General features: G+C 73.9%; 23 protein-coding genes and 2 pseudogenes. 17 read left to right on the forward strand and 8 right to left on the reverse strand.

Annotated features, from left to right (window positions below; translation table 11 throughout):
* From ACGF0D_RS35345 to ACGF0D_RS35355, 3 genes and pseudogenes are all read left to right on the forward strand, one after another.
* Positions 1-264, forward strand: a pseudogene (locus tag ACGF0D_RS35345) (potassium-transporting ATPase subunit B); the annotation flags it as partial.
* An 18-nt stretch (positions 265-282) separates the two neighbouring features.
* Positions 283-960, forward strand: coding sequence for a potassium-transporting ATPase subunit KdpC (kdpC, locus tag ACGF0D_RS35350; protein ID WP_392923323.1), 678 nt, complete (start codon positions 283-285; stop codon positions 958-960).
* Positions 957-1,115, forward strand: a complete 159-nt coding sequence (locus ACGF0D_RS35355; RefSeq protein WP_392883172.1) for a hypothetical protein — start codon at positions 957-959, stop codon at positions 1,113-1,115. The genes kdpC and ACGF0D_RS35355 overlap by 4 nt, the downstream gene beginning before the upstream one ends.
* 40 nt (positions 1,116-1,155) lie before the next feature.
* On the opposite strand, the gene ACGF0D_RS35360 is transcribed toward ACGF0D_RS35355, so the two are convergent.
* From ACGF0D_RS35360 to ACGF0D_RS35370, 3 genes are all read right to left on the reverse strand, one after another.
* Complete coding sequence (locus ACGF0D_RS35360; RefSeq protein WP_392923326.1) at positions 1,156-2,133, reverse strand: hypothetical protein; 978 nt, start codon at positions 2,131-2,133, stop codon at positions 1,156-1,158.
* A 580-nt stretch (positions 2,134-2,713) separates the two neighbouring features.
* Positions 2,714-3,904, reverse strand: coding sequence for a CapA family protein (locus ACGF0D_RS35365; RefSeq protein WP_392923329.1), 1,191 nt, complete (start codon positions 3,902-3,904; stop codon positions 2,714-2,716).
* A gap of 230 nt (positions 3,905-4,134) precedes the next feature.
* On the reverse strand, positions 4,135-4,872 hold the full coding sequence (locus ACGF0D_RS35370; RefSeq protein ID WP_392923332.1) for a TetR/AcrR family transcriptional regulator: 738 nt from the start codon (positions 4,870-4,872) through the stop codon (positions 4,135-4,137).
* A gap of 146 nt (positions 4,873-5,018) precedes the next feature.
* On the opposite strand from ACGF0D_RS35370, the gene ACGF0D_RS35375 reads away from it, so the two are divergent.
* From ACGF0D_RS35375 to ACGF0D_RS35385, 3 genes and pseudogenes are all read left to right on the forward strand, one after another.
* Positions 5,019-6,317: an FAD-dependent oxidoreductase gene (locus tag ACGF0D_RS35375; protein WP_392923335.1), complete on the forward strand. Its 1,299-nt coding sequence runs from the start codon at positions 5,019-5,021 to the stop codon at positions 6,315-6,317.
* A 203-nt stretch (positions 6,318-6,520) separates the two neighbouring features.
* Positions 6,521-7,795: an alpha/beta hydrolase family protein gene (locus ACGF0D_RS35380; protein WP_392923338.1), complete on the forward strand. Its 1,275-nt coding sequence runs from the start codon at positions 6,521-6,523 to the stop codon at positions 7,793-7,795.
* 132 nt (positions 7,796-7,927) lie between these two features.
* Positions 7,928-8,128, forward strand: a pseudogene (locus ACGF0D_RS35385) (amidinotransferase); the annotation flags it as partial.
* A gap of 81 nt (positions 8,129-8,209) precedes the next feature.
* On the opposite strand, the gene ACGF0D_RS35390 reads toward ACGF0D_RS35385, so the two are convergent.
* From ACGF0D_RS35390 to ACGF0D_RS35400, 3 genes are all read right to left on the reverse strand, one after another.
* The gene (locus ACGF0D_RS35390) at positions 8,210-9,157 is read right to left on the reverse strand and encodes a hypothetical protein (protein ID WP_392923341.1); all 948 of its coding nucleotides are present in this window, start codon (positions 9,155-9,157) and stop codon (positions 8,210-8,212) included.
* A gap of 295 nt (positions 9,158-9,452) precedes the next feature.
* Positions 9,453-10,577 carry a 4-hydroxyphenylpyruvate dioxygenase gene (gene hppD, locus ACGF0D_RS35395; RefSeq protein WP_392923344.1) on the reverse strand — a complete coding sequence of 375 codons (1,125 nt, stop codon included), beginning with the start codon at positions 10,575-10,577 and terminating at the stop codon, positions 9,453-9,455.
* 165 nt (positions 10,578-10,742) lie between these two features.
* Positions 10,743-35,987 (reverse strand): non-ribosomal peptide synthase/polyketide synthase, encoded by a 25,245-nt coding sequence (locus tag ACGF0D_RS35400; RefSeq protein ID WP_392923346.1) that lies wholly within the window; start codon positions 35,985-35,987, stop codon positions 10,743-10,745.
* 603 nt (positions 35,988-36,590) lie between these two features.
* Between ACGF0D_RS35400 and ACGF0D_RS35405 the strand changes: the two genes are divergently transcribed.
* The 4 genes from ACGF0D_RS35405 (at position 36,591) to ACGF0D_RS35420 (ending at position 44,703) form a co-directional block, all read left to right on the forward strand.
* Positions 36,591-38,105 (forward strand): TIGR02677 family protein, encoded by a 1,515-nt coding sequence (locus ACGF0D_RS35405; RefSeq protein WP_392923349.1) that lies wholly within the window; start codon positions 36,591-36,593, stop codon positions 38,103-38,105.
* A gap of 61 nt (positions 38,106-38,166) precedes the next feature.
* Entirely contained in the window at positions 38,167-39,381 is a 1,215-nt protein-coding gene (locus tag ACGF0D_RS35410) for a TIGR02678 family protein (protein ID WP_392923352.1), read from the forward strand.
* Positions 39,382-39,397: 16 nt separating this feature from the next.
* Entirely contained in the window at positions 39,398-43,483 is a 4,086-nt protein-coding gene (locus ACGF0D_RS35415) for a TIGR02680 family protein (protein ID WP_392923354.1), read from the forward strand.
* Positions 43,480-44,703, forward strand: a complete 1,224-nt coding sequence (locus tag ACGF0D_RS35420) for a TIGR02679 family protein (protein WP_392923357.1) — start codon at positions 43,480-43,482, stop codon at positions 44,701-44,703. The genes ACGF0D_RS35415 and ACGF0D_RS35420 overlap by 4 nt, the downstream gene beginning before the upstream one ends.
* 245 nt (positions 44,704-44,948) lie before the next feature.
* Here ACGF0D_RS35420 and ACGF0D_RS35425 read toward each other — a convergent pair whose 3' ends face one another.
* Positions 44,949-45,164, reverse strand: a complete 216-nt coding sequence (locus ACGF0D_RS35425; protein ID WP_392923358.1) for a hypothetical protein — start codon at positions 45,162-45,164, stop codon at positions 44,949-44,951.
* 201 nt (positions 45,165-45,365) lie between these two features.
* Between ACGF0D_RS35425 and ACGF0D_RS35430 the strand changes: the two genes are divergently transcribed.
* Positions 45,366-46,094 (forward strand): GntR family transcriptional regulator, encoded by a 729-nt coding sequence (locus ACGF0D_RS35430; protein WP_392923361.1) that lies wholly within the window; start codon positions 45,366-45,368, stop codon positions 46,092-46,094.
* A gap of 19 nt (positions 46,095-46,113) precedes the next feature.
* Here the strand turns inward: ACGF0D_RS35430 and ACGF0D_RS35435 are convergent, their stop codons facing one another.
* The gene (locus tag ACGF0D_RS35435; protein ID WP_392923364.1) at positions 46,114-46,782 is read right to left on the reverse strand and encodes an HAD family hydrolase; all 669 of its coding nucleotides are present in this window, start codon (positions 46,780-46,782) and stop codon (positions 46,114-46,116) included.
* Between the two features lie 179 nt (positions 46,783-46,961).
* Here ACGF0D_RS35435 and ACGF0D_RS35440 point away from each other — a divergent pair, with 179 nt between their 5' ends.
* The 6 genes from ACGF0D_RS35440 to ACGF0D_RS35465 all read left to right on the forward strand — a co-directional run.
* On the forward strand, positions 46,962-48,113 hold the full coding sequence (locus tag ACGF0D_RS35440; protein ID WP_392923367.1) for an ABC transporter substrate-binding protein: 1,152 nt from the start codon (positions 46,962-46,964) through the stop codon (positions 48,111-48,113).
* Positions 48,113-48,964, forward strand: a complete 852-nt coding sequence (locus ACGF0D_RS35445) for an ABC transporter permease (RefSeq protein WP_392923370.1) — start codon at positions 48,113-48,115, stop codon at positions 48,962-48,964. The genes ACGF0D_RS35440 and ACGF0D_RS35445 overlap by 1 nt, the downstream gene beginning before the upstream one ends.
* Positions 48,949-49,752, forward strand: a complete 804-nt coding sequence (locus ACGF0D_RS35450) for an ABC transporter permease (protein WP_392923373.1) — start codon at positions 48,949-48,951, stop codon at positions 49,750-49,752. The genes ACGF0D_RS35445 and ACGF0D_RS35450 overlap by 16 nt, the downstream gene beginning before the upstream one ends.
* Positions 49,749-50,861, forward strand: coding sequence for an ABC transporter ATP-binding protein (locus ACGF0D_RS35455; RefSeq protein ID WP_392923375.1), 1,113 nt, complete (start codon positions 49,749-49,751; stop codon positions 50,859-50,861). Before ACGF0D_RS35450 ends, ACGF0D_RS35455 begins: the two co-directional genes overlap by 4 nt.
* Before the next feature lie 7 nt (positions 50,862-50,868).
* Positions 50,869-51,720 (forward strand): alkaline phosphatase family protein, encoded by an 852-nt coding sequence (locus ACGF0D_RS35460; RefSeq protein WP_392923377.1) that lies wholly within the window; start codon positions 50,869-50,871, stop codon positions 51,718-51,720.
* An 88-nt stretch (positions 51,721-51,808) separates the two neighbouring features.
* A partial coding sequence (locus tag ACGF0D_RS35465) for a hypothetical protein (protein ID WP_392923380.1) occupies positions 51,809-52,159 on the forward strand: 351 nt, incomplete at its 3' end.

The raw sequence follows: 52,159 nt of genomic DNA on the forward strand, positions 1-52,159 counted from the left end.
ATGTTCGCCGGGGTCTACCCGGGCCTGAGCCACCTCAACATCATGGGCCTGCACAGCCCCCAGTCCGCGATCACCTCGGCGATCGTCTTCAACGCGCTGATCATCGTCGCGCTGATCCCGCTCGCCCTGCGCGGCGTGCGCTACAAGCCGTCCTCGGCCCCGGCATTGCTGCGGCGCAACCTCGGCGTGTACGGGGTCGGTGGCCTGATCCTGCCGTTCCTCGGGATCAAACTCATCGACCTCGTGGTGCGGTACATCTACTGACGCTCACCGGGAGCCCCCGTGCCGACCTCGCTCCGCAGCTGGATCCGCGTCCACCTGACCGCCGTGCGGATGCTGCTCGTCTTCACCGTGCTCTGCGGGCTGGCCTACCCGCTGGCGCTCACCGGGTTCTCCCAGGTCGCCCTTCCCGGGCAGGCCAACGGCTCGCTGCTGCGACAGCACGGGCAGGTAGTCGGCTCCAGCCTGATCGGCCAGTCCTTCGACCTGCCCAGGACGAACCCGGCCGACCCGAAGGAGCAGCCCCGGCCCGATCCCCGGTGGTTCCAGCCCCGCCCCTCGGCCGCCGGCGCCGGGTACGACCCGACCGCCTCGGGCGGCTCCAACCTCGGCCCGAACAGCGACGACCTGCTGAAGGCCGTGAACGACCGCCGCGCGGCCGTCGCCCGCTTCGACGGCGTCGCCCCGGACCAGGTCCCGCCGGACGCGGTCACGGCCAGCGGCTCCGGCCTCGACCCGCACATCTCCCCGGCCTACGCCGACGAGCAGGTCAACCGCGTCGCCACGGCACGAGGCCTGGATCCGGAGGTGGTCCGCCGGCTGGTCGGGCAACACCGGCAGGGACGCGACCTGGGCTTCCTCGGCCAGCCTCGGGTGAACGTCGTCACCCTCAACCTCGCCCTCGCCCGGCTCGACCGGCCACGCCGCCCAGTCCCCCCACGACCTCCGGACGCTGTGTGACGAACCGGTACGACGTGACCGCCGGGACGATGCTCTGCGGCGGCAGGGAGGTGTCGACGAGCAGTTGTCCGGACTCGGGGGCGTACGCGGCCGCCCCGGAGCACGCGCTGCGCCGCGCTGCCGACGACCCCGGCCGGCCCGGCCTGCACGGCTGAAGGCGGGGCAGGCGGGCCGACCGGGGGCGGCGTCGTGGCGTCAGGCTTCGGCGCCCATGTCGACCCAGTTGGTGAAGTTGGCGATGGCGCCCTCCTTGACCGGGGCGTGGTGGTCGCTGGTGAGGACGCCGATGCGCAGGCCGTTCAGGACCAGGGCGACGGCGTTGCCGTTCCCGGCCACGTCGAACCAGTTGGTGAAGTCGGCGACGGCGCCCTCCTTGACCGCGGCGTGGTGGTCACTGGTGATGACCCCGATGCGCTGGCCGTTCAGGACCAGGGCGAGGGCGTTGCCGTTCCCGGCGACGTCGAACCAGTTGGTGAGGTCGCCGACGGCACCCTCCTTGACCCAGGCGTGCCCGTCGGTCGTGATGACGCCGATGCGCCGGCCGTTCAGGACGAGGGCGGTGGCGTTGGCGTCCGAGCCCATGTCGACCCAGTGGGAGACGTCGGTGACGGCGCCCTCCTTGACCCAGGCGTGGTGCTCGCTGGTGAGGACACCGATGCGGGTGCCGGACAGGGCCAGCGAGAGGGCGTTGCCGTTCACGGCCACGTCGAAGTATCCGGCGGTGAGGCTGCCCTCCTTGACCCAGGCATGGTGGTCGCTGGTGACGACGCCGATGCGGTTGCCGTCCAGGACGATCGAGAGCGCGTCGCCGCCCTCGTCGACCCATCCGGCGAACAGGCTGCCCTCCTTGACGTAGGCGTGGCCGCTCCTGTCGATGACGCCGATGCGGTTGCCGGACAGGGCCAGCGAGGTCGCGCCTTCGTACTGCTGGACCCATCCGCGGGAGTCGACGGCGCCGTCCTTGACGAACACGCGGCCGTCGGTGGTCAGGACGCCGATGCGGCTGCCGTCGACGGCGAGGCCGGCGATCGTTCCGGGCAGCGGGGCCGGGCCGGCGATGCGGGGGCTCTCCACGGCCGCCGCCTGGCCGACGGCCGGTGCGGCGGTCACTGCTGACGCCGCGATGGCCAGGACGGCCAGGGCACGGCGCACGGTCTTGGTGGCGCTACGCATGATCTTTCCCCTTTTCCTCTGGAAGGAATTACTGGCGCGGGACGTCTCCCGGGAAGCCGGCTGGTGCGTCGAGAGGCGGGCTTGCCGCCCTGGGCGCAGGTGACAGTCGGGGCCGCGGCGGGACAAGGGTCTGCCGCACGTCGGAGCGTCGGAGCAGCAAGGGCAGAAAAATTCATGTACATGACATATGTGCGTCAGGCCGGTCCCCTGGGGCGCGTTCGGCCGGATGTGAAGCAACTATGCAGAGCATCCGTCAGATCTGCAAGGCCGGGCCTCCCGTGGGCATAGCTCCCAACCCCCTTCCGGTCGGAGGCCGTTCGGGCACGGGACCCCCCTGGAAAACTCGGATACCGGAAGTCCGCCGGACCCGGACAGAATGAGGCGGTGCGGGCCGTCGCCACGAAACGCGCCCCGACCCTCTTCGTCGGTCGACCGTGGAGCAGCACATGCGTTCCCTCGCCCCCTCCCGGGAAAGTACGGCCGCCTCGGCCGCGGCCACCGGTGACACCGCGGGGTTCCTCCGCGCGTCGCTGCCCCTCCCGGAAGCCGTCCGTACCGCCGCCGGTACCTGGACGGCGGCTCAGGAAGCCATGGTCAGCCCTGCCGCGCCGCCGCCGCGGCTCAGCACGACCGACCGGATGTGGTCCAGGGCCCGGGCGTAGTCGGCGCGGCCCGGTTCGCGGCGGACGGCCTCGGTCAGGTCGAGGACCCGGTAGGGCGGACCGAGGTCCGTCAGCTGGGGGACGAACTCGGCCTTGGTGACGGTCCAGCGCTGCCCGGGCCCGGTAGGCGGCGAGAAGGTGAACCGGGCGATCGAGCTCCAGTTCCCCCGCGGGTCCTCCGCGCCGGTGGGGTTGAACATGTGTCCGGCGAGCTGGTCGCCCAGGCCGTAGACGATCCAGGTGTCGTTGATCTTCTCGTAGGCCTGCGGGATGTGGGCGTGGGTGCCGAGGACCAGATCGATGTCGGGCCGACCGGGGCTCTGCCCGGCGGTCAGGTCGCGGGCGAGGGTGAGCTGTTGCTCGTTCGGGGCGTCCTGCCACTCGGTGCCCCAGTGGAGACTGACCACCACGATGTCCGCCCCCTGTTCCCGGGCGGCCCTGGCGTCGGCGAGGATCCGCTCCCGGTCGATGAGGTTGACCGCCCAGGGGCGCTCCTTCGGCAGCGGGATGCCGTTGGTCCCGTAGGTGTAGGCGAGTTGGGCCACCGTGGCGCCACCTGCCGTGAGCAGTGCGGGGCGCCCGGCCTCGTCGGCGCTGCGGGCGGATCCGGTGTGCTCCAGGCCGACGGCGTCCATGGCGTCGAGCGTGCGCCGGATGCCGTCGGGCCCGTCGTCGAGGGTGTGGTTCGAGGCCGTGTCGCAGGAGGTGTAGCCGGTGTCCTTGAGCGCCCGGGCCACCTGCGGGGGCGACTTGAACGACGGGTAGCCGGTGAAGGGCCCGCCGTCGGCGCCGTACACCGTCTCCATGTGGCAGATGGCCAGGTCGGCGGCGCCGACGACCGGCTCGACTCCGGCGAGCATCCGGGTGAAGTCGTAGCCGTCGCCCCCGGCGTCCTCCCGGGCCTGCCGGATGATCTCGGTGTGCGGCAGCACGTCCCCCGTAGCGACCAGCGTGAACGCCCGTGGCCCCGGCGGGGTCGGTGCGGCCGTGGTACCGGGATCCCGCGGCGGCGACGGCACGGCCTGCCGGGCCTGCGGTGCCCCGCACCCCGCGAGGGCGAGCAGCAGGGCGGTGGCGGCGGTGAGGATCTCTCGGCGCGGGAATCGCATCGTCGGCTCGTCCCATGATCGGCGGGTGTGACGGTCCGACTATGCGAGCCGTCGACCGGCCGACGCGGAACCCGCGCCCTGGGATCACCCGACGGGGCCAGCCGCCCCGCGCGACGGCGCCGCGGCCGTACGGCGCGGCGCCCGGGAGGACCGGCTCCCGCGACCGGTCCGGCCCGACGGTGTCGAAGCGGGCGGCGGTCTCGGTGCCGACCGGCCTCATGCTGCGGCGTTCACCCGGTGCCGGATGCCGGTGCCGCCTGGGTGAGGCTGTCCGTGATCAGGCCGAGGGTGAAGTCGAACCGGTCGTGTCCGGTGCCGGAGGTCAGCTCGGCGGCATGGCGTCGGGTCTGCGGAAACGTGTCGGCCGGCAGTGCGGTGAACCGGTGGATCAGCTCCTCGCGGCCGAGGACCCACTCCTGGTCCGGGTGCTTGCGCCGCTGCTGGACCAGCGACTGCTCCAAGGCGTAGGCGCTGACGTAGAGGGACAGGGCGTCGAGCGCCCAGGCGGCGCTCCGCGGTTCGATTCCGCCGGCGAGCAGGATCGCCAGGAGTCCTTCCCTGACCCGCAACGCGGAGAGGTTGGTGGGGACCATGCCCAGCGCGGCACGGGAGACCCCCGGGTACTTCAGGTACTGATCGCGGATCTGCGCGTACACGTCGCGGATCTGCTCGCGCCACGCGGCCGGGTCCGGTTCGGGCAGCACGACCTCGGAGCAGAGCCGGCCGACGAGCAGATCGTCGATGTCCTCCTTGCCGACGATGTGTGCGTACAGCGACGACGGCCCGGTGCCGAGCACCGCGGCGACTCGACGGATGGTCAGTGCGTCGTAGCCCTCGGTGGCCACGACCTGTAGGGCGGCGTCGGTGATCCGGTCGACCGTGATGGGTTTCTTGCGGGGCGCCGCCGCGGGCTCCCCGGCGGGCTGGGCGTGGCGGGCCGCTCGGCGTTGTCGAGGATCGGAGGACATACCCGTCACGATAGCTTGACACGATCTAAGTTCGCTTCGTAGAACTTAGATCGTACGTGACGAACTAAGTTCGTCTCGGTGTGGTTCGCCTGTACCCCGCCCAGGTACCCGGGCCGGGTCCGGAGGGTCCGTCCAGGAGGTGTGTGATGCGAGTTTCCGTGATCGGAGCCGGTCTGGGAGGTCTGGCTCTCGCGCAGGGTCTGCGCAACGCCGGGGTCGAGGCCCACGTGTACGAGCGTGACCCGGGGATCACCGCACGGTTCCAGGGCTACCGGCTCGTGCTGAACCCGAGCGGTTTCCAGGCTCTGCGCGACTGCCTGCCGACGCGCCGGCACCCGCTGCTGGACGAGATCGCCATGGAGGCCTCGGCCGAGCAACTGATCCTGGACCCGCGGCTGAACGAGATCGGCAGGCTCGGCGCGGGCCGGACCGGCATCGTGGTCGACCGGCAGGTGCTGCGACACCTGCTGCTGGCCGGCCTGACCGTACACACCGATGCCGCGCTGACCGGCTACGACGTGCTGGCCGACGGCAAGGTCCGAGCCCACTTCGCCCGCCGTGACCCGGCCACCGCCGATCTGCTCGTCGGCGCGGACGGCATCGCCTCCGCGGTCCGCGGGGTGTTGTCCCCGCAGACCACTCCCACCGACACCGGCATCCGGTTCGTCATCGGCCGCACCCCGCTGACCGACGAGTTCGCGGGCCTGTCCAAGGCCTACGGCTCGAAGATCGCGGGCGACGGCGTCAGCCTGCTGCTCGGCGCGATGCGCTTCCGTACCCCGCCGAAGCAGGCCGCCGAACGACTGGCCCCCGAAGTCACGCTGCCCGACATCGGCGACTACGTGCGCTGGGCCATGATCCTTCCGCCGAACGGCTCGCTCGGCGCCCCGACCGCGCAGGAGGCCGTGCTGTCCCGGATGGAGGGCTGGCATCCGGACCTGCGGGCGCTCATCGAGCAGGCCGACCCGGACAACAGCACCCTGCTGTCCATCCGGGTGGTCGAGCCTCGCGAGCGCTGGGCGCCCGGTCCGGTCACGCTGCTCGGAGACGCCATCCACGCCACCTCCCCGACCGGCGGCAACGGCGCGAACACCGCCCTGCGCGACGCCGACCTGCTGCGCCGCCGCCTGGTCGGGGCCGTCGAGCGCCGCCAGGACCTCATCGGCGCGGTCGGCGACTACGAGCGGCAGATGTTCGAGTACGGCGGCGAGGCCGTGCGCCACAGCCTCGCCGCGCTACCCGCCTTCGTCCCGAACCCGGAACGACCCGAACCGGCATGGTTTCAAGAACCTCGCGACCACGCCCCTGGAAGGCAGGGCCGAGCCCACCGAGGCGGACCGCAGGCGGGCGAAGGAGAAGATCGCCGCCCCTGTCAGGGCCAGGGCCCTGGCCCTGCGGAAAACGGTGCGACATCGAACGGATCCGCTCCTGCACCCCCGGCGTGACCCGTTCCGCAGCGTTGGAGGACGCGCCGGCGCTGGGTGCGACCCGCCGGGAACTCCGTAGGTACCAGTCATCCGTAGGAGTGTCATACCCGGGTAGCAATCGGCGAGTTGGCTCCCCGGTATGACGGCTTCGCCCTCGCCCCGCCCGTACCGTCGCTCCCGTACCGAAGGACGTGCCGGGGACGAGAGCAAGGGGACGGGCGATGGGCAGGCGAGGACGGGCGCTGGCGACGGTGGCGCTGGCGGCGACGGTAGTGCTGGGTGTGGCCGGGGCTCCCGGCGCGGTGGCGGTGGCGCAGGCCCCGGCCGGGCAACAGGCGAAGGCGGCGCTGCCGGCGCCCACCGGACCGTACGCGGTCGGCACCACCAGCGTGCACCTGGTCGACCGGGGCCGGGAGGACCCGTGGCAGGCCGGACGGCCCCGCGAGCTGATGATCAGCCTCTGGTACCCGACCGGCCGATCCGCGCTCGGCGGAGAACGTGCTCCGTACATGACTCCCGAGGCGGCGGCGCACTTCGGCAGTGCCGACAGCGTCGGGCAGGGGGACTACGGCTTCGAGCCCGGCCGCACCGACTGGGCGGGCGTGCGCACCCACGCCCGGGCCGACGCGCCCGCGCTGCCCGGCGGGGCGCGGCCGGTGGTGCTGTACTCGGCGGGGCTGGGGGACCCGCGAACCTGGGGGACCGCACTGGTGGAGGACCTGGCCTCGCGCGGCTACGTCGTGGTGACCGTCGACCACACCTGGGAGGCGTCCGAAGTCTCCTTTCCGAACGGCGAGTTGGCCACCTCGGTGTTCCCGGAGCTGGCCAAGCAGCCCGGCCTGGACATGGGCGCGCTGCTGCGCAAGATGATCGGCACCCGGGTCGACGACACCAGGTTCGTCCTCGACGAGTTGGCGCGTCTGAAGCACTCCCGCACCCTGCCGCCCGGCGTCGGCGCCGCGCTCGACCTTGACCGGATCGGCATGGTCGGCCACTCCGGCGGCGGCTCCACCGCCCTCCAGGCCATGCGCGAAGACCCCCGGATCGACGCCGCCGTCAACATGGACGGGCAACTGCACTTCCCCGGACCGGACGGGAGGACCGGCGTCTACCTGACCGACGTCGCCGAGAAGGGCCTGGACCGGCCGTTCCTGCTGCTCGGCACCCGCGACGACGGCTCCGGCCCCCACCAGCAGCAGCCCGGCTGGGACGCCCTGTGGCGCCACAGCACCGGATGGCACGCCGACTTCACCCTCGACGGCTCCCGCCACGGCTCGTACACCGACGCCGAATCCCTGCTGCCACAGCTCGCCGGCCAGGGCGCGATCAGCTCCCACGCACTGCGCGCCGACGTCGGGGACATCCGGCCCGACCGAGCGGTGCTCGCGACCCGGACGTACGTCGCCGGCTTCCTCGACCGCTGGCTGCGCGGCCACGACGACCACCTGCTGGACGGGCCCTCGGCGAGCTTCCCGGAGATGGTCTACGAGCCCTGACCGTGTCGGAGGCGTTTGATACGGGGTTCAGCCCGGGCCGCCGACCCCGGCTGGACCACTGCCGTCCGACCGCCGTGCAGATCGCGGCCGTACCCGTGATCGCCGGACCCGGCACGCTCGGGGCCGACGACGACCACCCGGGACGCAGCCGTCTTCGGTCCGAACGCGGTCTCGGACGGCCTCCGGGTGGTCCTGCCGGAGGCGGCGGTGGGCCTGGCGGCGCAGTTGCGCGCGCGGGGGTTCGAACCGATCGGGATCGACGTCACCGAGCTGCTCAAGGCCGGCGGCAGCGTCAAGTGCTGCACCCTGGAGCTGCGCGGCGCCCCGGCCTGACCCGCCACCCGGCCGCCGTCCGGTGGTTCCCGTCCCCGTCGGCGTCGGCGTCGGGCCCGTCCGGCTGCCGCCGCCGGCGCCCTACGCCCGCCGGTCGGGTGGAGGCAGGATCGCGGCGGCCGGTGTCGCGGGGACCCAGCTCCCCGGGACCCAGTTCCCCGGGACCCAGCCTCCCGACATTCCGGGCGGCGGTGCGTCCCAGCAGTCGCAGGCCCGGTCGGAGGCCGAGCCGCCCGGGCAGGGCAGCTCCTGGGCGTCCAGTTCGTCCTGCAGCTCGGCCGGGAGCTCGCCGATGCCGGTCACCCACGTCTCGCGCTCCACGGTGTCGACCGCGTACCGGAACCGGAGGCCCGCGGCGTCGCGGTAGACCCACTGCTCCAGCTCGCGGCCGTCGATCGCGACGGTGCGCAGCGCCCCGCGCAGCGGCGTCCGCCGGCAGTCGAGCATCAGCGGGTCGTACTGCAGCTCGCACCAGATGTCGCCGGCGCGCTCGGGCTGCTCCGCCAGCAGCCGGTCCCAGACCGCCGCCAGGTCCGGACTGGCCGGTTTGGGACCGTCGCCGGGGCGGTGGCCGTGCCGGTACTCCTCGGGGCAGGTCAGCTCGGCGCGGCCGGTGGTGTACGGGCCGTGCCGGTCGGCGTCCGCGTGGGCGCCCGATGCGAGCAGCTCGGCGGTGGCCTGCCAGGTGGCCAGGGCATTGGCGAAGGGGGCCAGGAAGCCGGTGGCGGCGGTGGCCCGGAGCCCGGCGACGAGATCGTCGGCGAGCGTGGGCAGCTCGCCGACCGGCAGGAACCGGGACCACGGCAGCGCCTCGGTCAGCGCGGCCCGCGGTGCGGCGCCGGGCAGGTCCCTGACCGCAGTGGCCCCGAGCAGGGCGAGCCGGCGCTCGGCCTCGACGGCCGCGTGCTGCTCGGTCCGGCACAGCTTGCGCTCGGCGGCGACCCGGTACGGCAGCGGCTTGATCGGCGTGCCGTTGTCGGTGTGCTCGCACCCGTACGAGTACCCGGTGATCCACGGCTGTTCGGCCATCGTCTGCGCCCTCCATCGCCGCGCGCCGGTCGGCGCGCGTCCCACCCGATCGCACGGCCCCAGCGGAGGAACGGTTCACCCAGGCCGGGGCCTGCTCAGTCGGGAGCGCCGTTCGCCGCGGCGACAGCTTCGCGGCCGACTGCGCACCGTGGTGGCCGAGGAGGTGATCACGGACGTCCTCCTGGACGACCTGGCAGATCACCGACGCGGGTAGGGTGACAGCCCGTTCGACGGGCCGAGGGCTACCACCAGCGCTTCGGCCTCGGCCACGTCGTCCCGTCGAGTGCGGGCAGGGTCAGCGTGCGTTCTCCGGGCCGGCCTTGGTCGCCGTGACGGTGGCCTCGTGCTCGGCCTTCTCCGACTGGACCGCGTCGTACAGGGCGCGCACGTTGCCGCCGCCGAAGGTGTCGGCGCCGATCCGCTCGATGATCTCGTAGAAGAGCGTGCGCTTGGGGTGGACGGTGCGGGTGAAGATCTGGAAGAGCTGCCCGGCGTGGTCCTCGTCGGCGAGGATCCCGAAGGCCCGCAGTTCGCCGACGGAGTGCCGGTTCAGGTCGACCCGGACGGCCAGGGCGTCGTAGTAGGCCTCCGGGGTGGACAGGAAGACGGTGCCGCGCTTGTCGAGCCGGGCGACGGTCTCGACGATGTCCTCGGTGGCGAAGGCGAGGTGGTGGACGCCGCCGGTTCCGTGCCGCTCCAGGAAGTCGCCGATGTGACCGGCCTCGTGCGCGGGGCTGGGGGCGAGGACGGTGAAGGTGATGTCGCCGGTGGGGCTGCGGACGGCCTTGGAGTCCATCGCCTCCTTGCCTTGGACCATCAGCTCCTCGTAGACGGCGTGGTAGCCGAAGACCCGCTCGTAGTAGGCGGTGGAAGCGGCGAGTTCACCCGTCCGCACGCTGACCGCGACATGGTCGAGCACGGTGAGCGCGGGGGCCTCGGCGGGCACCGGCAGCGGCTCGGCGACCGGCTCGAATCCGGGCAGCGGCAGCGGGGTGCCGTGCGCCTCGGCGCCGGCCGGGCGCTGGACCAGGGTGTGGCGTACGTCGTCGAAGCCGGCGCCCAGCACGGCGGTGACCCAGCCGTCGGCCTCGGCGGGCTCGGCCAGCACGGTCGCCTCGCGGGCGACGGCGTCGGCGAACGCGGCGCGCGCGCCGACGGCGGTGAGGGCGATGTCGGCTATGCCGTCGCCGTGCCGGTCGGTGTAGGCGGTGGCCGGGTGGCCGGCGTCGAGGCCCTGGGTGACGACGAGGACGATGTCGCCCGTGCGCAGGGCCAGGGATCGGGAGGCGCCGGGCGGGCCGGTGCGCTCGGCGGTGGCGTAGACCTGGAATCCGTAGCCGTCGACGAACGCCTCGGCGGCGGCGGTGGCGTCGGTGACGTACAGCTCGACGTGGCTGAGGTGCAGGGCGGGAATGTTCACGGGAGGTCCTCGGGGTGATGGGGGAGCGGGAGTTCAGGCACCGTCACTGCGCTGCGGCGAGGGCGTCGGCGAGGCTCTCGTCGTTGACGCGGACGAGGTACCGGCCGTCGTCGTTCTCGAACGGGTTGGTCGTGGTCATGGTTCTCCTTGCGCTGGATGCCCCGGTCAGCCGAGGCGCCGGGCGAGGGTCCGGCCGATCTCGGCCAGGGGTTCGGGCAGGGTCATGTCGTGGTGGCCGCACTCGATCCGGTGAACGTGGAGCTCTCCGGTCAGGTTCGGGTCCCAGGCGGCGAGGGTGGGGGCCGCGGGCCCGCGGCCCTGCTCGGCGCTGAAGAACAGCACCTCGCCGTCGTAGGGCCGCGGAGTGAACTCCCGCATCAGGCGGGCGTGGTGGGAGGCGATCTGCGGCAGGGCGTCCAGGGTGTGCGCGGGTATGTCGGTCAGGAGCGTCCCGTCCCGCCGGAGGATGCCGCGCGCGGTGGCGGCATCCATCGGCGTCCCGTCGGGCCGCTGCGGCACCTCGTGGCCGAGGAAGCGCAGCAGGGCGGCCAGGACGTCGGCCTCCTGGTCGGGGCCGGGCCCGGGCTCGGCGGGTTCCGGGACGGCCGGCCGGGCCGCCGGGTAGGAGTCGAGCAGGGTCAGCAGAGCCACCCGTTCGCCGCGCTCGCGCAGCCGTACCGCCATCTCGTGTGCGACGAGGCCGCCGAACGACCAGCCCAGCAGGTGGTACGGGCCCTCGGGCTGTACGTCACGGATGACCGAGAGGTAGTCCTCTGCCATCTCACCGATGGACGAGGGGCGTTCTTCGGGCTGCCCGAGCCCCCTGGCCTGCAGACCGTACAGCGGCCGGTCCGCCCCGAGATGGCGGGTCAGGCCGGCGTACGGCCAGCTGAGCCCGGCCCACGGGTGGACGCAGAACAGCGGTGGGCGGGTTCCTTCCCGGCGTAGTGGCAGCAGGACCCCGAGGGCCTTGGCCGGGTCGTCACCGGGTTCGCCGTCCCGCACCAGGGTGGCGAGCGCGGCCGGGGTCGGAGCCTCGAACACGGCTCGGATGCCGAGTTCGGTGCCGGTCTCGGCGCGCAGCCGGCCGACCAGACGGACCGCCAGCAGGGAGTGCCCGCCGAGGTCGAAGAAGCCGTCGTCGCGTCCGACGGCCTCGTCGAGGCCGAGCACGTCGGCGAACAGGGCGCACAGCAGCTTCTCGTGTGCGTCGCGCGGCTCCTCGCGGCGGCCGCCCGCCGGGGCGAACCGCGGTTCGGGCAGCGCCTTGCGGTCGAGCTTGCCGTTCACGCTGAGCGGCAGTTCGGGCAGGGTGACCAGCGCCGCGGGGACCATGAACTCCGGCAGCAGGGAGGCCGCGTGGGCGCGCAGCCCGCCGGCGTCGGGTTCGCGGCCCGGCGCGGCGGGGACGACGTAGCCGACCAGCCGAACCTCGCCGTGCTCGTCCGCGCGGACCAGGACGGCCGCGTGCGCCACGTCCGGGTGGGCGGCCAACACGGCCTCGACCTCGCCGGGTTCGATGCGGACGCCGCGAAGTTTGACCTGCTGGTCGGCGCGCCCGAGGTATTCCACCGCGCCGTCGTCCCGCCACCGGGCGAGGTCGCCGGTGCGGTACATGCGGGAGCCGGGCGGACCGTAGGGGTCGGCGGTGAACCGTTCGGCCGTCAGGTCGGGCCGCCCGTGGTAGCCGCGGGCCAGTTGGACGCCCGCCAGGTACAGCTCGCCGGGGACGCCGGGTGGGACCGGGCGCAGGGCCGAGTCCAGCACGTACAGGCGGGTGTTCCAGACCGGCCGGCCGATCGGCACCGGGCCCGTCACGCCCGGCTCGCACGGCCAGTACGTGACGTCCACGGCGGCCTCGGTGGGGCCGTACAGGTTGTGCAGGCCGGTGCCGGGAAGCACGGTGTGGAAGCGTCCGGCGAGGTCGGCGGGGAGCGCCTCGCCGCTGCACACGACCCGGCGCAGTCCGGTGCAGTCGGCTGCCGCGGGCTCGTCGAGGAAGACACGGAGCATGGAGGGGACGAAGTGGGCCGTGGTGATCCGCTCGTTCCGGACGAGGGCGGCCAGGTACGCGGGGTCGCGGTGGCCGTCGGGCCGGGCGATTACCAGGGTCGCGCCGGTGATCAGCGGCCAGAACAGTTCCCAGACGGAGACGTCGAAGCCGGTGGGTGTCTTGTGCAGGACCCGGTCGGCGGGGGTGAGGCGGTAGGCGGCCTGCATCCACAGCAGCCGGTTGACGATGGCCTGGTGGGTCACCGCGACGCCCTTGGGGCGGCCGGTGGAGCCGGAGGTGTGGATCAGGTAGGCGGGGTTGCGGGGATCGGGGCCGGGGCCCGCGTCCGCCTCCTCGGCGCCCGCGGGGGCGACGGCCCCGACCGGGAGCACGGTCCCGCCGCCCGGCAGGGCCGTCGGGTCGGCCCCGTCCACGGTCAGTGTGCAGACCGGCTCCGCGTCGGCCAGCAGCAGTTCGATCCGGGAGGCCGGCAGGCCCGGGTCGACCGGCACGTACGCGGCACCGGTACGGAGGACCGCGACGAGCGCGACGATCAGCTCCGTCGACCGGGGGACGGCGACCGCGACCCGGGTCTCCGGGCCCGCGCCGTGAGCCCGCAGCACATCCGCCAGGGCACCGGCACGTGCCGCGAGTTCGGCGTACGTCAGGCGCTCGGTGCCGTGGACGACGGCCTCGGCGTCCGGGGTGCGGGCGGTCTGGGCGGTGATCAGCTCGGGGAGGGTGGCCGGGGCCACCGGCACGGCGGTGTCGTTCCAGGTGTCCAGGACCAGGGCGCGCTCGGCCTCGTCGAGCGCGTCCAGGGCGGCGAGCGGCCGGTGGGGATCGGCGGCCAGCGCGTCGAGGATCCGGTGCAGCCGCCCGGCCAGCGCGGTCACGGCGGCGGAGTCGAACACGGCGGGCTGGTGGCCGAGGCGCAGGGTCAGGCCCTCGCCCTGCTGGAGGACGATCAGGCTGAGCGGGTAGTGGGTGGCGTCCCGGCCCCTGGCGTCGGCGAGGCGCAGCGTGGAGCCGGAGGCGGCCAGGGCCTCGGGGTCCACGGGGTAGTTCTCGAAGACGACGAGGGTGTCGAACAGCCTCGGCAGCCCGGTGAGCCGGGTGATCTCGCTGAGGCCGATGTGCTGGTGGGCCATCAGCGCGGACTGCCCGGCCTGGATCGCGGTGAGGGTGTCGAGGACACCGGCTGCCGGGTCCAATGCCACCCGGACGGGCAGGGTGTTGATGAACAGGCCGGCCATGGACTCGATGCCGGGCACCTCCGGCGGGCGGCCCGCCACGGTGGCGCCGAAGACCAGGTCGCCGCGGCCGGTCAGCTGGTTCAGCAGCACCGCCCAGGCCCCCTGGACGACGGTGTTGACGGTCAGCCCGTGCTCGCGGGCGAGGCGGCGCAGCGCCGCGGTGGTCCGTGTCGGCAGGTCCAGCGCGACGTGCGCGGGTTCGGCGACGGGGGTGTCCTCGGGCGCCACCAGGGTGGGGCCCTCCAGCCCGTCCAGTGCGGCCGTCCAGGCGCTGCGCGCGGCGGTGCGGTCCTGGGCGGCGAGGTGGGCCAGGTAGTCGCGGTAGGGCGCGGCCTGGGGCAGGGCCCGGCCGTCGGCGTCCTGCGCGTACAGGGCGAACAGATCGCCCAGCAGGACGGGCATGGACCAGCCGTCCAGCAGGATGTGGTGGGGGGTGACCACCACGGCGTGCCGGGACTGCGCCAGGCGCGCCAGGGTGACCCGGATCAGCGGGGAACGGGCGAGGTCGAAGCGCTCGGACCGGTCCTCGGCGGCGATCCGCTCGACCTCGGCCTCCTGTTCCGGGTGGGTGAGGGAGGTCAGGTCGGCGGTCCGCCAAGGTAGTTCGGGGTCGCGGACGATCACCTGGACGGGATCGCCCGCGGCGGTCTGGCCGAACGCCGCCCGCAGGTTGGGGTGGCGCTGCAGCAGGGCGGTCCAGCAGCGGTGCAGCAGCTCCGCGTCGAGGTCGCCGTCCAGTTCGAGCCGGAGCTGCGCGGTGTAGACGTCCGCGGCCGAGGTGTCGTAGAGGCCGTGGAAGAGGAAGCCCTCCTGGAGCGGGGAGAGCGGAAGGACGTCCTCCAGGCCGGGGTACGCGGCTTCCAGCTCCGCCACCTCGGTCTGGGTGAGTCGGACCAGGGGAAAGTCGGACGGGGTGTGTCCGGCGGCCGACGCGGGTACGGTGGCCAGCTCCTCCAGCACCCGCACCCACAGGTGCGCCAGCTCCCGCACGTCGGCCTCGGCCAGCAGCCCACCGGCCCAGCCGAAGGCGGCGCTGAGCGTCGGGCCGTCGGGGCCGTCCACGGTGACGGCGTTGATCTCCAGGGCGTGCGCGAGCGGGGTGGCCGGACCGGTGACGCCCCGGGGCTGGTCGGCGGGGGCCCACGGGGCGCCGTGGTCCTCGGGCGCGGTCGCGGAGCGGCCCAGGTAGTTGAAGCCGATCTGCGGCCGGGCCGACCCGGCGAGGGCGGTGGCGGTCTCGGGGTCGAGGTACCGCAGCAGGCCGTGTCCCGCGCCGGTGCCGGGAACCGCCCGCAGCTGCTCCTTGACCTCCTTCACCACGCGTACCGGGTCCTCGGAGCCGGCGGTCAGGCGCACCGGGTGCACCCGGGTGAACCAGCCGACCGTACGGGACAGGTCCACGTCCTCGCGGTCGTGGTCCCGGCCATGGCCCTCCAGGTTCACCAGCAGGCCCGGGGCCTGGGGCCGCCACCGGCGCCAGGCCAGCGCCAGCGCACCCAGCAGCAGGTCGTTGACCCCGCCGTGGAAGGCGGCGGGCACTGCGGTGAGCAGGGGTGCGGTGACGGACGGCGGCAGCTCCACGGTCAGCGCGGCGGCCGTCCCGGTGGTGTCACGGACCGGGTCCAGCGGGCGGGAGCCGAGCAGCGGCTCGGGCTCCGCCGTCAGGTCACGCCAGTAGGGGAGTTCGGCGAGGGTCTGCGGATCCCGTGCCTGCTCGGCGAGCAGCGCGGACCAGCGGCGGAACGAGGTGCCCACCGGGTCCAGGGCGATCTGCTTCCCGGCCGCGACGGACTCCCACGCCTGCCGGAGGTCCGGCAGCAGGATCCGCCAGGAAACCCCGTCCACCGAGAGGTGGTGGACGGTCAGCAGCAGCTTGCCCGGGGCGTCCTCGCCCGCGTCGAACCACACCGCCTGGAGCACGATCCCGGCCGCGAGGTCCAGCCGCTCGGCCGCGGCACGCAGTTCGGTCCGCACGTCGGCCCCGGCGGCCACCCGGCGCACGAGGGAGGCCGCGGCCACGGCACCGGGCTCGGCCACCGACAGGTTCCAGCCGCCGTCCGCGCGCAGCCGCAGTACGTCGTGATGGTCCACGAGGGCCTGCACCGCGGCGGTGAGGCGGTCCTCGCCGAGCCCGGCCGGAACGTGCACCAGCACGCTCTGGTGGAAGGCGTCGGCGGTGCCGCGCCAGTCCCGCGCCCAGTGCATGACCGGGGTGAGCGGGACCGCGCCCGTGCCGTCGTCGGCCACCGCCGCTGCGGGGTCGGCGTCGGTGCGGCACGTCTTGGCCAGCGCGGCCGGGGTCTGCCGCTCGAAGACGTCCCGCGGGGTGAACCGCAGTCCGGCCCGGCGGGCCCGGCTGACCAGCTGGATCGACATGATGCTGTCGCCGCCCAGGGCGAAGAACCCGTCGTCGGCACCGACCCGGGCCACGCCCAGGACCCCGGCGAACAGCTCGCACAGCGCCCGCTCCCGCTCGGTGCGCGGCTCGCGGCCGCCGCCGGCCGCCGCGGCGCCGAAGTCCGGTACGGGCAGGGCCTTGCGGTCGACCTTCTGGTTGGCGGTGATCGGCAGGACGTCCAGCGTGATCAGCTCGGTGGGCACCATGTACTCGGGCAGCCGCGCTCCGACCGCGGCACGCAGCGCGGCCGGGTCCGGGGCGGTGCCCGGTTCGGGGACGACATAACCGACGAGGTGCTTGCCGCCGGAGGGCGCCTCGTGGACGACCACCACGGCGTCGGCGACACCGTCCTGTTCGCCGAGGACGGCCTCGATCTCGCCGGGTTCGATGCGGAATCCGCGGATCTTGACCTGGTGGTCGACGCGGCCGAGGAAGTTCAGCAGCCCGTCGTCGGTCCAGCGGACCAGGTCGCCGGTGCGGTACATGCGGTTCCCCGGCGCCCCGAACGGGTCGGCGGTGAAGCGCTCGGCGGTCAGGCCAGGCCGGCCCAGGTAGCCGCGGGCCAGGGCGTCGCCCGCGAGGTACAGCTCGCCGACGGCACCGGGCGGCACCGGGCACAGCGCGGCGTCCAGGACGTAGGCGCGCATGCCGTCGCGGGAGCGGCCGATCGGCACGTTGCCGGGGACCTCGGCGGGGGCCCGCATGGTGTGCTGGGTGGCGAACAGGGTGATCTCGGTGGGGCCGTAGATGTCGGTGACGTCCACGCCCGGGCACGCGGCGAGGACCCGCCGGACGGAGGCCGAGGTCACCACGTCGCCGCCGGTCAGCACCTCGCGGACACCGGCCAGGCAGCCCGGGTCCTCCTCCGCGAGGACCCGGAACAGGCCTGCGGTCAGCAGCAGCGAGGTGACCCCGTGCTCGCGCACGGTGCCGGCGATGGCGGGGACGTCGAGCTGTCCGGGCGGGGCGACGACGACCGAGCCGCCGTTCAGCAGCGGCATCCACAGTTCGTAGGTGGAGGGGTCGAAGCCGTACGGGGAGTGCAGCAGCACCCGGTGGGGGCCGCCGGCGGCGGTCCGGGACCACCGCCGGTCGGTGGCCAGGCTCACCACGCCGCGGTGGCTGATCTCGACGCCCTTGGGCTCGCCGGTGGAGCCGGAGGTGAACATCACGTACGCGGCGTGGTCCGGGCCGAGCGCAGGGCGCGGGGCGGGGTCGGCGCAACCGAGGTCGTCGGCGGCGACCACCCGGGCGGCGCCGGGCAGCTCCGAGGCCGCAGCCGGGTCGTCGGTGAGGACCAGCCGAGTCCCGGCCTGCCGCAGCATCGCGCCCAGCCTGGCCCCGGGGAGCCGGCCGTCCAGCGGGACGTAGACCGCGCCCGCCTTCAGAACCGCGAGGATCGCGGCGACGACGTCCGGGGAGCGCTCCATGAGCAGCGCGACCCGGTCCTCGGTGCCGGCGCCGAGGGCGGCGAGGCGGGCGGCGAGCCGGTCGGTACGCATGTCCAGCTCGCGGTAGGTCCAGGTGCCGCCGACCCAGCGGACGGCGACGGCATCCGGGGTGCGGGCGGCCTGCTCGGCGAACGCGGCCACGATGCTCTGCTCGCGGCGGGTCGAGTCCTCGGCGAGGTCGTTCCAGTCCACCAGGATGCGCCGCCGCTCCTCGCCGGTCAGCACCTCGTACCCGCCCACGGGGCGGGCCGGGTTCTCGGCGACGGCGGTGAGCAGGCGGGTGAGGCGGTCCAGCAGGGTGCGGGCCGCCTCGGCGGTGAACAGCTGCGGCATGTGGTGCAGTTGCAGCCACAGTTCGTCGCCGCGCAGGCCCGCCGCGAGGGTCAGCGGGTAGTGCGTGGAGTCGCTCACCCGGGCCCGGCCGACGGTGAGACCGGTGGCCGGGACCGCGCCCTCGGCGACGGGGTAGTTCTCGAAGACGACCAGGGTGTCGAAGAACCGGGGAAGACCGGTGAGCCGGTGGATCTCGGCCAGGCCCAGGTGCTGGTGCGGCAGCAGGGCGGACTGGGCGGCCTGGAAGCGCCGCAGCAGCTCGGGCAGCGGCTCGCCGGGGTCGGCGGAGTCGAGCCGGACCGGCACGGTGTTGATGAACAGGCCGGCCATGGTCTCGACGCCGGGCAGCTCCGCCGGGCGGCCGGAGACGGTGGTGCCGAACACCACGTCGGTCCGGCCGGTCAGGCGGGACAGCAGCAGTGCCCAGGCGCCCTGGAGCACGGTGCTCACGGTCAGGCCGTGGGTCCGGGCCAGTTCGCGCAGGGCGGCGCCGGCCGTCTCGGGCAGGGAGGCGTCGAGCTTGCCCGGCGGTGCGGCGGCGGCCGAACCGGAGTCGGGAGCCAGCAGGGTCGGTTCCTCCAGCCCGGCCAGTTCCGTGCTCCAGGCGGCTCGGGCGGCGGCCTGGTCCTGGGCGGCGAGGTGGCCGAGGTAGTCGCGGTAGGGGGTCACCCGGGGCAGGGCCCGGTCGGCTCCCTGCGCCGCGTAGAGGGCGAACAGCTCCTGGGCGAGCACGGGGATCGACCAGCCGTCCAGCAGGATGTGGTGGTTGGTCAGGATCAGCCGGTGCCGGGTGGCGCCCAGCCCGGCCAGGGTGACGCGCAGCAGCGGCGCCCGGCCGAGGTCGATCCGGGTGGTGTGCTCCTCGGCCGCGAGGCGGTCGGCGGCGGCCGTCCGTTCGTCCTCGGGCAGGCCGGTGAGGTCGACGGCGTGCCAGGGCAGTTCGGGGTCACGGACGATCACCTGGAGCGGGGTGCCGCTCTCGTCCTGGGTGAAGGCGGCGCGCAGGTTGGGGTGGCGTCGCAGCAGGGCGGTCCAGCAGCGGCGCAGCAGCCCGGCGTCGAGGTCGCCGTCCAGGTCGAGCTGGAGCTGCATGGTGTAGACGTCGGTGCCCTGGTCCTCGTACCCGGCGTGGAAGTACATGCCCGCCTGGAGCGGGGAGAGCGGAAGGACGTCCTCCAGGCCCGGGTGGACGGCTTCCAGCATCTCCACCTCGGTCTGGGTGAGCCGGACGAGGGGAAAGTCGGACGGGGTGTGTCCGGGGGCCGTCGCGGGCGCGTCGGCCAGGCCCTCCAGGGCGCGCAGCCACAGTGCGGCCAGTTCGGCGGTCTCGTCCTCGGTCAGCAGGCCGTCCGCCCGGGCGAGGGTGACGGTCAGTACCGGGCCGTCGGGGCCGTCGACGGTGACGGCGCTGATCTCCAGGGCGTGCGGCAGCGGGGTGGCCGGAGCGTCGGCCGTGCCCTCGGGTTGAGCGGCGGGCGTCCAGTCGGCGGGGGTGGAGGGCTTCGGCCCGGAGTCCGTCCTGCCGAGGTAGTTGAAGCCGATCTGCGGCCGGGCCGCGCCGGCGAGGGCGGCGGCGGACTCGGGGTTGAGGTAGCGGAGCAGTCCGTATCCGGCGCCCCGTCCCGGCACCGCGCGCAGCTGTTCCTTGACCTCCTTGACCACCTGTACCGGGTCGGCCGGGCCCGCGGTGAGCCGAACCGGGTGCACCTGGGTGAACCAGCCCACGGTGCGGGAGAGGTCCACGTCGGTCCGGTCGTGGTCGCGGCCGTGGCTCTCCAGGTCCAGCAGGAGGCCGGGAGCCTCCGGTCGCCACTGGCGCCAGGCCAGCGCGAGCGCGCCCAGCAGGACGTCGTTGACCCCGCCGTGGACGGAGGCGGGCAGCGTGGTGAGCAGAGCGGAGGTGGCCGGCGCGGAGAGTTCGGCGGTGTACCGGCGTCGGGTGGCGGTGGTGTCGAGGGCCGGGTCCAGCGGCCGGGCACCGAGCGGCGGTTCGGTCGGCGCCAGCAGCTCGCTCCAGTAGGGGAGTTCCGCGACGGTGTCGGCGGCCTGCGCCCGCTCGGCGAGCAGGGCCGACCAGCGTCGGAACGACGTGCCGACGGGGTCGAGCGCGATCGGTCGACCGGCCGCGAGCGCCTCCCACGCCTGCCGCAGGTCCGGCAGCAGGATGCGCCAGGACACCCCGTCGACCACCAGGTGGTGGATCGTCAGCAGCAGTTCACCGGGGGCGTCCCGGCCCGCGTCGAACCACACGGCCTGGAACATGACGCCGGACTCCGGGCACAGCCGGGCCACGGCCGAGGCCAGCTCCGCCGCCCGGTCGTCGTCGGCGTCCACCCGGCGCACCAGCCGCCGTGCGTCCACCGTGTCGGCGGCGGGGACGGTGAACCGCCCGTCCGGGGCCACGACCGCGCGGAGCGCTTCGTGCCGCTCCAGCAGCGCCTGGACGGCGGTGGCGAGCCGGTCCCGGTCCAGGCCGGCCGGGACGCGGACGGTCACGCTCTGGTGGAAGGCGTCGGTGGTGCCGCGCCACTCCCGCAGCCAGTGCATGACCGGGGTGGGAGTGACCTCGCCGGTCCCGTCGTCGGCGGGAGCACCCGCGTCCGGCTCCGTCCGGCACGCCCCGGCCAGCGCGGCCGGCGTCTGCCGCTCGAACACGTCCCGCGGCGTGAGCAACAGCCCCGCCCGGCGCGCTCGGCTGACCAGCTGGATCGACATGATGCTGTCCCCGCCCAGGGCGAAGAACCCGTCCTCCGGGCCCACCTGCGCGACACCGAGCACTCCGGCGAACAGCTCGCACAGTGCCCGCTCCCGCTCGGTGCGCGGTTCCCGGCCCTGACCGCTCCCGGCCGGGCCGGGAGCGGTCAGGGCGGCCCGGTCGAGCTTGCCGTTCGGGGTCAGCGGGAGGGAGTCGAGGAGGACCAGGGCCGCGGGCCGGGCGTACTCCGGCAGTGCCTCGGCCGTGCGGGCGCGGACACCGTCCAGGTCGGGGGTCGTCCCCGGCTCGGGGACGACGTGGCCCACGAGCCGCTTGGCTCCCGAGGGCGTGTGGTGGACCTGTACGACCGCGTCGACGATGCCCTCGCAGGAGCTCAGCACCGCCTCGATCTCGCCGAGTTCGACGCGGAAGCCGCGGATCTTCACCTGGTGGTCGGCCCGCCCCAGGAACTCCAGGACGCCGTCCTCGGTCCAGCGGACCAGGTCGCCGGTGCGGTACATCCTCCCGCCGGGCGCGCCGAACGGGTCGGCGGTGAAGGCGGCGGCGGTCTGCCCGGGGCGGCTCCGGTAGCCGCGGGCGAGGCCGTCACCGGCGACGTACAGCTCACCCACGACGCCGGCCGGCACCGGGCGCAGCCGGGTGTCGAGGACGTACGTGCGCATCCGGTCACGGGAGCGGCCGATCGGCACGATCGCCGGGACGCGGTCGGCGGCGGCCAGGGTGTGCGAGGCCGCGAAGACGGTGATCTCGGTGGGGCCGTAGGCGTTGGTGACGCGGGTGTCCGGGCAGTGCTCCAGCACCCGGCGGACGGTGGCGGAGGTGACCACGTCGCCGCCCACGAACACGTCGCGGACGCCGGCCAGGCAGCCCGGGTGCTCCTCGGCCACCACCCGGAACAGGCCGGAGGTCAGCAGGACCACGGTGACGTCGTGCACGCGCAGGGTGCGGGCGAGGGCGGCGACGTCCAGTTCGCCGGGCGGTGCCAGCACCACCTCGCCGCCACGGAGCAGCGGCACCCACAGTTCGAGGGTGGCGCCGTCGAAGCCGTACGGGGAGTGCTGGAGGTAGCGGTGCGCAGTGCCCTCGGCGGGGCCGAAGGCGCTGTCGCAGGCCATCGAGAGCACGCCACGGTGGGTGATCTCGACACCCTTGGGCTCGCCGGTGGAGCCAGAGGTGAACATGACGTACGCGGGTTGGTCCGGCAGGACGGCGGCCGGGGTGCGGGGGTCGGGCGCGGCTTCGGTGTCCGGCCCCACGGTGAGGTGGTGGTCGGCCGCCGGGAGCAGCGTCGGGGCGGCCTCGGCGTGGGCCTCGTCGGTCAGGACGGTACGGGCCCCGGCCACGCGGAGCATGGTGGCCAGGCGGGCCTGCGGCTGCCGGGCGTCCAGGGGGACGTAGGCCGCACCGGCCTTCAGGACGCCGAGGGTGGCGGCGACCAGCCAGGGTGAGCGGTCCATCAGCAGGGCCACCCGGTCCTCGGCGGCGGTGCCCAGGCCGGTGAGGCGGCCGGCGATCCGCTCGGCGTGCGCGTCGAGTTCGCGGTAGGTCCAGGTGCCGCCGTCCCAGCGCACGGCGACGGCGTCCGGGGTGCGGGCGGCCTGGTCGAGGAACGCCCCGGCCAGGCCGGGGCCGGGGAGCTCGGTCCGGGCGGTCGGACCGTCGGCGTTCCACCCGATCAGCAGCCGCCGTCGTTCGGCCGCGTCCGGGAGGCCCAGCTCGCCGACGGGCAGGTCCGCGCCGTCCACGAACTCCTGGAGCAGGGCGACGTAGCGCCGGGCGAGCCGGTCGGCCGCGTCGGCGCCGAACGCCTCGGTGGCGTAGTCCAGCCGCAGCCGCAGGCCGGTGGCGCCGTCGGGGGCGGCGACCATCAGCAGCGGGTAGTGGGTGGCCTCCCGGGTCTCGACCCCGGTCAGGGCGAGGCCTCCGGGCAGCACGGTGGCCTCGGGGTCCAGCGGGTAGTTCTCGTAGACCAGGGCCGAGTCGAACAGCCGGGGCAGCCCGGCGATGCGGTGGATCTCGGCGAGCCCGAGGTGCTGGTGCGGCAGCAGGGCGACCTGCTCGCGCTGGAGGGCGGACAGCTGCCGGGCCAACGGCAGGTTCTCGTCGAGCCGGACGCGGACGGGCAGGGTGTTGATGAACAGGCCGGCCATGGTCTCGACGCCGGGAAGCTCGGCGGGGCGGCCGGAGACGGTGGTGCCGAACACCACGTCGTTGCGGCCGGTCAGCCGGGCGACCAGCAGGGCCCAGGCGCCCTGGAGCACCGTGTTCACGGTCAGACCATGGGCACGGGCCCAGGCGCCGAGCTGCCCGCCGAGGCCCGCGGGCAGCGTGGGCTCGATCCGGCCGGGCCGGGCGCCCGGGGAGCCCTCGGCGGCCGCGGGGGCGGTCAGGGTCGGCTCCTCGGTCCCGGACAGGGCGTCCGCCCAGGCGGCCTTCGCCAGGTCGCGGTCCTGGGTGGCGAGCCAGCGCAGGTAGTCGCCGTAGGGGGTGACGCGGGGCAGGCCGGCGTCGGCGCCCCGGGCGGCGTACAGGGCGAAGAGGTCGCGGGCGAGGACGGGAACGGACCAGCCGTCCAGCAGGATGTGGTGGTGCGTCAGGATCAGCCGGTGGCGGTCCTCGCCGAGCCGGAGCAGCGCGGCGCGCAGCAGCGGGGGCCGGGTGAGGTCGAAGCGGCGGTCGTGCTCCTCGGCACCGATGCGCGCCAGTTCGGCGGCTCGGGTCGGCTCGTCGTTGAGGCTGCTCAGGTCGGCCTCGCGCCACGGCAGTTCAGGGTCGGCGACGACGACCTGGACGGGGCGGTCGCTGTGGGCGTCGGTGAAGGCGGCGCGCAGGTTGCCGTGGCGGCGCAGCAGTGCGGCCCAGGCGGTGCGCAGCCGGCCGGCGTCGAGCGGGCCCGTGAAGTCCAGGTGCAGCTGGGGGGTGTAGACGTCGCTCGCGCCGCCGTCGTACGCGGCGTGGAAGTGGAGCCCCTCCTGGAGCGGGGAGAGCGGCAGGATCTCCTCAAGGCCGGGATGTGCCGCCTCGATGCCGTCCACCTGGTCCTGGGTGAGCGGCACCAGCGGGAAGTCGGACGGGGTGTGGCCGCCGGTGCGCTCGCCGCCCTCGACGAGGGTGCGCAGGGCGTTCAGCCAGAGTTCGGCCAGGTCACGGACATCGTCCTCGGTGAACAGCGCGGAGGCGAAGGAGAAGGTGGCGGACAGGACCGGGCCGTGGGCGCCGTCCAGGGCGATGGCGTCGATGTCGAGCGCGTGCGTGCGGGGAGTGGCGGGGTCGGCGCCGGCGCCGAGGGCGTCGGAGTCCGGAGCGATCGACCAGTCGCCGGCCGCGCCCTCGCCGGCCGTCATGCGGCCGAGGTAGTTGAAGCCGATCTGCGGCTTCGCGCAGGTCGCGAAGAGCGGGGCGGTCTGCGGGTTGAGGTAGCGCAGCAGGCCGAAGCCGAGCCCGGCGCCGGGGATCCTGGCGAGCTGTTCCTTGGCCTGTTTGACGGCCTCGGCCGGGTGGTCGCCGGTGATGCTCAGCCGGACCGGGTACTGACTGGTGAACCAGCCCACGGTACGGGAGAGGTCGGCGCCGGCGAGGTCGCCCGCGCGGCCGTGGCTCTCCAGGTCCAGCAGGACGCCCGGCAGACCGCGCCAGCGCTGTGCGGCGAGGGCCAGGGTGCCGAGCAGGACGTCGTTGACACCGCCGTGGAAGGCCGCCGGCACGGTGGACAGCAGGGGGCCGGTGACGGACTCGGGCAGGGTGACTGTCAGGCTCGCGGAGCTGCCGGCGGTGTCCTCGGCCGGGCTCAGCGGACGCGGGCCGAGCGGCGGTTCGTGAGCGGCGAGTTCCTCGGTCCAGTACGGGAGCTCCGCCATCAGGTCGGGGTCCTGGGCGCGGTTGCCCAGCACCTGGCTCCAGCGCCGGAAGGACGTGCCGACGGGGTCCAGCCGGACCGGCTCGGACGCGGCGAGCGCCTCCCAGGCATGGCGCAGGCCGGGGAGCAGGATCCGCCAGGACACCCCGTCCACGGCCAGGTGGTGGATGACCAGGAGCAGCCGTCCGGGGGCGTCCGGGCCGGCGTCGAACCAGACGGCCTGGAGCAGCGCGCCCTCCTCGGGTGCGAGGCGGGACACGGCGGCGTCGGTCTCGACGCGCAGGTCGGCGGCCGCGTCCACGCGCCGGACGCAGCCGGCGGCGTCGGCCGACCCGCGCTCGGCGACGGCCATCGCCCAGACCAGGCCGCCGACGGTGCGGGTCAGGCGCAGACGCAGGGCGTCGTGGTGGTCGAGGAGCGCCTGGACCGCGCCGGTCAGGCGCTTCTCGCCGAGCCCGGCGGGGACCTGGAGGAGGACCGACTGGTGGAAGGAGTCCACCGGTCCGCGGCGTTCCCTCAACTGGTGGACGATCGGGGTGAGTTCGACCGGTCCGACGCCGTCCTCGGTCCGGGTGGCCGGGCCGCCGGCGTCCTCCGTGCGGCAGATCGCCGCGAGCGCGGCCGGGGTCTGGTGCTCGAAGACCTCGCGCGGGGTGACGACCAGACCGGCCCGGCGGGCCCGGCTGACCAGCTGGATGGAGGTGATGCTGTCGCCGCCGAGGGTGAAGAAGCCGTCGTCGGCACCGACCCGGGGGACGCCCAGGAGGTCGGCGAAGAGTTCGCAGAGGATGCGCTCGCGCTCGTTCGCGGGGGCGCCGGGCCCGGCCGGGGCGGCGGGGCCGGCGAGGAAGGCGGGGGCGGGCAGGGCCCTGCGGTCGAGCTTGCCCGCCGCGGTCAGCGGAAGGGCGTCGAGCAGCACGATCTCGCCGGGCACGAGGTAGCCCGGCAGGGCGCGCGCGGCTCGCTGCCGGATCTCCTCCTCGTCGAGGGCACTGTCCGGGGCGGTCACCACGTAGCCGGTCAGACGCTTGCCGCCGGCGGGCGTGTCGTGGGCGAGCACGGCGGCGGCCGCGACCCCGTCGAGGGCGCCGAGCACGGCGGAGATCTCGCCGGGTTCGATGCGCACCCCGCCGATCTTGACCTGGTCGTCGGCGCGGCCCCGGTACTCCAGGACGCCGTCCGGGGTCCAGCGGGCGAGGTCCCCGCTGCGGTACATCCTCGTGCCGGGGGCGCCGAAGGGGTCCGCGACGAACGCGGCGGCGGTTCGGGCGGGCTGGTCCAGGTAGCCGCGGGCCAACTGGACGCCCGCGAGGTACAGCTCGCCGGTGATGCCGGGGGGCACCGGCTGGAGGGCGGCGTCGAGCACGTACAGCCGGCAGTTGCCCTCGGGGCGGCCCAGCGGGACGATTCCCTCCGCGATGCCGTCCGGGACCTCGTACCAGGCGACGTCGACGGTGGCCTCGGTCGGCCCGTACTGGTTGAACAGCGGCACGTCCAGCACCTCGCGGCAGCGGCGCGCGAGCTCGGCGGGCAGGGCCTCGCCGCCCGAGAACACCCGGCGCAGGGGGGTGCGGGAGGCTGCGGCGGGCTCGTCGAGGAAGGCGCGCAGCATGGGCGGGACGAAGTGGACGGTGGTGACCCGTTCCGTCCGGATCAGCTCGGCGAGCCGGGCGGGGTCGCGGTGGTCCTCGGGGCCGGCCACGACCACGCAGGCGCCGACCAGGACCGGCCAGAACAGCTCGCCGACGGAGGCGTCGAAACCGGTCGCGGTCTTGTGCAGCACCCGGTCGTCGGCGGCCAGGCCGTACTGGTCGACCATGCCCCACAGCCGGTTCAGCATCGAGCGGTGCGAGACCGCGACGCCCTTGGGACGGCCGGTGGAGCCGGAGGTGTGGATCACATAGGCGGTGGTGTCGGGATGCGGTGCCGCGAAGGCGCTCTCGTCCTGCGGCGCCGGAGTGTCCGGCGCGTCGGTGAGGACCAGCGGGAGGGTGGCCCCGGCGGGCAGGCCGGCGCGGGACTCCGCCGTGGTCACCACGCACAGCGCGGCGGCGTCCTCCAGCAGCAGGGCGATGCGCGCGGGCGGCAGGGCCGGGTCGACCGGCACGTAGGCGGCGCCGGTGCGCAGCACGGCGTGCAGGGCGACCGGCAGGTCGAGGCCGCGGGGCACCGCGACGGCGATCCGCCGCTCGGGGCCGGCGCCGACGGCGCGCAGCCGCCGGGCGAGGGACTCGGCGCGGGCGTCGAGCTCGGCGTACGTGAGGCTCTCGTCGGCGAAGGCGACCGCCTCGGCGTCCGGCGTGCGGGCGGCCCGCTCGGCGAGCAGCTCGGGCAGGGTGGCGGCCGGGATGTCCAGGGCCGAGTCGTTGAAGCCGGTCAGGACGAGATCCCGCTCACCGTCGGTGAGGGCGGCGGCGGTGGAGACGGTCAGGGCCGGGTCGTGCACGAAGGACTCCAGGAGCGTGGTCCAGCGGTCGGTGAGCCGCCGGACGGTGGTGTCGTCGAAGATGTCTGCCCGGTACTCGGCGCGGGCGTCGATGCCGTCGGGGGCGCCCTCGGGGGTGCGCCGCTCGGTCAGGTCGAAGGACAGCTCGAAGCGGGCGACGGTGGCGCCGACCGGCATCAGCTCGGCGGCGATCCCGGGCAGGCGCACCGCGTCCGCGACCAGCTCGGGCTGGGCCGACAGCATCACCTGGAAGAGAGGGTTGCCGTCCGCGGTGCGCTCGGTGCCCAGCGCGTCGACCAGCCGCTCGAAGGGGAGGTCCTGGTGGCTGAAGGCGGCCAGGTCGGTCTCCCGTACGCGGCGCAGCAGTTCGCGGAAGTCCGGGTCGCCGGACGTGTCGGTGCGCAGCACCAGGGTGTTGACGAAGCAGCCGATCAGCGGCTCCAGCGCCGTGTCGGTGCGTCCGGCGACGGCGGTGCCGAGAGGGATGTCGGTGCCGGCTCCGGACCGGGTGAGCAGCGCGGCGAGCGCGGCCTGGAGGGTCATGAAGACGGTGGCCGAGTGCGCGCGGGCCAGCGCGGCGAGCCGGGCGTGCAGCGGGGCGGGGATGCGGAAGGTGAAGGAGCCGCCGGGGATGTCCGGGCCGGCGCCGGGGGTGGCGGGCCGGTCGGCCGGCAGGTCGATGCGGTCGGGCAGGCCGGACAGGCGCTCGCACCAGTGGGCGGTCTGCGCGTCGGCGAGGCCGCCCTCACCGGCAGTGAGGACCTCCTGCTCCCAGAGGCTGTAGTCGGCGTACTGGATCTCCAGCGGCGCCCGGTCCGGCTCCCGGCCCGCCGCCCGGGCGGTGTACGCGGCCGACAGGTCGGCGGCCAACGGGCCGAAGGACCAGCCGTCGGCCGCGATGTGGTGCAGGACCAGGACCAGGGCGTGGTCCTCGGCGCCGAGGGTGAACAGGGCGGTCCGCAACGGGGTCTGCGTGGCGAGGTCGAAGGGGCGCTCCACCAGATCGGCGACCGCGGCGGCGAGGCCGTCCTCGGTGGCGGGGCCGGCCGGGAGCGCCGGCCTGGCCCGTTCAGGGGCCAGGACCTGCTGGTAGGGGCGGCCGTCGGTGTCGGGGAAGCAGGTGCGCAGGGACTCGTGACGGTCGGTCAGATCGCCGAGGGCGGCGCGCAGTGCGTCGGCGCGCAGCGGTCCGCGCAGCCGCAGGACGACCCGCATGTTGTACGCGGCGGAGCGGCCCTGGTCGAGCCGGTGCAGGAACCACAGTCGGCGCTGCGCCGCGGACAGTGGGACGTGCTCCGGTCGGGTGCGGTGGACGAGGGGCGGCCGGGCCGCCGCGCCGCGGACGGCCGCCTGCACCCGCTCGGCGAGTGCGGCGACGGTCGGGGCGTCGAACACGGCCCGGACCGGCAGGTCGGCGCCGACGGTCGCGCGGATCGCGGAGGTCAGCCGGGTGGCCAGCAGTGAGTGCCCGCCGAGCGCGAAGAAGCTGTCGTCGATGCCGACGCCGGGGGCGTCGAGGAGCCGCCCGTACAGGCCGCACAGCAGCTCCTCCAGCGGGGTGCGAGGGGAGCGCCGGGTGGTCCCGGCGAGCACGAGGGCGTCCTCGCCCGGGGTGGGCAGGGCCCGGCGGTCGACCTTGCCGTTGGGGGTGAGCGGGAGTCGTTCCAGGGTGACGAAGGCCGCGGGGACCATGTACGGGGGCAGGTCGGTGGCGACGTGCCGGCGGAGCTCGGCGGGGGTGGGCCCGGCGGGCTCCGGTGCGGCGGCCGGTCCGGGCGCGGCGGCGCGCTCCGTGGCCGCGTCCTGTGCGGCGGCGGGTACGACGTAGGCGACCAGGCACGGCTCGGCGTCCTCGCCGTCGCGCCGGACGGTGACCACGGCGCGTGCGATGTCCGCACGCCGTTCCAGCACCGCCTCGATCTCGCCGAGTTCGACGCGGTGGCCGCGCACCTTGACCTGGTGGTCGGTGCGGCCGAGGAGGTCCAGGCGGCCGTCGGCGGTCCAGCGGGCCAGGTCGCCGGTGCGGTACATGCGGCTGCCGGGCTCGTCGTAGGGGTCGGCGAGGAAGCGTTCGGCAGTGTGGCCGGGGCGGCCCGCGTAACCGCGGGTGACGCCGTGTCCGGCGACGTAGAGCTCGCCCGGCGTGCCGACGGGAGCCGGGCGCAGCATCCGGTCGAGCACGTATGCGCGGGCGCCGGGGATGGGCGTGCCCACCAGGTGGCCGCCGTCGGCGCGAAGGGCGCCGGGTTCCGCCACGTCCTGGTACGTGCTGGTCATGGTGGTCTCGGTGGGCCCGTACTGGTTGACCACCCGGCAGGACTCACCGAGTGCCGCGATCCGCGCCAGATGGCCCCGGTTGAGCGCCTCGCCGCAGGTCATCACCAGGCGCAGCGCGGGGCGCTCGGCGGCGGGCAGGGCCTCGGCCTCCTCGGCGACGGCCGCCAGCAGCGAGGGAACGGCGGACAGCAGCACGGTCGCGCCGTGCCGCCGCATGGCGCGCGCCAGGGCGCGTGCGTCGTTGGCCTCGTCGGGGGCGACCAGGGCGACGCAGCCGCCCGCGGCGAGGGTGCCGAACAGGTCGCGCACGGACGGGTCGAAGGAGACCGATGCGAGGTTGAGCACGGTGTCGGCGGCGCCGAGCCCGGCGGTTCCGGTGAGGTGGTCCAGGTACCCGGCCACGCCGCGGTGCGGGACCACGACGACCTTGGGCAGTCCCGTGGAACCGGAGGTGGGGATCAGGTACGCGGGGTGGTCGGGGCGCAGCGGGGCGGTGCGCTCGGCGTCGGTGAGATCGGTGTCCGCGAACGCGGCGGCCGCGTCGACGGTGCGGGGGGCGTCGAGCAGCAGGCGCTCGGGCCCGTCGGCGCCGGCGGGCATCGCGCCGGCCGCCCCGCTGGTGGTGAGGACGAGCCGGGCCGCGGAGTCGCTCAGCAGGTGGGCGATCCGCTCGGCCGGGTAGCCGGGGTCGACAGGGACGTAGGCGGCACCGGACTTGAGCACGGCGAGGAGGGCCACGACCAGGTCGGCGGAGCGGGGGACGGCCACGGCGACGGTGGTCTCGGGGCCGGCGCCCCGGCCGACGAGCAGCCTGGCCAGCCGGTTGGCGCGGGCGGCCAGCTCACCGTGGCTCAGCTCGGTGTCGCCGAACCGGACGGCGGGAGCCTGCGGGGCGTGCGCCGCGGCGGCCTCGACCCGGGCCGTCACGGTGGTCGGCGGCCGGTCGGCGGCCGGGCCCCGGCCGGCGTGCAGCAGTTGCTCGTGCTCGGCGTCGGGCAGCACCGGCACCTGGGCGACCGGGCGGTCCAGCCCGTCGGCGAGCGCGGTGAGGGCCCGGGTGAACAGCCGCAGCGCGGGCTCGTCGCCGGTCAGGGAGAGACTGAGCCGCTCGCCGGGGACGACGGTGAGCTTCTGCGCGTAGTGGGTGCTGATCCGGTGGTCGACGCCGGTCAGCCGCAGGCCGTGGGCGGTGCCGATCGCGTCGACGTCGACCGGGTAGTTCTGGAAGACCACCATGGTGTCGGCGACCGCGCCGCTTCCCGCTGTGCGATGGATCTCGGCGAGCCCCAGGTGCTGGTGGGCGGCGAGAGCGGCCTGCTGCTCCTGGAGGCGGGTCAGGAAGGCGGCGACCGGCTCGGCGGGGTCCGGGCGGCCGCGGACCGGGACGGTGGTCAGGTAGAGGCCGACGGCGGTCTCGATGCCGGGCAGCTCGGCGGGGCGGACCGCCACCGGGGTGTCGAACACCACGTCGTCGCGGCCGGTGAGGGCCCCCAGGACCAGCGTCCAGGCGCCCTGGACCAGCGTGTTGAGGGTCAGGCCGCGGTTGCGGGCCAGCTCCGCGAGGCGGGCGGTCAGTGCGGCGTCGAGTCGGTGCTCGTGAGTGGCGCCGGTGGTCGCCGCGCCGGCCCGGGTCGGCTCGGTGAGACCGTCGAGGGCCTGCCGCCACGCGGTGCGGGCGGCGTCGGCGTCCTGCCGGTCGAGCCAGGCGTGGTAGGCCGCGGGGGACACGGCCGGCGGCAGCTGCGGCGCGTCCGGCCCGGCCTGGTACAGGACGAAGAGTTCGCGCAGCAGGACGGGCATGGACCAGCCGTCCAGGATGAGGTGGTGGTGGGTCAGGGTCATCCGGTGTCGGTCGTCACCGAGGGCCTCGTACCGCAGGCGCAGCAGGGGGGCGGCGGCGAGGTCGAATGCGGCGTAGTCGCCGTCGGTGCCGGAGCCCGCGTGCCAGCGCACCGCGGCATCGGCGAGGACGACCTGGACCGCGGTGCCGGAGCCGTCGGCGGACGTGTCGGTGAAGGCGACCCGGAGCGCGGCGTGCCGGCGGACCAGGGCCTGCCAGGCGGCGCGCAGCCGCGTCTCGTCCAGCGGGCCGGTGAGCTCCAGACGCCACCGGGTCAGGTAGTCCCGGCGGGCGGCCTCCTCGTAGCGGGCCTGGAAGAGCAGTCCCTGCTGGACGGGAGAGAGCGGGAGGAGGTCCGTCAGCGCCGGGTAGGTCTCCTCCAGCCGGTCGATGCCGGGCTGGTCCAGGGTGACCAGGGGGAAGTCGGTGGGGGTGTGGCCGGCGACCGTTCCCTGCCGCAGCTCGCGCAGCGCCGCCAGCCAGGCGTCGGACAGGGCGCGTACGTCGGCCTCGTCCAGCAGGCCCGAGGCCCAGGTCCAGGTGGCCGTGAGCACGGGCCCGCCGGGACCGTCGTGCACGAACGCGTCCACGGTCAGTGGGTGGGCGACGGGCAGCCCGGGGGCGCCTCCGCCGCCGAACGCGCCGGTGGCACCGGCGGGGGACCAGTCTCCGGCCGGGGCCGGCGTGCGGCCGAGGTAGTTGAACAGCACCTGGGGGCGGGGCAGGGCGGCGAGCGCGGGGGCGGTCTGCCCGTTGACGTGGCGGAGCAGGCCGTAGCCGGCTCCCGCGTCGGGGATGCCGCGCAGTTGCTCCTTGATCTGCTTGACGACCGCGGCGAGCGTGAGCCGCCCCGCGTCGAGCCGGACCGGGAACGTCCGGGTGAACCAGCCGGCCGTCCCCGAGAGGTCCGCGGTGCCGTCGCGGCCGTGACGCTCGACGTCGACGACGAGCGGCAAGGCGTACCGGTCCCGGGCGGCGAGGGCGAGGGCGGCCAGCAACACGTCCTCGGCACGGCCGTGGAAGGCCGCCGGAACGGTGGTCAGGAGACCCTCGGCGGGCACCTCGACGGTGAACCGGCCCGTGCCGGCCAGTGTGTCGACGGCGGGGTCCAGCGGCCGGCTGCCCAGGATCAGCTCATCCGTCAGAACGTTTTTCCAGTAGGCGAGTTCGTCGAGCAGACGCGGCTCGTTCGCCCGCAGGACGGTGTCCCGTGACCAGCTGCGCAGCGGGGTGGGGACGGGGTCGAGGGCGCGGCCCTCGTACGCGGCGCGCAGGCCGGCGAGCAGCAGCGGCCAGGTGACCCCGTCGACGGCGAGGTGGTGGCCGACCAGCAGCAGCCTGCCCGCCTCGGGGAACCACACGGCTTGGAGCAGGACGCCCTCCGCCGGGGCGAGCCGGGTGACGGCCGCCTCCCGCTCGGCGTCCGGACCGGCAGCGCCGTCGGAGCCGTCCAGGCCGCCGTCGGCCCGGCGGATCAGCTGTTCCGCGCGCACGGTGCCGGGCGCGGTCACCTCCATGGCCCAGGCGTCGCCGCGCACGGTCAGCCGCAGTCGCAGGGCGTCGTGGTGGTCGAGCAGGTTCTGCACCGCGCCGGTGAGCCGGGCCTCGTCGAGACCGGCGGGAACCCGGACCAGCACCCACTGGTGGAAGGTCTCCGTCGGGCCGCCGCGCTCGCGCAGCCAGTGCGCCATCGGGGTGAGCGGCACCGCGCCGGTGCGCTCGGCCGGTGCGGTGGTGGTGGTGGCGGTGGTGGTGGTCGAGGCCCCCGTCGCCCGGGCGACCCGGGCCAGTGCGGCGGCGGTCGGGTGGGCGAAGACCTGGCGGAGTTCGAGCCCCACGCCCTGGCGGCGGGCCCGGCCGACCACCTGGATCGCCAGGATGCTGTCCCCGCCCAGTTCGAAGAAGTTCCGCCCGGGAGCCACCTCGGGCAGGCCGAGCACCTCGGCGAAGACCCGGCACAGGACCGCCTCGGCACCGGCACCGGCCTGCGAAGGGCCCGTGCCGTCCGTGCTGCCCGCGACGGCGAAGTCGGGCGCCGGCAGCGCCTTCCGGTCCAGCTTCCCGTTGGCGTTCAGCGGCATGGCGTCGAGCACCGCGACGTGCGCGGGCACCATGTACGCCGGCAGCGTACCGGCGACCAGGTCGCGCAGTTCGCGGTCGCCGGGCGGGGTGACGCCGGGTCCGGCGGGGACGACGTACGCCACCAGCCTGGTGACGCCCGCGCCGTTGTCATGGGCGGTCACCACCGCCTGTCCGATCCGCGGATCGGAGGTGAGCGCCGCCTCGATCTCGCCGCACTCGATGCGGAATCCGCGCACCTTCACCTGGTGGTCGGTGCGGCCGAGGTACTCCAGCTGGCCGTCCCGGTTCCAGCGGGCCAGGTCTCCGGTGCGGTACATCCTCCCTCCGTGACCGTAGGGGTCGGCCAGGAACCGCTCGGCGGTCAGTCCGGGGCGGCCCAGGTAGCCGCGGGCCAGCTGCACGCCGGCCAGGTAGAGCTCGCCCGGGGCACCGGCCGGTACCGGCCGCAGCCCGGCATCGAGGACGTACGCGCGGGTGTTCCAGACGGGCGCGCCGATCGGGACGGTCGGCGCCCCCTCGACGCACTCCCATGCCGTCACGTCCACGGACGCCTCGGTGGGCCCGTAGAGGTTGTGCAGCGGCACGTGCGGGAGTAGGCGGCGGAAGGTGTCGGCCAGTTCCGGCGGGAGGGCCTCTCCGGAGCAGAGCACGCGGCGCAGCCGGGCGCACCGGCCGGGGACGGACGGGTCGTCGAGGAAGGCACGGAGCATCGACGGCACGAAGTGCACCGTGGTGACGCCCGCGTCCCGGATCAGGTCGGCCAGGTAGTCGGGGTCCTGATGCCCGCCCGGCAGGGCGACGACCAGGGCCGCGCCGGTGGTCAGCGGCCAGAAGAACTCCCACACGGACACGTCGAATCCGTACGGTGTCTTCTGCAGGACGCGGTCGTCGGCGCCGAGTCCGTACCGCTGCTGCATCCACAGGAGGCGGTTGACGATCCCGCGGTGGGGGACGGCGACGCCCTTGGGACGGCCGGTGGAGCCGGAGGTGAAGATGACGTAGGCGGGGTTCGCCGGGTCGGCGGGCGCGTGCACCGGAGAGCCGGTGTGCGTGCGGGCGTCGGCCATGCCCTGCGCGTCGAGCACCAGGACCGGACGGGAGTCGGCGAGGACGGCCCGCGCCCGGGCGGCCGGAAGCGCGGGGTCCAGCGGCAGGTAGGCGGCACCCGACTTGAGCACCCCGAGCAGGGCGGTGACCAGGTCGGCGGAGCGCTCCAGGCGCACGGCGACGACCGACTCGGGCCCCGCGCCGCGGGCGATCAGGAATCCGGCGAGGCGCCCGGCCCGGTCGTCCAGTTCGGCGTACGTCAGCGTCTCGCCCTGGAAGACCACGGCGGGGGCGTGCGGAGTCCGGGCGGCCTGGGCGGCCACGAGGTCGTGCAGGGTGGTGACCGGGACCTCGTGCGCGGTGTCGTTCCACGCGCCGAGCACCGCGGCGCGGTCGTCCGGGGTGGTGAGGCCGACCTCCCCCACGGGGCGGCCGCTGTCGAGGAGTTCGGCGAGGAAGCGAAGGAAGCGGTCCCGGTGGGAGGCGAGTTCGCGCTCCGTGTAGAGCGCCGGGTTGGCGTCGAAGTCCACCCGCAGGCCGTCGTGCTTGCCGGGGCGGCCGCCGTAGAAGGCCATGGAGAGGTCGTCCACGGGGCCGTTGGAGAGGTTGTGCATCCGGCCGGAGACCTCGCCGAACCTGAGGTCGTAGTCGAACGGCATGACGTTGACGGTGGGTCCGTACAGCCGACGCGCGGTTCCGGTGATCCCCAGTGCGTGGCGCATCTCCTCGTGGCGGAAGCGCTGATGGGTGACGGCGGCCTTCACCGCGTCGGCGGCGTCGGCGGTCAGCTCGGCGAGGGTCGCCGCCGGGTCGACGTGAAGCCAGAGCGGCACCAGGTTGGAGAGCATGGCCGGGATGTTCTGGGCGGCGCTGGTGACCCGGGCGGAGACGCAGAAGCCGAGGGCGACCTCCTCCTCGCCGGTCAGCCGGTGCAGGTACGCGGCGGCCGCCGCGACGAGCACCCGCGGCCAGCTCGACCGGGCCTGCCGGGCGACCACGCGCAGGCCGCTCTCGACGGTGGGATCGATCCGGGCACTGCACCGCAGCATGCGCCGGGAGGCGGGGGCGCCGCGCGGCGTCAGCGACACCGGCTCGGGGCGGCCGCGCAGCTGCTCCGACCAGTAGGCGCGGTCCGCCCGGTGGTCCTCGGACGAGCGGTACTCGGCGGCCTCGTCGACCATCAGCCGGACGGAGTCCAGCGCGCCCTCGCCGGGGTCGCTCCCGGAGGCCAGTGCCGTGTAGATCGCCGCGATGCGCCGGGTGCTGACGGCGGCGCCGAAGGCATCGGTCAGCAGATGGTGGATGCTCAGGTACCACCAGTGGTGGTTCTCGCCGAGCCGCATCACCACCGCGGTCATGTGCGGGGGTATGCCCAGCGGCCGGGGCCGGGCCATGTCCTCGGCCATCCGCTCCCGTGCGGCGGATTCCGGGTCGGGAAGCGTGGAGAGATCGGCGTACCCCTGACTCCAGTCGCCCAGCGGCTCGACCCACTGACGGAGCTCGCCCTCGTGCTCCGCCACCCGGGCGCGCAGTCCGTCCGCCTCCGCCAGGAACCGGCGGGACGCCTCGCCGAGGAGCTCGACGTCGAGCGGCCCGTCGATGTCGATGTACACGCCGATGGTGTAGGCGGGGCTCTCGGGATCGAGCTGCTGGCCGAACCAGATGCCCGACTGACCCGGGGTCATGGGCAGGCCGAGAGGGCGGTGGTCGTACATGTGGGAGCTCCGGGAAGCGTTCAGGGCACAACGGCAGGGGCGGGCCGGCAGGAACTGTCAGCGAGGCTTGCCCGCGCTGCGGATGCCACTCAGATCCTCCCAAAAGCATTGATGTCGGGTCAGGGATACTTTTATCAGGTCAAGTTGACCGATTGGGCATGCGGTATCGCCCCAGCCGGCGGCCGGATGAACGGGCGCCGGCCCGGTTCCCCGGACGTCGGACCATCAGGGCTTACGGGCATCCACACGAGGCCGGTTCATCGGTCACCGGCGCTTCGGGAAGTGTTCACCTGGGTGAACTCCCGGTTCGTTCCGGGACGTCATCCCGTACCGGCCGTGCGCGAAGGGCGCGCGGACCGCATGCCCTCACGCCGAGGAAACGCCAGTGCTCCGCCCGTCGGACTCCGTGCCGGCACCCCTCGCCGCCGTACCGCGTCGGACCCCGCGGGAGTGCACCGAGCCCTGCGGTTGCTGCCACCCCGGCGACACCGACCTCATCCGCACCCCTGGCGTCGACGGCCTCGGCGTCGGCGCCGTCCGTGCGTCCGCGTACTGTGGTGCCGACGGAGGGGAGGGGCGCCGTTGCGCAGGGTGCCGCCGGAGATGTTCCGGTTCACGACGGGGGACAAGGCCGAACTCTACGGTGCGATCCTCAGGGCCTTCGGCGCGGCCAACGAGCGGTTGGAGACCGCGCTCGGGCTGGATGACGTCCGCGCCCGTCTGCGGACGGTCGGATGGCTCGACGAGATCCACGACGACGACCTGCGGGAGGCGCTGCGAAGGCTCAGGGAGTGGCAGCTGCTGGATGTCGTCCAGAACCACGCGGAGAACTACCGCACCGCCGAGGAGTACGAGCGCCGTAACCTCCAGTACTCGCTGACCCGGCGCGGCGAGGCCGCGTTCGCGGGGGTCGAGCACGCCCTCGCGGTGCTCGCGTCGACGGGTGCGCTCCAGACCGCGGTGCTGGAGGCGATCACGGACCGGCTCGACGAGCTGTACGTCCTGCTGGGGGACTCCGCCTCCTCGGACCGTCGGGTCTTCACCACGCTCCAGGAGCTGGAGGGCCACCTGGAGGCGCTCCTGTCCAACACCAAGGCGTTCAACGGAGAGTTGCAGCGCCTGCTGCGCGCCGAGGGTGCGGACCTGGCGACCTTCCGGGAGGTGAAGGCCGCGACGGTGGCCTATCTCCAGGAGTTCCTCGTCAACCTCGACCAGCGGGGACAGACGGTCGCCTCCGCCGTGGAGCGGGTCGAGCAGCGCGGGGTGAGCCTGCTGCACGAGCGGGCGCTGCGGGGCGCCGAGCTGCCGCCGGTCGCCGACGGCGATCCCGCGCCGGCCTGGTTGGAGCGGCGCCGGGCGCGCTGGGAGGGGCTCCAAGCCTGGTTCCGGCCCGCGGACGGGTCACGACCCCGTGTGGAACAGCTGCACGACGTGGCGCGGCGGGCGATCGTGACGCTCCTCCAGGTCCTCGACCGGATCACCGAGTCACGGCGTCGCTCCTCCAGCGCGGTCCAGGACTTCCGGGAACTGGCCCGCTGGTTCGCCGCGGCGCCCACCGACGACGACCTGCACCGTCTGTGGTCGGCCGCCTTCGGTCTCGGCCCGGCCCGCCACGCCCATCTCGCCCACCCCGACCCGGAGTTGGTGCCCTCGTCGGGCACCTGGGCCGAGGCCCCGCCGGTGGAGGTGTCCGCCCTGCTGCGCACCAGCGGCCGCACCGAGCGGTTCACGCGCACCGGCAGGGTGCGCGACATCGGCGGGATCAAAGCGGCCCGGGCCGAGCGGGCCCGGAAGGAGCGTGCCGAACTCGAAGCCGCCTGGGACGTTCTGGGCACCGACGGCCCTGTGCGGCTCTCCGACTTCGGCATGCTGGACCACGCCGTCTTCGAGCGACTGCTCGACCTCCTCGGCAGGGCCCTGGCCGTACGACCGGACGCCGGCGGGGCTCGCCGGGCGGTCACCTCGGACGGCCGGGTCGAGGTGGTGCTCCGGCCGCTGCCCGACGGCGGACGGGCCGTCCTGCGGACGCCGCAGGGGAGGCTGGAGGGACCGGACCACCTGGTGGAGATCCGCAGCCGGGGCGCCTCGCGGGCGATCATCCGCGAGGAGGGCGCATGAGCGGGCGGAGCGCGATCACCATCAGGACGGGCACAATCGCGATCACCATCAGGACGAGCACATGAGCACCCTTGCCAATCAGCTGGTCCTCGCCGAGCGGCAGGACGTCGCCCGTGGCATCAGACTGCTCCTCGGCCGGCCGCTGATCACCGAGCGCGGCGACCCGCCCGCCTTCGAGCTGATCCGCCGCCGACAGGATCCGTTGACGAAGTGGTTCGACTACCACTGCGGCTGGCAGCTCGTGGTGGAGCCGCGCCTGGGGTACACGCGCCTGTTCAAGATCCGGACCGTCCCCGACAGCTCACGCCCCGCCCGCAGGCTGCGGTCCGGAAAGGCGCCGTTCGACCGCCGCCGCTACACCCTGCTGTGCGTCGTCGCGGCCGAGCTGCTCCCGGTCCCGGTGACGACGGTCGGCCTGATCGCCGACCGCGTCGTCCAGGCCTGTGCCACCGACGAGGCGCTGCCGCCCTTCGACACGGCGAGCAAGCCCGAGCGCATGGCCTTCGTGGACGTCCTCAAACTGCTGGAGTCCTACGGGGCTCTCCTCACCGTGGACGGCGTCACGGACAGCTTCGTCGACTCGGCGGAGGCCAAGGTCCTCTACCGGGTGGACGCCACCGTGCTGATGCGCCTGCTCGCCGCGCCCGTCGGGCCGTCCCGTCGGGCCGTCCCGGCGGAGGACGTACCGCTGCGCTTCGAGGAACTGGTCGAGGGCACCGTACGCGAGAGCCGGTACGGTGGTGCCGACGCCTCCGACGCACAGCGCAACCTCAGGCTGCGGCACTCGGTGCTGCGCCGCCTCTTCGACGATCCCGTCCTCCACCACGACGAGCTCCGCGCCGACGAACTGGCCTACCTCACCTCCCCGACAGGGCGCCAGATCGTCCGGCGCGCCGCCGAGCAGGGCGGATTCGTGCTGGAGGAACGGGCCGACGGCCTGCTGCTCGTCGACCCGGACGGGATCGCCACCGACAGCCGCTTCCCGGACGACTCCGCGACGGCCCGTGTCGCCGCCCTGCTCCTGCTGGAACCGCTGACGGCGGCTCCGGGCGGGCTGACGCCGGAACAGCTCACCGGAGAGGCGAACGAACTCCTGCGGCGCTTCCCCCAGTGGGCGAGGAGCTACCAGTCGGAGGACGGCGCCCAGCGCCTCACCGCCGACGCCGTCCGCGTCCTCACCGACTTCGGCCTGGCCCGCCGGATCGGCGACCGCACCGTTCCCCGGCCCGCGGCGTTCCGGTACCGGACCACGATGGCCGACGGCCCCGCAACATGACCAGCGAGGACTCCCGATGACCGTGACACGACTCCCGCAGCCCTCCACGTTCCGGACGCCGGGGGCAGCTGCGCGGTGGCAGCCCTCCAGGGCCGGCATCCTCAACGTCTGGCGCTACTACGACGAGACCTTCACCTTCCACGAGGGCCGGCTGCTCCTGCGGGGGCAGAACGGCACCGGCAAGTCCAAGGCGCTGGAGGTGCTGCTGCCGTTCCTGCTCGACGCCAGCCTGCGCCCCAACAGGCTGTCCACCTTCGGCGGCTCCGAACGCACCATGCACTGGAACCTGATGGGCGAGGGCACCTCGGGCAAGACCCGCGTCGGATACGTGTGGCTGGAGTTCGTCCACGACGACGGCGATCCCGTCTGGTTCACCTGCGGCGCCAGGCTCCAGGCCAGCGTGCACACCACCGGTGTCACCGCCGACTACTTCACCACCGGCGGCCGGATCGACAGCCCAGGCGGTCTCTCCCTGGTCAACGACGCCGGACAGCCACTCACCCGCGCAGCCCTGGCCGAAGTCCTGCAAGGCCGGGGCGAGCTGCACGGATCGTCGACCGACTACCGCAACACCGTCCGGAGCACGCTCTTTCCCGGATTGAGCGAGCAGCGCTACGACGCCCTGATCACCGCCCTGCTCCAGCTCCGCACCCCCAAGCTCTCCGAGCGCCTGGACCCGTCGCTGCTGTCCTCCCTGCTCTCCCGGGCCCTGCCCCCGCTCGGTCAGGGCGAGATCACCGAACTGGCCGAAGGCTTCGAACGCCTCGACCGGCAGCGCGAACACCTGAAGACCCTGGACGACGAAGTGGCCGCGGCCACCGCCGTCGCGAACCAGCAACGCGGCTACGCCCAGCGCGTCCTGCGCGCCGGGGCGGCGGCGCTCATCTCCGCGACGACCGAGATGGACAACCTCACCCGCATCGCCCGGGAGAGCGAGGTCGCGCACGCCGAAGCCCTGCGCGAGCGCGAGGAGAGCACTCGTACGAAGGACGAGCTCGGACACCGGGCTCAGGAGATCGACGGCGCCATCGAGGGGCTGCTCGACTCCGAGGTCTACCGGCAGGGACAGGAACTCGACCAGCTCCGCCGCAGGGCCGACCACGCCGCCGGGACCGCAGCCCGTCTGCGCGCCGGCGCCGACCGGAAGATCCACGCGGCCACCGAGGAGGCCGAGCGGGCCGCCGAGGCGCGGCTGCGCTCCGAGCAGCGGGCCGAGCACACCCGCGTCGCCAGGGAGGACACCCGGGGTGCGGCGCGGCGTGCGGCCATGGAGTCCCTCTGCACCGAGATGCAGACGACGCTCGACACCGCACCGGGTCCGGCCGGGGACGCGGAGGAGCAGCGGCGCGTCGCCCGCCGCCTGCTGCGCGGTGCGGTCACTTCGCGGCACGGCCAGATCGCCCAGGTCCGGGCCGCCCTCGAACGCCACGAACGTCGCGTCGCGGACCGGACGACGGCGGAGCGCCACCTCGACACGGCGCGCGAGCGACTGGCCGAGGCGACCACGCGGCGCGACGGCAACGCCCGCGCCTACGAGACCGCCGTCGATGCCCACACCGACCGGCTGCGCCAGTGGGCGACGGCCGACTGCTCCGAACTGCACATCGACGACGTCGAGGAACTCGCCTCCCGGGCCGCCGCCGAGACGGACGTCCTCACGCTGGTCGAGGCCGCGGCCCGTGCGGCGGAGAGCGCCATCACCGCCGAGGAGACGACCGTCCGCGCCGGCCTGGAGGACGCCCGCGCCCGGCGTGACCGGGTCGCCGCGGAGCTGGAGGACACGGCGGCGGCGACCGATCTCCCGCCGGTCCCACCGCACACCCGCACGGCCGACCGGTCGGTCCTGCCGGGAGCGCCGCTGTGGCGACTGGTGGCGTTCCGGCCGGACGTGCCGCTCGAAGACCAGGCCGGTATCGAAGCTGCCCTGGAAGCGGCCGGCCTGCTGGACGCCTGGATGACCCCCGACGGCGGCACCGCCGTCGTCGGTCACGACACCCTGGCCGACCCCGCATCGGCCGTGCCCGCACCGGGCTCCTCGCTGCTCGACGTCCTGGCTCCCGAACCCGACGGCCCGGTGCCGGTCGTCCGGGTGCAGCGGCTGCTCGCCGGCATCGCCTACGGCCCCACACTCCCCGCGGGCCACCCCGCCGCCGTGGCGGCCGACGGAAGCTGGCGGCTGGCGACGGCGATGGGCTCCTGGACGAAGGAGGAATCCCACCACATCGGAGCCGCGGCCAGGGAACGCGCCAGGCAGCGGCGAATCGCTGCCCTCACCTCCGAACTGGCCGAGGCCGGCACCACCGTCACCGGATTCGAGGTGCGGCTGCGCGCCCTCGCCGACCGCCGGCAGCGCCTCGGCGCCGACCTCCGGTCCCGGCCGCACCATCGGGACGTGGACCAGGTCAAGCGCGCCTGGGAGCGGTCCGAGTCCGAGGTGGGCGCCCGTGAGGACGCCGTGCGCGAGGCCGTCGAGCGGCTCGCCCAGCAGGAGGACGCGGTCGCGACCGCGCTGCGCGCCCTCGCCCTCGCATCTGCCGAGCACGCCCTGCCGACCGAACGCACCGCCCTGGACGCGACCGCCACGGCCGTCGACGGGCTGCGCGAACAGGCCGACGTCTGGCTGGACGCCCACCTCGTCTGGGTGGCCGCCCGGCACTCCTGGGACACCGCCCGCAGCCACGCCGAGGCCTCCGCGGACGCCGCCGCGGAGAGCGTGGCCGAAGCCGAGGAGGCCGAGGCGTCCGCCCGAGGGCTGCGATCCGCGCTCCGGGCCGTCGAGAGCACCGTCGGCGAGGACTACCGCCAGGTGGCCGCCCGGATGAGCGACCTGCGAAAGTCGCTCGACCGGACCCGCCGCGAGATCGACACCAGTACCCGGGCGCTCATCATGCTGGAAGGCCGGATCGGCTCACTGAGCGCCACCATGGCCCAGGACGCGGGCCGGCGTGACGACGCCGTGGCGGCCCGCAACGAGGCCGCCCGGGGCTTCCGGCGCCTCTGCGTCCTCGGATTCCCCGAGGACGCGGGCCTCGGCCTCGCCCTCACCTCCGAGGACGGCACCCGCGCCACCCTCGAAGCGGCCCGCGAGACGGCTGCCGCCTGGCCCAACCTGCCGCACGGCACCAGGAACCTCGGCGACTCCCTGAACCGTCTCTCCGAAGCCGTCCACCGCGCCCGCCAGAGCCTCAGCAGCCGTGCCGACCTCGAACTCGAAGCCGAGGACGACATCCACGTCCTCACCGCCACCGTCGACGGCATCCGGGTCGGCGCGGCCGGCCTCCTCTCCATCCTCACCGGAGACCGTGACCGCAGCCAGGACGACATCACCGCCGCCGAACGCGGTCTCTTCGACCGGACCCTCACCGGCGACACCCGCCGCCACCTCGCCTCCCGCATCCGCCAGGCCGGTGAACTGGTCGAGCGGATGAACGGCCACCTCGAACGGGTCCGCACCGCCTCGCGGGTGGCCGTCCGGCTGGTGTGGCAGATCCACCCCGACCTGCCCGCCGGCACCCGAACGGCCCGGGAACTGCTCCTCAAGGACCCGACCCGGATCACCGAAGCCGACCGCGAGGCCCTGCACGCCTTCTTCCGGGGCCGCATCGAGGAGGCCAAGACCCGTAACACGGCCGCCACTTGGGAGGAGCAGCTCGCCGAAGTCCTCGACTACACGGCCTGGCACCAGTTCGTCGTCAAGCTGGACCGCGCCAACGGCTCCGGGTGGCAGCTGCTCACCAAGAAGCTCCACGGCGCGCTCTCGGGCGGCGAGAAGGCCATCGCCCTCCATCTTCCGCTGTTCGCCGCTGTGGCCGCCCACTACGAGGCGGTGCCGGGTTCCCCGAGACTGATCCTGCTCGACGAGGTGTTCGTCGGCGTCGACACCGTCAACCGGGGGCAGGTCTTCGCCCTCCTCGCGGCGCTCGACCTCGACCTGGTGCTCACCTCGGACCACGAGTGGTGCACCTACCGGGAGCTCTCCGGCATCGCCGTCCACCAGCTGATCACCGGAGGCGACGGTGACGATGCCGTCACCAGCGCCCGCTTCACCTGGACGGGCACCGACCTGCTGCCCGACGAAGCCGACACGGACGAACCGGCATGACGGACCGCCATCCCCTCGACCTTCCCGGGCTCCGCCCCTTCTGGTCGGCCGTCCACGAGCGCCTGTCGACCGGCCGCCCCGTCAGCCGTGTGCGGTCCGGGCCACTCGACGACGCCGGCCGGGAGGCCCTGGCCGACCTCCTCGGGCTCGACCGGCTCCCCGGCGTCGAACCGACGATTCCTCTCGCCGGACTGGAGAGCGCCGTGGTTGACGCCTGCGGTCGAACGGTTCGGGAGGTGGTGACCGCGATCCTCGGCCCGATCCCCGACCGGGCCGCCGAGCGTGAGCGCAAGGCCGGTCAACGCGACGCCCTGTGGGGGTGGTTGGCCGGCCACCAGGTGGTCTGCGCCCAGCCCGTTCTCATGGACTGGGTCGGCCACCTGCGGACCAACGGCCTCGTCGACGGCTCACCCGGCCGAACCCGGAGCCTGCTGACCGCCGCGCTGACCGTCCTCGCCGCGCTCCCGGCCGACGGCGAGCCACTGCCGGTCATCGCCGCCCGCCACCTCGACGGCGACGCCCACGCCCTCGACGACGGCACCCGGCTTTCCGGCCTCGTCCTGCGCGCCCTGGCGGCGCTGTACGGCACCGACGTACCGGACAGCGCCGAGGCCCGGCGTGCGCTCTGGAGCCGGGCCGGCGTGGCCGACGACCAGCTCTCCGCCACCGTGCTCGCCGTCGGTCTGCGCCTCGACGGCGACGGCCCGGTCGCCAGGGTCTCCCGCGTCTGCGCCGAAGCCGGTCACCCCGTCAGCCTCACCCTCGCCCAGCTCCGCTCACCCGGCGAACTCGCCGTACCCGCCGGGCCGGTGCACATCACCGAGAACCCCAGCGTGCTCGCCCTGGCCCTGCGCCGCTTCGGCCCCCACTGCCCGCCGCTGGTCTGCACCTCCGGCTGGCCCAACACCGCCGTCATCCACCTGCTGCGCCGACTCGGCGGCGACGGCGCCTCCCTCCACCACCACGGCGACTTCGACGGCGAGGGCATCCGGATCGCCGCCCACGTCATGGCCAAGACCGGAGCCGTACCCTGGCGCATGACAACCGGGGACTACCGGTCTGCCGCAGCCCTGGTCCGCCCGGGCCCCGACCCCGGGCGCCTCACGCCCGCACCGTGGGACCCGGCACTCGTCGAGGCGATGGCCGAGTTGCGCACAGCCGTGGTCGAGGAAGTGATCGCCGACGCACTGCTGGACGACCTGGCAACGGGAACGCGATGACACCCTGATCGACGGGCCGAAGCCAGTCGAACGTACTCGTCCACGGGCCCCTACCCCCGGGGTGGGGCGGGGCGGGGCAGTGGAAGTGCGAGACGGGAACGTGGAGCTGGGACGCCATGGGTGTCGTCGACGTGGTCGTTGTCGTGGCCGCCGCCGTTCTGGACTGGCGGGATCGTGGGATCACCGGATGTGACGTTCGTGAGTGATGGGGCCGGTGCGGCCGAACGCCCTCGTGCCGGGGTCCGTCAGCCGCCCGTGGCCGCGTGCTTGGCCAGTTCCAGGAATGCCTTCAGGTCGTGGGCGGCCTCGGCCGCGCAGGCTTCCCCGAAGTCGTCGGCCCCGCCCTCCTCGCGCAGGCATTGATGGCCGACCGCAGAGGTGACCAGGACCTGGCGGAATCCCTCTACCGCGAGGCGACCCGGGCCGTGATACCCAGGACCGCCGTGCAGGCCGCCTTCCACCTCGGGGGCCTCCTCCAGGGCCGTGGGAACCTGGAGGAGGCCCGGGCGCATTTCGCAGCCGCGTCCCGGTCCGGTGACCGCCGTCCGAGAAAGACGTCATGCGACGCCTCAAGCGACTTGTCGCCACTGGCGGGTGGTACAGGTTTCCTTGTCGGGCCCTCGGTGAGCGGCCTCGTGTTCGTTGCTGGATAAACTATGGCAATGGCGTCGTTCGATTCTTCAGTGCAGCGGGTCGAGGACGTTCTGCATGCCCGGATCGTGTCCGGGCGGTATGCCTCGGGGATGAAGTTTCCGGCCGAGCGCGAGTTGGCCGCGGAGTTGGGCGTCAGCCGTATGACGCTGCGCCAGGCCGTCGAGTCGCTGCAGTTCCGGGGCCTGGTGAAGCGGCGTCCCGGCCGGGCCGGGGGGACCTTCGTCTCCGCCGGTGCCCCGGTCCTTGAGCTCGCGTCCATGGTGGGCCTGGTCCAGCAGCTGGCTGCGGAAGGGATCGAGGTCGCCTCGACGGTCCTCGCCGCGGAGAGCGTGGCGGCGTCGCCCGAGGTGGCGGCGGGGCTCGGGCTGGCGGCCGGGGATGAGGTGCACCACCTGCGGCGGCTTCGGTTCGCGGATGGGGAAGCCGTCGCGATCGAGGGCGCCTGGTATCCGGCGGCGCTCCTGCCGGGGTTCCCGCTCGGGCGGATCACGGGTTCGGTGTACGCGGTGCTCGGCGAGTACCGCTCGACACCGGTACGGAAGGTCGAGGAACTGCTTCCGGCCGTCGTGTCGGCGGAGGAGCGGGAACTCCTGGGTGTGGGCGCCCGGAGTCCGGTGCTTCGGCTCATGCGCACCTCCTACCGGGAGGACGGCCGGGCGATCGAGTACGCGCACGACGTCTATCGGGCGGATGCGCTGCGCGTGCGTGTGACCACCGGAAGCGGGCCGGGGTTGTAGGGCCTGTCCGGGCGGGTCGCTAGCGAACGAGGGCCGCGAGGTCGCCGACGGGGTGGGTGCCCTTGGGCGCGCTGTGGGCGAGCGGTCCGACGAGAACGCAGGCCATGCCGGCGGCGTGTGCGGCACCGATCCCGGCGTGGGAGTCCTCGACGACGACGGTGCGTTCGGGGGACACCCCCAGGAGGGCGGCCCCGCGCAGGAAGCCCTCGGGGCTCGGCTTGCCTGCGATGACGTCCTCGCAGCACACCGTGACCTTGACGACGGAGTCCAGGCCGGTCGTGGCGAGGGCCGGCTCCAGCAGGCGCCGCACCGTTCCGGTGACCACACCGACCTCGATGCCGGCCTCCGCCAGGCGCCGGACGAGCTTGACGTGGGAGGCCGGGATGCGGGGCCGTTCGGCTACCTCGCGGGCGTAGGCCGAGCACATGTGACCGAGGATCCGGTCGGCGAGGTGGGCATCGCCGTGCGAGAGTGCCGCGCAGATTTCGAGGTCGCTGATCCCGACGAAGCGGCGCTCGTACTCCTCCCATCCCAGCTCGATGCCGCACAGTTCCTCGGCCGCGTCCGCGTACAGTCGGCCGACGAGGTCCTCGTCGAGGGAGAGCGTGCCGTTGAAGTCGAACAGCACACCCTCTGCCCCATGGAGGGCCGCAAGGGCGGCTTCAAGATCGAAGATGGTGTTGGACATAGGGGGAGTCCTTTGATGGGTTTCGATGGGCAGGCGGGGTGAGCGTAGCAGTTTTCGGTCTAGACCAAAGTTTGTTGACTGTTTGCCTTGACACCAGCCTTTGGTCATGAACGGCGCGCAGCATGGCGGGCGGTGAGCGAGATCGGCTCACTGCCCCTACCCTCAAGAACGGCGCCACCATGTCCACGCACCTGCCCGCGTCCGTCCCCTCCCGCCGCAGCTTCCTGCGCCTGTCCGCCCTCGGCCTGGGCGCGGCCGCCCTCGGTACGACCCTGGCCGGATGCGCCAGTGGTTCGTCGGCCGGCTCGCGCAAGCCCGTCGGATCCTCCCTGGACGAGATCGCCGCGCTGGCGAAGAAGGAGGGCAAGGTCCAGCTCATCGCCCTGCCGGACACCTGGGCCAACTACAAGGGCCAGCTGGAGAAGTTCCGCGCCAAGTACGGCATCGAGACCCCGGTGGCGTCCCCCGACGCCTCGTCGGCGGAAGAGGTCAAGGCGGTCAAGACCCTGCTCGGCCAGTCCTCCCAGCCGGACTCCATCGACATCGGTTACTCCTTCACCAAGCCCGCCACCGAGCAGGGACTGATCGAGGCCTACAAGCCGAGCAACTTCGACCGGATCCCGGACAACCTCAAGGACCCGAACGGCCTGTGGGTCGGCGCCTACTACGGGGTGGTCTCCATCGGCGTCAACACCAAGGCCGCCCCGCGCCCGGCGAGCTTCGAGGACCTCAAGCGCCCCGAGTACAAGGGCAAGGTCGCCCTGCCCGGCGACCCGCGGACCGGCGCCACCTCCCTCGCCACCGTCTTCGCCGCGGCTCTCGCCTACGGCGGTTCGACGGACGACATCACCCCGGGCATCGAGTACTTCGCGGACCTCGCCAAGCGCGGCAACCTCGTCAACATCTCCAAGACGAGCAGCGCGCTGGCCTCCGGCCAGGCGGCGGTCGTCTTCGACTGGAACTACAACTTCACCGGCATGAGCGCCGAGCTGAAGCGCACCGGCGTGGACCTGGAGTTCTTCGTCCCGGCCGAGGGCGTCTTCGGCACGTACTACGTGCAGCCCGTCACGAAGGCCTCGCCGCAGCCGAACGCGGCACGGCTGTGGGTGGACTGGCTGACCAGCGACGAGGGCGCCGAACAGTACGCCCTCGGCGGCGCGGTGCCGGCCCGGTTCACCGAGCTCGCGCAGGCCGGCAAGCTGTCCAAGGAGGCGATGGCCAACCTCCCGGACCCGGAGATCCTCCGCAAGGTGACCTTCCCGACCGTCGACCAGGGCGCGAAGGCCAACAAGCTCGTGACCGACACCTGGGCCGCGAAGGTCCGCGCCTGATGGCGGGCCCGAAGGCCGCAGCGCGCGGGCTGCGCCGCCCGGCCCTCGGCACACTGCCGTACTTCGTCTTCCTCCTGGTCTTCCTCTTCCTGCCGGTCGCGGCGAACGTCCTCCAGGCGTTCCAGGTCGCCGGGGCCTGGTCGACCGAGTCGATGGCCCGGGTCTTCGAGCCCCAGTACTTCGACGCGTTCGTCCTGACCACCAACCTGTCCCTGGTCACGGCGGTCGTCGGCGGAGCCGCCGGGCTGGTCCTGGCCTGGGCGCTCGTCGGCGCGGAGCGCCCCCGGTGGCTCAAGAACCTGGCCCTGTCCTATGCGGCCATGGCCTCGCAGTCCGGCGGAGTGCCGCTGGCGTTCTCCTTCATCGCCACGATCGGCGGGCAGGGGCTGGTGACCTGGCTGCTGCCCGGTCTGCTGCACGGATTCCGGCTCGACTCCTTCCTGGGCGTCGCACTCGTGTACCTGTACTTCCAGATTCCCCTCATGGCGGTGCTGATGCTGCCCGCGCTGGCCGGCCTGCGCCGCGAGTGGCACGAGGCCGCGAGCACCCTGGGCGCCACCGGGTGGCGGTACGCGAAGGACATCGCCCTGCCGGTGCTCGCCCCCTCGCTCGGCGGGGCACTGCTGCTGCTCTTCGCCAACGCGTTCTCGGCGTACGCCACCGCATACGCCCTGGCCGGGGGCGGCCTGAACCTCGTACCGCTGCTGATCGGCTTCTTCATCGCCGGGAACGTGACCATCGACGAGTCGTTCGCAGCCGCCCTGGCCACGGTCATGATGCTCGTCATCGTGGTCGCGATGGGCGCGCGGGCACTGCTCGAACGGAGGAGCCGGGCATGGCTGAGCCACTGACCTCCCGGCGGCCGTTCCGCATCGGGGGACTGCTCCGTACGGCGGTCCTCGCCGTCGCCCTCCTCGGGTTCCTGGTCCCGGTGGCCGGGGCCGCCGTCTTCGGGTTCACCGTTCCGGGCAAGGCGGGCGCGACGCTCGACAACCTGGCCGCCGTCCTCACCTCGGCGGGTGCCGGCGACGCGCTGGACATGACGATGCTGCTCGCCGTCCTGTCCACCCTCGCGACGCTCGCGCTGCTGCTGCCGACCCTGCTGGTCCTCCACCTGCACGGGACGGCCAGGCTGCGTCACCTCGCGGAGTCGCTGTCGCTGCTCCCACTGGTGGTGCCGTCCGTGACGCTCGTCTCCGGAGCGGGGCTGTTCTTCCACGCCACGATGCCGGGATTCCTCGTCTCACCGCTCTCGTTGGTGCCGTTCTACGTGGTGCTGTGCCTGCCGCTGGCGTACCGCGCCCTCGACGCCCAGCTCCGGGCGGCCGATCTGCGCACCCTCTGGGCGGCGAGCAGCTCTCTGGGCGCCGGTAGCCTGCGCACGCTGGTGCGCGTCGTGCTGCCCGTCCTGCGCACCTCGCTGCTGTCCGCGGCGCTCATGTGCGTCGCGCTCGTACTGAGCGAGTTCGCGGTGGCCTCCCTGCTGCTGCACTTCACGTTCCCGGTCTACACCGTGCAGGCGGGCGGCAGTTCCCCTCGTGGCGCCGCGGCCCTGTCCTTCCTGACCATGATGATCACGTGGCTGCTCCTGTCGGGCATCTCGTGGCTAGCCCAACGACGGAAACGAACCGAATCATGAGTTCCCCCAACGCCCTCGGCGTGGCCCACCCGGCCACTGTCGCATCCCGTCCGGGCCACGTCTCGCTGGCCGGGGTCAGCAAGGCCTACGCCGGTCGGACCGTACTCGACGACCTGAGCCTCGACCTCGTCCAGGGCGAGATGGTGGCACTGCTCGGGCCTTCGGGCTGCGGCAAGACCACCACCCTGCGGATCCTGGCAGGCCTGGAGCGGCCCGACGCCGGACGTGTGACCATCGCCGGCAGCGACGAGACCACGGCGCCGGCGCGCTCGCGCAACATCGGCGTCGTGTTCCAGCACTACTCGCTCTTCCCGCACCTGTCCGCCCGCGAGAACGTCGCCTACGGGCTGCGCATCCGGCGCGTGGATCGCGGCGGGCGGACCCAACGCGCGGATGAACTCCTGGAGTTGGTCGGGCTCGCGGAGCACGGCGGGAAGTTCCCCCACCAGCTCTCCGGTGGGCAGCAGCAGCGCGTCGCCCTGGCCCGCGCACTCGCGATCCAGCCCCAACTGCTGCTGCTGGACGAGCCGCTGAGCGCTCTCGACGCGACCGTCCGGGCCCGCCTGCGGGAGGAGATCCGCCGGATCCAACGCCAAGAGGGCATCACCACACTCATGGTGACGCACGACCAGGAAGAAGCGCTCACCATGGCCGACCGCGTCGGGGTCATGCTCGACGGGCGCATCGAACAACTCGCCACCCCGGAAACGCTGTACAACGAACCCGAGACGCCGTTCGTCTCGCAGTTCGTCGGCGTCGTCAACCGTATCGAGGGCACGGTGGCCGGCGGTCGGATCACCGTGTTCGGAGCCGGCCTGCGGGTCGCCAACCGCGAACCCGTCGCGTCCGCGCGGGCCGTCGCCCTGATCCGCCCCGAGGACATCTCCGTACAGTCAGCCCGCGTCGGCGGGGCCGCAGGTGTCGTCGTCGAGCACATCCTGCGCGGGCCGCTCAGCTCGCTCCTCGTACGCCACGGCGCGGACCACCTCCGGGTGGACCTGGCCACACCGATGGCGGGCTCCTACCCGGTGGGAACCCCCGTGTCCCTCGGCGTCACCCGTACCCGCACCATCGTCGAAACCCCTGTCGAAACCCCCGCTGAAAGCTGAACCGCCCGTGCCGAACGCATTGCTCTCGCCAACGCCCGCCGCCCGGACCCGCATCCTCCTGATCGGCATCGACGGACTCCGCTGGGACCTGACCGCCGACTCGCCTGCCGCCCCCACGCTCCGCGCCATGGCAGAGGAGGGCCACCTGATGCCCATGACCATGGAAGTGCCGACCATGTCCGGACCCGGCTGGTCCTCGATCCTCACCGGGACCACCCACGCCCAGCACGGGATCAGGGACAACTCCTTCGTCGGTCACCGGCTCCACCACCACCCGGACCTGCTCTCCCGGGCCTTCTACCAGGACCAGACCACCCGGACGTTCGCGGCGGCCGGCTGGCCCCCGCTGGTCTCCCCGGACGGGCTCGGCCCCGTCGTCCACCAGCGGGCGGAACAGCAGAAGGCCGGACTGCACACCGTCGTCGCCCGCGACGGCGAGGTGCACGGCTTCGTCCGGATCGACGCCGAGATCACCGACTTCGCGCTGGCCGCGCTCACCTCCCACCGCTCGCCGGACGTGTCGTTCGTCTACTTCTGCGACGTGGACGACGCCGGTCACGTCTACGGCGCGCGGACCGAGGAGTACCAGGCGGCTCTGAGCAGGGTCGACCGTCACGTGGCCAGGCTCCGGCATGCCGTACACACCCGCGCGGTGGAGCACGGCGAGGACTGGCTCGTCGTGATCGTCGCCGACCACGGCCATCTCGACGAGGGCGGGCACGGCGGCGACACCCCCGAGGAGCGCACCTCGTTCATCCTGCGTTGGTCGCCCACCCTGCCCCTGAGCACGTGGCCCGACGAGGTCGCCCCGAACGAACTGCTGGAGCTGATCCTCGCGGAACGGGAACCCGCGCGGTAGGCGGCGGGCACCCATCGCCCGGGACCATGGCAGATCTGCCCGTGATCGCGTGCCCGCGCGGGTGTGATCCGAGTCGAAGAGGAAACCGATGGTCGGTATCCCCGAGGGCATCGACACCCCGGACATCATGGTCGAGCTGGACGTGCTCCAGTGGAACGTCGACCGCATGGCGGCCGGGCTGCGGGCTCGGCCGGCGGTGATGATGCGGCAGACGTCGCCCTCGGTGCAGCTTTCGGGGTCGGTCTCGGAGGCGGTGCGGGCCAGGTCGCGCAGCCGGTCGTGGAACTCGGCGACCAGGCCCTTGTCGCGCCGGCGCCGGAAGAAGGCGTGGACGCGGTCCCTATTAGTTACGTGGAATCAAGCGCCGCAGGATGCGTCTCGTATCCTGCGGCGTCCCCATGTACTGAGGAGACCTGTTGGGCAACGCGGTGGTGCTGGA

The sequence above is a fragment of the Kitasatospora sp. NPDC048298 genome, from assembly GCF_043201465.1.
GTDB lineage: Bacteria > Actinomycetota > Actinomycetes > Streptomycetales > Streptomycetaceae > Kitasatospora.

Coding starts and splice junctions, on each gene's coding strand:
- ACGF0D_RS35360 (WP_392923326.1), bottom strand. CDS start 2,133: ATGCGTAGCGCCACCAAGACCGTGCGCCGTGCCCTGGCCGTCCTGGCC.
- ACGF0D_RS35365 (WP_392923329.1), bottom strand. CDS start 3,904: ATGCGATTCCCGCGCCGAGAGATCCTCACCGCCGCCACCGCCCTGCTG.
- ACGF0D_RS35370 (WP_392923332.1), bottom strand. CDS start 4,872: ATGTCCTCCGATCCTCGACAACGCCGAGCGGCCCGCCACGCCCAGCCC.
- ACGF0D_RS35375 (WP_392923335.1), top strand. CDS start 5,019: ATGCGAGTTTCCGTGATCGGAGCCGGTCTGGGAGGTCTGGCTCTCGCG.
- ACGF0D_RS35380 (WP_392923338.1), top strand. CDS start 6,521: ATGGGCAGGCGAGGACGGGCGCTGGCGACGGTGGCGCTGGCGGCGACG.
- ACGF0D_RS35390 (WP_392923341.1), bottom strand. CDS start 9,157: ATGGCCGAACAGCCGTGGATCACCGGGTACTCGTACGGGTGCGAGCAC.
- ACGF0D_RS35400 (WP_392923346.1), bottom strand. CDS start 35,987: ATGTACGACCACCGCCCTCTCGGCCTGCCCATGACCCCGGGTCAGTCG.
- ACGF0D_RS35405 (WP_392923349.1), top strand. CDS start 36,591: ATGTTCCGGTTCACGACGGGGGACAAGGCCGAACTCTACGGTGCGATC.
- ACGF0D_RS35410 (WP_392923352.1), top strand. CDS start 38,167: ATGAGCACCCTTGCCAATCAGCTGGTCCTCGCCGAGCGGCAGGACGTC.
- ACGF0D_RS35415 (WP_392923354.1), top strand. CDS start 39,398: ATGACCGTGACACGACTCCCGCAGCCCTCCACGTTCCGGACGCCGGGG.
- ACGF0D_RS35420 (WP_392923357.1), top strand. CDS start 43,480: ATGACGGACCGCCATCCCCTCGACCTTCCCGGGCTCCGCCCCTTCTGG.
- ACGF0D_RS35430 (WP_392923361.1), top strand. CDS start 45,366: ATGGCGTCGTTCGATTCTTCAGTGCAGCGGGTCGAGGACGTTCTGCAT.
- ACGF0D_RS35435 (WP_392923364.1), bottom strand. CDS start 46,782: ATGTCCAACACCATCTTCGATCTTGAAGCCGCCCTTGCGGCCCTCCAT.
- ACGF0D_RS35440 (WP_392923367.1), top strand. CDS start 46,962: ATGTCCACGCACCTGCCCGCGTCCGTCCCCTCCCGCCGCAGCTTCCTG.
- ACGF0D_RS35445 (WP_392923370.1), top strand. CDS start 48,113: ATGGCGGGCCCGAAGGCCGCAGCGCGCGGGCTGCGCCGCCCGGCCCTC.
- ACGF0D_RS35450 (WP_392923373.1), top strand. CDS start 48,949: ATGGCTGAGCCACTGACCTCCCGGCGGCCGTTCCGCATCGGGGGACTG.
- ACGF0D_RS35455 (WP_392923375.1), top strand. CDS start 49,749: ATGAGTTCCCCCAACGCCCTCGGCGTGGCCCACCCGGCCACTGTCGCA.